47 protein-coding genes and 2 pseudogenes (1 of these 49 running past the window's edge) are annotated in these 57,671 nt (G+C 72.3%); 17 read left to right on the forward strand and 32 right to left on the reverse strand.

All coding sequences use genetic code 11. The features are described 5' to 3' along the window. Positions 1-1,511: 1,511 nt before the first annotated feature. Complete coding sequence (locus ACWEMJ_RS13695) at positions 1,512-2,009, reverse strand: hypothetical protein (RefSeq protein WP_452137205.1); 498 nt, start codon at positions 2,007-2,009, stop codon at positions 1,512-1,514. A 953-nt stretch (positions 2,010-2,962) separates the two neighbouring features. On the opposite strand from ACWEMJ_RS13695, the gene ACWEMJ_RS13700 reads away from it, so the two are divergent. Genes ACWEMJ_RS13700 through ACWEMJ_RS13720 form a run of 5 tightly spaced genes read left to right on the forward strand, consistent with a single transcriptional unit; the run spans position 2,963 to position 7,997 of the window. After that, positions 2,963-3,697: a TnsA-like heteromeric transposase endonuclease subunit gene (locus tag ACWEMJ_RS13700; protein WP_452137206.1), complete on the forward strand. Its 735-nt coding sequence runs from the start codon at positions 2,963-2,965 to the stop codon at positions 3,695-3,697. After that, positions 3,694-6,030: a Mu transposase C-terminal domain-containing protein gene (locus ACWEMJ_RS13705; RefSeq protein ID WP_452137207.1), complete on the forward strand. Its 2,337-nt coding sequence runs from the start codon at positions 3,694-3,696 to the stop codon at positions 6,028-6,030. The genes ACWEMJ_RS13700 and ACWEMJ_RS13705 overlap by 4 nt, the downstream gene beginning before the upstream one ends. Beyond that, positions 6,024-7,058, forward strand: coding sequence for an AAA family ATPase (locus ACWEMJ_RS13710; RefSeq protein WP_452137208.1), 1,035 nt, complete (start codon positions 6,024-6,026; stop codon positions 7,056-7,058). The genes ACWEMJ_RS13705 and ACWEMJ_RS13710 overlap by 7 nt, the downstream gene beginning before the upstream one ends. Before the next feature lie 44 nt (positions 7,059-7,102). Then, entirely contained in the window at positions 7,103-7,798 is a 696-nt protein-coding gene (locus tag ACWEMJ_RS13715; protein ID WP_452137209.1) for a TniQ family protein, read from the forward strand. Continuing rightward, positions 7,758-7,997, forward strand: coding sequence for a hypothetical protein (locus ACWEMJ_RS13720; RefSeq protein ID WP_452137268.1), 240 nt, complete (start codon positions 7,758-7,760; stop codon positions 7,995-7,997). The genes ACWEMJ_RS13715 and ACWEMJ_RS13720 overlap by 41 nt, the downstream gene beginning before the upstream one ends. Positions 7,998-8,289: 292 nt before the next feature. On the opposite strand, the gene ACWEMJ_RS13725 is transcribed toward ACWEMJ_RS13720, so the two are convergent. Together ACWEMJ_RS13725 and ACWEMJ_RS13730 are read right to left on the reverse strand one after the other, a co-directional pair. Then, positions 8,290-8,748: a hypothetical protein gene (locus ACWEMJ_RS13725; protein WP_452137210.1), complete on the reverse strand. Its 459-nt coding sequence runs from the start codon at positions 8,746-8,748 to the stop codon at positions 8,290-8,292. Between the two features lie 224 nt (positions 8,749-8,972). Beyond that, entirely contained in the window at positions 8,973-12,614 is a 3,642-nt protein-coding gene (locus tag ACWEMJ_RS13730; RefSeq protein WP_452137211.1) for a WD40 repeat domain-containing protein, read from the reverse strand. On the opposite strand from ACWEMJ_RS13730, the gene ACWEMJ_RS13735 reads away from it, so the two are divergent. Together ACWEMJ_RS13735 and ACWEMJ_RS13740 are read left to right on the forward strand one after the other, a co-directional pair. Further along, positions 12,496-12,798 (forward strand): hypothetical protein, encoded by a 303-nt coding sequence (locus tag ACWEMJ_RS13735; RefSeq protein ID WP_452137269.1) that lies wholly within the window; start codon positions 12,496-12,498, stop codon positions 12,796-12,798. The genes ACWEMJ_RS13730 and ACWEMJ_RS13735 overlap by 119 nt on opposite strands. Continuing rightward, positions 12,795-13,250: a hypothetical protein gene (locus tag ACWEMJ_RS13740; protein WP_452137212.1), complete on the forward strand. Its 456-nt coding sequence runs from the start codon at positions 12,795-12,797 to the stop codon at positions 13,248-13,250. The genes ACWEMJ_RS13735 and ACWEMJ_RS13740 overlap by 4 nt, the downstream gene beginning before the upstream one ends. Positions 13,251-13,904: 654 nt before the next feature. On the opposite strand, the gene ACWEMJ_RS13745 is transcribed toward ACWEMJ_RS13740, so the two are convergent. From ACWEMJ_RS13745 to ACWEMJ_RS13785, 9 genes are all read right to left on the reverse strand, one after another. Next, a complete protein-coding gene (locus tag ACWEMJ_RS13745; RefSeq protein ID WP_452137213.1) occupies positions 13,905-14,495 on the reverse strand; it encodes an ALF repeat-containing protein in 591 nt (196 codons plus the stop codon). 467 nt (positions 14,496-14,962) lie between these two features. Beyond that, complete coding sequence (locus tag ACWEMJ_RS13750; protein WP_452137214.1) at positions 14,963-15,388, reverse strand: hypothetical protein; 426 nt, start codon at positions 15,386-15,388, stop codon at positions 14,963-14,965. Positions 15,389-15,451: 63 nt separating this feature from the next. After that, positions 15,452-16,375, reverse strand: a complete 924-nt coding sequence (locus ACWEMJ_RS13755) for a hypothetical protein (RefSeq protein WP_452137215.1) — start codon at positions 16,373-16,375, stop codon at positions 15,452-15,454. A 78-nt stretch (positions 16,376-16,453) separates the two neighbouring features. After that, entirely contained in the window at positions 16,454-17,044 is a 591-nt protein-coding gene (locus ACWEMJ_RS13760) for a hypothetical protein (protein ID WP_452137216.1), read from the reverse strand. A gap of 182 nt (positions 17,045-17,226) precedes the next feature. Then, complete coding sequence (locus ACWEMJ_RS13765; protein WP_452137217.1) at positions 17,227-17,397, reverse strand: hypothetical protein; 171 nt, start codon at positions 17,395-17,397, stop codon at positions 17,227-17,229. 30 nt (positions 17,398-17,427) lie between these two features. Beyond that, entirely contained in the window at positions 17,428-18,087 is a 660-nt protein-coding gene (locus tag ACWEMJ_RS13770; RefSeq protein ID WP_452137218.1) for a type I-E CRISPR-associated protein Cas6/Cse3/CasE, read from the reverse strand. Positions 18,088-19,206: 1,119 nt separating this feature from the next. Next, positions 19,207-20,010, reverse strand: coding sequence for a hypothetical protein (locus tag ACWEMJ_RS13775; protein ID WP_452137219.1), 804 nt, complete (start codon positions 20,008-20,010; stop codon positions 19,207-19,209). Continuing rightward, positions 20,007-20,564, reverse strand: coding sequence for an RNA polymerase sigma factor (locus ACWEMJ_RS13780; RefSeq protein WP_452137220.1), 558 nt, complete (start codon positions 20,562-20,564; stop codon positions 20,007-20,009). The genes ACWEMJ_RS13775 and ACWEMJ_RS13780 overlap by 4 nt, the downstream gene beginning before the upstream one ends. Then, positions 20,561-20,854 carry a hypothetical protein gene (locus ACWEMJ_RS13785; RefSeq protein ID WP_452137221.1) on the reverse strand — a complete coding sequence of 98 codons (294 nt, stop codon included), beginning with the start codon at positions 20,852-20,854 and terminating at the stop codon, positions 20,561-20,563. The genes ACWEMJ_RS13780 and ACWEMJ_RS13785 overlap by 4 nt, the downstream gene beginning before the upstream one ends. Positions 20,855-21,302: 448 nt before the next feature. Between ACWEMJ_RS13785 and ACWEMJ_RS13790 the strand changes: the two genes are divergently transcribed. Continuing rightward, on the forward strand, positions 21,303-21,458 hold the full coding sequence (locus tag ACWEMJ_RS13790; protein WP_452137222.1) for a hypothetical protein: 156 nt from the start codon (positions 21,303-21,305) through the stop codon (positions 21,456-21,458). A gap of 1,179 nt (positions 21,459-22,637) precedes the next feature. Here ACWEMJ_RS13790 and ACWEMJ_RS13795 read toward each other — a convergent pair. Together ACWEMJ_RS13795 and ACWEMJ_RS13800 are read right to left on the reverse strand one after the other, a co-directional pair. Continuing rightward, positions 22,638-23,090: a spore-associated protein A gene (locus ACWEMJ_RS13795; RefSeq protein ID WP_452137223.1), complete on the reverse strand. Its 453-nt coding sequence runs from the start codon at positions 23,088-23,090 to the stop codon at positions 22,638-22,640. 258 nt (positions 23,091-23,348) lie between these two features. After that, positions 23,349-24,281 (reverse strand): helix-turn-helix domain-containing protein, encoded by a 933-nt coding sequence (locus ACWEMJ_RS13800; RefSeq protein WP_452137224.1) that lies wholly within the window; start codon positions 24,279-24,281, stop codon positions 23,349-23,351. Between the two features lie 593 nt (positions 24,282-24,874). On the opposite strand from ACWEMJ_RS13800, the gene ACWEMJ_RS13805 reads away from it, so the two are divergent. After that, positions 24,875-25,258: a hypothetical protein gene (locus tag ACWEMJ_RS13805; protein ID WP_452137225.1), complete on the forward strand. Its 384-nt coding sequence runs from the start codon at positions 24,875-24,877 to the stop codon at positions 25,256-25,258. 1,144 nt (positions 25,259-26,402) lie between these two features. Next, complete coding sequence (locus tag ACWEMJ_RS13810) at positions 26,403-26,837, forward strand: hypothetical protein (protein ID WP_452137226.1); 435 nt, start codon at positions 26,403-26,405, stop codon at positions 26,835-26,837. 1,073 nt (positions 26,838-27,910) lie between these two features. On the opposite strand, the gene ACWEMJ_RS13815 is transcribed toward ACWEMJ_RS13810, so the two are convergent. From ACWEMJ_RS13815 to ACWEMJ_RS13855, 9 genes are all read right to left on the reverse strand, one after another. Then, positions 27,911-28,861, reverse strand: coding sequence for a hypothetical protein (locus tag ACWEMJ_RS13815; RefSeq protein WP_452137227.1), 951 nt, complete (start codon positions 28,859-28,861; stop codon positions 27,911-27,913). A gap of 25 nt (positions 28,862-28,886) precedes the next feature. After that, positions 28,887-29,300, reverse strand: a complete 414-nt coding sequence (locus tag ACWEMJ_RS13820) for a hypothetical protein (RefSeq protein ID WP_452137228.1) — start codon at positions 29,298-29,300, stop codon at positions 28,887-28,889. 156 nt (positions 29,301-29,456) lie between these two features. Further along, positions 29,457-31,796: a Helicase associated domain protein gene (locus ACWEMJ_RS13825; RefSeq protein ID WP_452137229.1), complete on the reverse strand. Its 2,340-nt coding sequence runs from the start codon at positions 31,794-31,796 to the stop codon at positions 29,457-29,459. Positions 31,797-31,998: 202 nt separating this feature from the next. Then, positions 31,999-35,022 (reverse strand): AAA family ATPase, encoded by a 3,024-nt coding sequence (locus ACWEMJ_RS13830; protein ID WP_452137230.1) that lies wholly within the window; start codon positions 35,020-35,022, stop codon positions 31,999-32,001. Further along, positions 35,022-36,185 (reverse strand): exonuclease SbcCD subunit D, encoded by a 1,164-nt coding sequence (locus ACWEMJ_RS13835; protein WP_452137231.1) that lies wholly within the window; start codon positions 36,183-36,185, stop codon positions 35,022-35,024. The genes ACWEMJ_RS13830 and ACWEMJ_RS13835 overlap by 1 nt, the downstream gene beginning before the upstream one ends. 399 nt (positions 36,186-36,584) lie before the next feature. After that, positions 36,585-38,684: an ATP-dependent nuclease gene (locus ACWEMJ_RS13840; RefSeq protein ID WP_452137232.1), complete on the reverse strand. Its 2,100-nt coding sequence runs from the start codon at positions 38,682-38,684 to the stop codon at positions 36,585-36,587. A 467-nt stretch (positions 38,685-39,151) separates the two neighbouring features. Then, positions 39,152-39,850 (reverse strand): helix-turn-helix domain containing protein, encoded by a 699-nt coding sequence (locus ACWEMJ_RS13845; protein WP_452137233.1) that lies wholly within the window; start codon positions 39,848-39,850, stop codon positions 39,152-39,154. Next, a complete protein-coding gene (locus ACWEMJ_RS13850; protein WP_452137234.1) occupies positions 39,847-42,450 on the reverse strand; it encodes a hypothetical protein in 2,604 nt (867 codons plus the stop codon). Before ACWEMJ_RS13850 ends, ACWEMJ_RS13845 begins: the two co-directional genes overlap by 4 nt. A gap of 7 nt (positions 42,451-42,457) precedes the next feature. Beyond that, positions 42,458-43,084: a DNA-binding protein gene (locus ACWEMJ_RS13855; RefSeq protein ID WP_452137235.1), complete on the reverse strand. Its 627-nt coding sequence runs from the start codon at positions 43,082-43,084 to the stop codon at positions 42,458-42,460. Between the two features lie 291 nt (positions 43,085-43,375). On the opposite strand from ACWEMJ_RS13855, the gene ACWEMJ_RS13860 reads away from it, so the two are divergent. The 3 genes from ACWEMJ_RS13860 (at position 43,376) to ACWEMJ_RS13870 (ending at position 45,767) form a co-directional block, all read left to right on the forward strand. Next, positions 43,376-44,230 carry a hypothetical protein gene (locus ACWEMJ_RS13860; RefSeq protein ID WP_452137236.1) on the forward strand — a complete coding sequence of 285 codons (855 nt, stop codon included), beginning with the start codon at positions 43,376-43,378 and terminating at the stop codon, positions 44,228-44,230. Positions 44,231-44,397: 167 nt separating this feature from the next. Beyond that, complete coding sequence (locus tag ACWEMJ_RS13865; protein ID WP_452137237.1) at positions 44,398-44,640, forward strand: hypothetical protein; 243 nt, start codon at positions 44,398-44,400, stop codon at positions 44,638-44,640. A gap of 740 nt (positions 44,641-45,380) precedes the next feature. Further along, positions 45,381-45,767 carry a DUF6193 family natural product biosynthesis protein gene (locus ACWEMJ_RS13870; RefSeq protein ID WP_452137238.1) on the forward strand — a complete coding sequence of 129 codons (387 nt, stop codon included), beginning with the start codon at positions 45,381-45,383 and terminating at the stop codon, positions 45,765-45,767. 40 nt (positions 45,768-45,807) lie between these two features. Here ACWEMJ_RS13870 and istB read toward each other — a convergent pair. After that, positions 45,808-46,596 (reverse strand): annotated as a pseudogene (gene istB, locus ACWEMJ_RS13875) (IS21-like element helper ATPase IstB); the annotation flags it as partial. Positions 46,597-47,034: 438 nt separating this feature from the next. Here istB and ACWEMJ_RS13880 point away from each other — a divergent pair. Continuing rightward, positions 47,035-47,223 carry a hypothetical protein gene (locus ACWEMJ_RS13880; RefSeq protein ID WP_452137239.1) on the forward strand — a complete coding sequence of 63 codons (189 nt, stop codon included), beginning with the start codon at positions 47,035-47,037 and terminating at the stop codon, positions 47,221-47,223. A 162-nt stretch (positions 47,224-47,385) separates the two neighbouring features. Here the strand turns inward: ACWEMJ_RS13880 and ACWEMJ_RS13885 are convergent, their stop codons facing one another. Beyond that, positions 47,386-47,796: a MerR family transcriptional regulator gene (locus ACWEMJ_RS13885; RefSeq protein ID WP_452137240.1), complete on the reverse strand. Its 411-nt coding sequence runs from the start codon at positions 47,794-47,796 to the stop codon at positions 47,386-47,388. A 49-nt stretch (positions 47,797-47,845) separates the two neighbouring features. Between ACWEMJ_RS13885 and ACWEMJ_RS13890 the strand changes: the two genes are divergently transcribed. Further along, positions 47,846-48,730 (forward strand): NAD(P)-dependent oxidoreductase, encoded by an 885-nt coding sequence (locus tag ACWEMJ_RS13890; RefSeq protein WP_452137241.1) that lies wholly within the window; start codon positions 47,846-47,848, stop codon positions 48,728-48,730. A gap of 102 nt (positions 48,731-48,832) precedes the next feature. On the opposite strand, the gene ACWEMJ_RS13895 is transcribed toward ACWEMJ_RS13890, so the two are convergent. The 4 genes from ACWEMJ_RS13895 to ACWEMJ_RS13910 form a co-directional block, all read right to left on the reverse strand. Further along, positions 48,833-49,372, reverse strand: a complete 540-nt coding sequence (locus ACWEMJ_RS13895; protein WP_452137242.1) for a hypothetical protein — start codon at positions 49,370-49,372, stop codon at positions 48,833-48,835. Then, positions 49,369-50,301, reverse strand: coding sequence for a class I SAM-dependent methyltransferase (locus tag ACWEMJ_RS13900; protein WP_452137243.1), 933 nt, complete (start codon positions 50,299-50,301; stop codon positions 49,369-49,371). The genes ACWEMJ_RS13895 and ACWEMJ_RS13900 overlap by 4 nt, the downstream gene beginning before the upstream one ends. Before the next feature lie 96 nt (positions 50,302-50,397). Then, on the reverse strand, positions 50,398-50,718 hold the full coding sequence (locus ACWEMJ_RS13905; RefSeq protein WP_452137244.1) for a hypothetical protein: 321 nt from the start codon (positions 50,716-50,718) through the stop codon (positions 50,398-50,400). Between the two features lie 394 nt (positions 50,719-51,112). Beyond that, a complete protein-coding gene (locus ACWEMJ_RS13910) occupies positions 51,113-51,979 on the reverse strand; it encodes an L-threonylcarbamoyladenylate synthase (RefSeq protein WP_452137245.1) in 867 nt (288 codons plus the stop codon). 478 nt (positions 51,980-52,457) lie between these two features. Here ACWEMJ_RS13910 and ACWEMJ_RS13915 point away from each other — a divergent pair, with 478 nt between their 5' ends. Together ACWEMJ_RS13915 and ACWEMJ_RS13920 are read left to right on the forward strand one after the other, a co-directional pair. Next, a complete protein-coding gene (locus ACWEMJ_RS13915; protein WP_452137266.1) occupies positions 52,458-53,690 on the forward strand; it encodes a 2-isopropylmalate synthase in 1,233 nt (410 codons plus the stop codon). 14 nt (positions 53,691-53,704) lie between these two features. Beyond that, positions 53,705-54,367, forward strand: a complete 663-nt coding sequence (locus ACWEMJ_RS13920) for a hypothetical protein (RefSeq protein WP_452137246.1) — start codon at positions 53,705-53,707, stop codon at positions 54,365-54,367. A gap of 49 nt (positions 54,368-54,416) precedes the next feature. Here the strand turns inward: ACWEMJ_RS13920 and ACWEMJ_RS13925 are convergent. The 3 genes and pseudogenes from ACWEMJ_RS13925 to ACWEMJ_RS13935 all read right to left on the reverse strand — a co-directional run. Then, positions 54,417-55,696: pseudogene (locus ACWEMJ_RS13925) on the reverse strand (DUF2254 domain-containing protein). 104 nt (positions 55,697-55,800) lie between these two features. After that, positions 55,801-56,166: an SHOCT domain-containing protein gene (locus ACWEMJ_RS13930; protein WP_452137247.1), complete on the reverse strand. Its 366-nt coding sequence runs from the start codon at positions 56,164-56,166 to the stop codon at positions 55,801-55,803. Positions 56,167-56,413: 247 nt separating this feature from the next. Next, on the reverse strand, positions 56,414-57,671 hold the 3' portion of the coding sequence (locus ACWEMJ_RS13935) for a (5-formylfuran-3-yl)methyl phosphate synthase (protein ID WP_452137248.1). Its footprint extends 80 nt past the window's final position; the window shows 1,258 of its 1,338 coding nt (coding positions 81-1,338); the start codon falls outside the window, past its right edge — the gene reads right to left on this strand; it ends in the stop codon at positions 56,414-56,416.

Raw genomic sequence — 57,671 nt, forward strand, 5'->3', positions numbered from 1 at the left:
ACGCGGGCACCGCGTCCAAGTCGCTGGCGCCGGGCGTCCGGCTGGCCTGGCTGGCTGCGCCTCGGCGGGCGAGTGGATGGTTGGGGGAATTCGCCTGCGGCGAATTCGTGGGCACGGCACGCATCGTTGGGGCGGGGCTCTGGCTTCGCTGCGCTCCGCCGACCTAGGGCATTGTCCCGGGCCTACGGCCCGTCAATCGAACGGCTTTCCTGTCTTTTCGGGCCAGTGTTCTCGCGGCCCTACGGGCCGATTGGCTAGAAGGGTTTCCCGGGCTGCGCCCGGGGGTGGGCGTTGACGATGTGACGCGGAATTCGGGTAGCGGCCCTTCCCTCCGGGGAGGCGGGGTGCCGGCCGGGGCCTGCGGCCCTCGGCGTTGACGATGCGTCGCGGACTTCCGGTACCAGTACAACCCCACCCCAGGGAGCCCTCCCCCGGTCCCGGCCGATGGCCGGTCCAGCCTTGCGGTTGCAGGGCTGACAGCCCATCCTCCGCCCCTGGGGCGGGGCCTGCGGCCCTAGGAGGGGCACCGGTGGGCCTCCGGTCCGACTCGGGCCTCCCCGGCCCGGTGGCGGGCCCTCACGAGCACCCCGCACGGCGGGCCCTGACGGGCCCTCGGGAGCGGACTCCCGATCGGAATCCGCAGCGAATCCGTTGGCGTTTCCCAGGATTCCGAACAGCTCTTTTCCACCGTTCCCAGGTGGGCATTGGAGGCGGACAGGCAACCTCACGGCAACCGTCCATCCTGGCTCTATTCGGCCGCACTCCACAGGCGGGAATTCGAATTCCCTGCCGCTCCCTTTATCGTGGCAATCTGCGCGCATTTCATGGCGCAGCGGCGGGGAGTAGAATTCGGGCACCTCGGAAAGGGGCGTACGGCCCTCCACACCGACACAGCGACCACCCTTCCCGAGGGTCCAGGAAATCCTTCCCAGCGCCACCCGGGCAATTCCCGGAACAGCGACACCAAACCGAACACCGGAACAGGGCGGGGCGCAGCGGGGCGGCCGCCATGACGGGCACAGCGGGGCGCGGCACCGAGCGGCCAGGACGGGGCACGGGCACAGCGGCCGGACAGCCGAGACGGGCACGGACGGGCCGCTGACGGCCGAGACGGGCACAGCGGGACGGCCTGACGGCCGACCAGGACGACGGCCACGGCCCCAACGGGGACGGCAGAGCGCGGCGCCGGACGGCTCGGACGGGGTGCCGAAGCAGCGGGGAGCCGCCGAGGCCGGCCAACCGGCGGACACGGCACCGGGCCGGGCGGCAGCGGGCCACCGAGGCCGGCCAACCGGCACCACCCGGTGGAACACGAGGTGCAACACACCCACCCGCCCCCAAGCCACATAACACCTGGCCAGACCCGCAACACGGCCCCGCGTCGCACCCCAGCCGGAACACCTCGCTGCACCCCGCACCCACCACCAGCCACCCGGCCAGCACCCGGCCGCCGAGCACCACCACCAGGACCACGCCCCCCGACAAAGCCGGCTCCGACACCGCTGGGTAAGTCAGTGTCGAACGCCGGCCTCCGTCCACGCGGCCGTGAGCTGGCGGTAGGCGTCGACGACGGCTTCACCCCGTTCTTCGCCCAGGACCACGGCGGTGGCCACCACCTTGACCGCCGGCAGGTCGAGCATCAACACCGCCACCACCTTCTCCAGGTCCGCGGCGACCAGCTCCACCGTGCGGGCCGAGGTGAAGATGTGGGTGCCCAGGACAACTTCCAGTGCCTCGCGCACCACGTCCGTGTCCGGGTCACCAGCCACCGTACGGCGCAGCACCAGCAGCACGTCCCACAAGGCCTCCAACTTCCAGGCCGGCAACGTGCACAACACCACCTGGCCCTCGCGGCCGTCCCCGGGCACCGCCTCGGCCAGGGTCTCGACGACCAGACCCGCCGTCCGGTAGGTGTCAGCGGGCAGCAGGTACCCGTTGTCACCCCGGTACGCGTTCACCGCCGTCACCGAGGCCAGCATCCCCAGCACCTCCCCGCCGAGGTAGGCCACATCCCGAACCCAACCCGGATCCCCGGGCAGCACACAGACACGATCCGGGCCAACACCACGCACACTCATCACCACCCCACCCTCCCAACACACCAGGACCCGGCGCAGCGAAACAGCCTGACGACCGCCCAGGACAACGCCAGAACAGCCACCCGGACCACCCCCGGGGCGGCCTGACAGCCACCCAACCACCCAGCGAGGGGCGTAGCGGCGCAGCCGGAACGACGAACAGCCCCGGACAACGGCACAACGACGCGGGCACGGCCATCGGGGACGGCGGCGGACAGCGACACGACCCGCACGGCAGCCAGCACCACCGGACGGCGAGGCAGCGCAGAGGGAGCCCGGACCACCGCCCCGGCCCGCGCACAGGCCCGGCCTGGACGGCGGACCCGGGCCAACAGCCGCCGAGCAGGCCCGGGACGGCGGCGCAGCGACGCGGGCACGGCCACCGGGAACGGCGGCGCAGCCAAGCCGGGCCCAGACGGCGGTCCCGGCCTGGACGAAACCGAACGCCAACCCTCGCCACCATCCCCTGACCGCAATTCCAACCCGAATTCACACCACCATCCAGCGACCAATCCGCCAAAACAACCCGACCGAATTACTGGCGAAATTCACCGCCCGAAAAAATAACCGCACCGCCGAACCACCCCCCGACCGGCCCCACCCCACCCTCTAACCCCACCCACCGTCACACACAGTCACCAAAGCAGCCACCCAACCCACCCGCCAGACGCCCCCAACAGGCACAACCAAAGGTCCAGACAACACGGTGTGTGGGGCCATTTCGCGCCCCAAAACACCAACAGGTCACACCCTGAAGCCCCTCGCCAGGTAGAGCCGGGGCGTGCAGCACTCGCTGGAGTGAACGGTGTCCGTTCTTCTATCTGCCGGATTCTCAACGGACTTGACTGCCTGGCGGCAGGTCTGTGCGGTGAGGGGTGGGTTTGGTGGATGCGGCGAGGGTGGAGGCGTGCTTCGTCACGGTCGCTGGCGAGGTGGTCCAGCAGCGCCTGGGGCGGGCGGCCGGGCAGGTGCGCTTCGAGGAGTTGGGTCCGGTTGCGGCGTTCCCGGTGGTGCCGGGGCGCAGCTGGGGTCCGGGCTGGTGGTGGTCCTCGACGACGGGGCGGCTGGTGGCGCACGGGTCGATGGCGATGCGGATGCAGTTGATGCTGCTGGACCGCGAGCGTTCGGTGACCGCTCTGGCGGGACGGCCGGTGCGGCTGCTGTGGCGCGAGGACGATGGCACGGTGCGTTCCTGGGTGCCGCAGCTGTTCGCCCGGTACGCGGACGGCGGGGCGCTGCTGGCCGACTGCCCTGCCGTCCCGGGTGCGGGCGGGCCGGCGGCGCAGCGGGCTGCGCGGGTGCTGGCTCAGGTGTGTGAGGGCGTGGGGTGGGTGTATCGGCGGTTGGAGCCGCCGTCGCCGGTGGTGGCGGCGGCGAATGTGCGGTGGCTGGCCGGGTACCGGCATCCCCGGTTCGGGGCTGACGGGGTACTGCGTGAGGCGGTGCTGGCGGCGTTCGCGCGGCCGAGGGCGTTGGCGGAGGGGGTCGCGGCGGTGGGTGTGCCGTTGCGGGCGGGGCCGATGGTCTTCCATCTGCTGTGGTCCGGTGCTCTGTCCGCGGAGTTGGCGGATCGGCCGTTGGACGCCGGGACCGTGGTGGGCCGGGGGGTGGCGGCGTGAGCGGCGGGTCGGGCCGGCGGGTGCTGGCGGTGGGCGCGCACATCGTCTTCGACGGGCGGGCCTGGCAGGTGGTCGGAGTGGAGGGGCAGCTGGTGCGGCTGGCTGGCGAGCGGGGCGAGGTCGCCACCGTGCTGGCTGGGCACCTGGTGGCGGCGCAGGACTTCGTGGTGACCAGCGCGCGGCCGCAGGCGGGGGTGCCGCAGTGGGGGCTGTTCCAGACGGTGCCGGTACGCGAGCAGGAGAAGGCGCTGGCCTGGCAGCGGCACATCCAGGAAGTGGAGTTCGGGCTCGTCGGCGGGGAGGGCGCGGCGGGGGTGCCGCGGCCGCAGTACGACCCGCTCTCACGCACGCTCGCCGAGCGGGAGCAGGCCAAGGCCGACGAGCTCACCGCGCTGGGGTGGGAACGTGTCGCTGTCAGCACGGTGCAGCGGATGCGGTTGAACTACCGGCGCCAGGGGCTGTGGGGGCTGGTCGACCACCGCACCACCAAGCCGGTCAGCCGCACTGGGCGCGCCGACGAGAAGGTCGTCGCCGCGGTGTTGGAGGCGCTGCGGCGCCAGCGCGGCCGTTCCAAGGGCACGGTGAAGGGGTTGATGCAGCTCACCCGCCAGGTGCTGGACGAGCGGTACGGAGTGGGGGCGGTGAAGCTTCCGGCGCAGGCGACGTTCTACCGGCTGGTGAAGGCGCTGGCCGACCCCGCCGAGTTGCCCGGGCGGCCCGCGCGCACCGCCACTGCCTCACCAGGGCGGCCGTTCACGCCGGCGGCGGCGCTGCGGCCGGGCGAGCAGGTCATGCTCGACTCCACCCGCCTGGACGTCATGGCCGTCTTCGCCGACGGCACCACCGGCCGCCCGGAGCTGACCATCGCGATGGACGTCGCCACCCGCTCCATCCTGGCCGCCGTCCTGCGCCCGGCGAGCACCAAGGCTGTCGACGCGGCGCTGCTGCTCGCCGAGATGGCCGTCCCGCACCCGCTTCGCCCCGCCTGGCCCGATGCGCTGGCGTTGTCGCGCGCGCCCGTGCCGTACGAGGACCTCCTGGACGCGGACTCCCGCCTGGCCGCCGCCGCGGGCCGCCCAGTGGTGGTGCCGGAGACCGTGGTCGTCGACCGCGGCCGGATCTTCCTGTCCGCGGCATTCCTGGCCGCCTGCGAGAGCCTGGGCATCAGCGTGCAGCCCACCCCGCCCCGGCGCCCCACCGCCAAGGGCCACGTCGAGCGCGCCTTCGGGTCCGTCAACACCCTGTTCTGCCAGCACGTCGCCGGCCACACCGGCTCCAACGTCCTGCGCCGCGGATCCGACAGCCAGCGCGAAGCCGTGTGGAGCGTCGCCCAACTGCAGGACATGCTCGACCAGTGGATCACCACCGAGTGGCAGAACCGCCCCACCGAGGGACTGCGCCACCCCTCGATGCCCGCCACCGCCCTGACCCCGAACGAGATGTGGGGCGCCATGCTCGGCGCCACCGGGCACGTGCCGCTCCCCCTGAGCGGCGACGACTACATCGAACTGCTGCCCGTGGTCTGGAAACCGATCACCGAGCGCGGCATCCGCCTGAACCACCGCACCTACGACCACCCCGCGCTCAACGACTACCGCGGCCAGCCCTCCAGTGTCACGGCGCAGCAGGGCCGGTGGGAGGTCCACCACAACCCCCACGACGCCCGCCGGATCTGGGTCCGCCTCGGCGGGGGCGGCTTCACGCCCATCCCGTGGATCCACGCCGGCCACGTCCACCAGCCTTTCGGCGACCAGCTGTGGCAGCACCTCAAGGACACCGTCGCCCGGCGCGGGGACCGCGACCGGCACGAAGCCGACCTCGCCCAGGCCCTCGACGACCTCCTGCGCCGCGCACGCACCGGCACCGCCCACCCCCGCGAACACGCCCTGATCACCCGCCACGCACCCGCCGCCCTCCCCCACGGCACCGACGGGCCTACCGGGCCCGACACCGTGGATGACCCGGGCGGGCAGGCAACGAGGCGCGGTGAAACGAGGCCGCGGAAGCGGACAACCGCTGCAGGAAACGCCGGCCCCGGGCAGCAGCCGAACGATCGCGGGCACGCCGTTCCGCGGCCACGGCCGGCCGGCGCCGCACGGGCCGGGACGGCGGCCGGGGAAGACGAGGCCCCCGCGGCGCTGTTCGACGCCACCGCACCGTGGCCCACACCGGTGCCGCCCCCGGGAAGTCCGGCCCCGGGCGGTGAGGACGACGAGGACGGCCTCGACGACGCCGGTCCCGGCTGGGACGACGCGGACGACCTGGACGCCGCAGACGCGGGGGACGCCGGCTTCGGGCTGTTCGACGCCGCCGAGGAGGCGCAGCAGTGGTGACCCCGACCGCCCGTCAGCCCGCGGCCCAGGCCGGGAGCGCAACGCCCACCACCTGGGAGGAATGGCGGCGCTTCGTCGACCGCAAACGACCCGCACCGCCCTCACCCGAGGGGCCCCGGCGCAGCGCCGCCCAGCGGCTGGCCTACCACTCCCGGTTCGTCGTCGTACGCACCCCGGCCCTCGACAAGATCACCACCAGCGTGCGCACCCTCACCTTGCTCGGGCGCCACCAGGACGGCACCGCCCGCCCCGGACTGATCGTCACCGGGCCGCCCACCACCGGCAAGAGCACCGCCCTCCAGGAAGTCGGGCGCACCTACGAGCTGCACCAGCGGTCCCTGTCCCACACTCCCGTCCCCGGGCGGGCGCCGGTCGCGTACATCCTGGTGCCGCCCGGAGCGAGCGCCAAGAGCCTGGCCGCCGAATTCGCCCGCTTCGTAGGACTGCCGGTCGGCCCGCGTATGACCCAGGCCCTGCTCACCGCGACCGTCTGCAGCATGTACACCAGCCTGGGGGTGAGCCTGGTCCTGGTGGACGAGATCCACCGCCTCAACCCCCGCACCACAGGCGGCGCCGAAGCCGCGGACTTCCTCAAAGACCTCTCCGAACGGCTGCCCGCCACCTTCGTGTACGCCGGCGTCGACGTCACCGACACCCCGCTGTTCTCCGGTGTTCGCGGCGCCCAGCTCGCCGGGCGCGCCTCGCTGGTCGACTGCGACCCCCTGCCCGCCCGCCACGGCCACCAGACGCCGTTCCGTTCCACCGTGGCCGCGTTCGAGAACGCCCTCGACCTCACCGCCCACCGCCCCGGCTCCCTGCGCCGCCTGGCCCCCTACCTGCGCGAGCGCACCGCAGGCCGCATCGGCAGCCTCTCCCGCCTCATCCGCGAAGCCGCGATCACCGCCATCGTCGACGGGACCGAGAAGATCACCAAGACCTCCCTCGACGCGATCACCCTCGACCACCTCGCCGAAGAACACCACCGCCCCACCCACCGGGCCCGACGCCGACCGCCCGGCCCGAGGTGAGCACCCGCCCGGGCCGGGCAGCGCACCCCGCGCTGCCGGCCCCTGTGCCCACCACCCAGGACGTCCGGCCCCTGCCGGCGGAGAGCACCGCCTCCTGGCTCGCCCGCCTCGCCGAAGCCCACCACCTGCCCCCGCCTTACCTCCTGGACGGACTGAACATCACCACCACCGGCCGCCCCGGCCACACGCCAGGAGGATCCGAGATCCACCTCGACCACACGGCGCAGCACCACCTCGCCGCGTTCACCCGCGTCCCCCACCACCACCTCACCCGTGCCCTGCCCCGCCTGAACGCCCTCCCCCCCAGTCACCGCCCGCCCCGGCCACCCAGGCGGCCACGCCACCTGGCAAAGGCTCGAAGCCCACGAGGCACCCGCGCGGGCCTGCTCCGCCTGCACCCTGCGCCGCACCCACGGCACCACCAGCCGGGCCCTGGCCTACCTGCCCGACCACACACGGCTGTGTCCGCACCACCACCGCTGGGCCGCGGGCCCCCACCACAGCCTCGATACCGCCGCGCTCCCCGAACTCACCCGCGCCCACGCGAGCCACCAGCGCCTACAACGCCGCGCGGACACCGCGGACGCCTGGACCTGGGCCACCACGATCACCACCCGCTGGCACGACCACTCCACCCACGCCACCCTCACCGCCCGCTGGCAGCACCGCCGACACCTCCTCCACGCCACCAACCCCGGTGTGCAGCCCGTGACCGGCTCCTGGACACTCCTGGCCCGTGACGCCGTCACCTACCCCGAAACCGTCACCCTCGCCCGGACCCTGGCCACCACTGGACTGTTCCCCGCACCCCGCCACGGCCGCCCCCACCCAGCCGTCCACACCTTCCTCAACACCACGGCAACCGCGCTCGGCCTGCCCCGCCTCACCCCACCACCCCGTGACCTCCTCACCACCTGGACCCGACACCACACCCGATAAACCAAGGCCAACCCAACGTCAGCCACCCCCAGCCCACCCAGGCGCACACAGGGCTCTCATTCAGACTGCGGGAATCCCCACCACTTCTCATGGCATCCGCAAGTTCTCGATCAACCACTAAAACCCCCAGGTCAACCAGCCAAGGCAGCCAGCCGGCGGCATCCTTCAGAACCGGCCCCACCCTCGAACACGACCCCCGCCACGGCCCGGTTCTTCTCAACCAACCCATCAACCCCCAGCCCGGAAACAAGGCTCCTCAGCCGATCACCGACCCGCCACAAACACCAACAGGTCACACCCGGCGGCCCTTCGCCGGGTAGAGCTTGGCGTGCAGCACGCGGTCCTCCCACCACGGATCGTCCGGAGGGGAGACCAGCGCGGCCACCTGCTCGCGTTTGGTCGGGGCGGGCAGCAGCGGGCCCAAGTCCTTGACGGTGCGGTCCTGTTCGCACTGCGGGCACTCAAGCCGAGCCGGGCCGGCCTTCTCTCGCAGCTCCAGCTTCGTGCCCTCCTTTCCGCCGATCGAGCCCCGGCACGTCCAGCACGGGCGCAGCGCGGCGTTCGCCGCCCGGGCCGCCTCCAGCTGCTCCTGGGCCTCCCGCTCCAGGCGTTCCTCGCGTTCCTGGTGGCAGGTCCAGCAGCGGCCGCCGGGTTGGCGGTTCCACTCCACGCGGTTGCCATCGGGGCTGCAGTGCCAGGTGCTCTCCTTCTTCGGGACGTTGCCGCAGTCGGCGCAGGCGAGGGTGCGCATCCAATCTCGGTGCTCCTGGCGGGCCTTCTGGCGCTGGTTGTAGGCGGCGCGGTTGTTCGGGTTCTCCAGGGCGTCGAGCAGGGAGTGCCGGCCGTAGCGTCACCAGACGGGGCCGAGGGGCCGCGGGTGGCCAGCAGCTCCAGGGTGGTCGCGAGGACGGGCACGGCGTCGTCGTACTCGCGCCAGCCGTCGTCGTTGCGTCGCGGACCTCCCTGCAGCCGCCGTCACTTGCATGGCGGGCGGTACGGCGTGCCGGGGAAGTAGCGGTGCCACTGGTCGGCGGTGATGGTGCCGCCGACCAGGTCGCAGAGGCGGGCGGTGACTCGGTCGATGTCGGGGTCGATGATGTAGGCCCTGCCCTTCTCGCCGTCGTAGGAGTTGTCGGCGGCCTTGTCGATGAGGAGCGCCTGCCCGTCGGGGCTGAACGTGGCAGCTGCGATGACACCGGGGAGGGTCGGCGCGCCCATTTCGCTGGCGGCGGGCGGATCCTCTACCCGCCACAGGTGGAACTGGCCGACGAGGGGATCGGTGCGCCGGAGCGCCTTGGTGAAGCTGGCGAGCAGACGGCCGTCGGGGCTGAACCCGACCGCGCCCGGTTGTTCGGTGGTGAGTGCGTTGGTCTTCGTGGGGCGGTGGATGTCGGAGACGTCCCACAGGTCGATGGTCTTGTCGGTCGTCACCGCCAGGGTCCGTCCGTCAGGGCTGAGCGTCAGGCCGTTCACGATGCCGTTGGGGAGTTCGGCGTGGTCGGGATGAGCGGGGTCGGCGAGGTTCCACAGCTGGACGGACTTCGGGTTCTGGGACGTGCTGCCGGTGGCGATGGCGAGCAGGTCCGTTGTCCTGCTCTCGAACGCGACGCTGTCACCGATCGGCAGTGCGGGCGAGGTGACGGGTCGGCGGGGATCGCTGAGGTCCCAGACCTGGATCGTCGGGTGGAGCCCCTGTTGGTCGATGGACACCAGTTTCCGCTTGTCGAGGAGGAGGCGGCCGGGCGGCTGCGGGGACTGCACGGTGAACAGCGGCTTCGCGGCGTTCGGGTCGCCGACGTCCCACAGATGGATCAGCCCGTCGCTTCCGTTGAGGGCGAGGAGTCCGCCTGCCAGGGCCACGTGGGCGTCCCAATGCTCTCCCTTGCTGTGGGGGACGAAATCGGCGATCTCGTTGAGCGTGTTCCCCGGCGCCGGGTGGTCGGGGTCGGTGATGTCCCAGAGCCGCGCCGAGCCACCCTCGATGTATGAGAGCAGGGTGCGCTCGTTGACCATCAGGACGTTCGGAGCGTTCAGCGTGCCGGACGGACGGAGGTCGTAGGGCCCGGTGGTCCGCCACAGCCGGTACGTCTGCCCGTGGCCGTTGGCGGTGAGGGCATCGGTGGCCCAGGCCAGGACGCGGCCCTCCGGGGAGTAGCCGCCGTCCGTGTTGGTGTTGGGCAGGGTGGAGTCGATGGGAGGGTACCAGTGCCGGATGTCCGGTTCGGCGCCTGCGCTGAACAGGGACCCGCGGTCGCCGATCTGGACCGAGGTGAGTATCCCAGGGGTGGGGAATTCGGCCAGGACGACCGGCTGGTGCGGGTCGGTGATGTCGACGGTCGCGGCATGGCCGAGCTGGTGTCCGTCGTCGTTGGAGGCCCCGAGGGCCAGGGTCCGGCCGTCCGGGGAGAACACGACTGTCGCCACGACCTGTCCGGAGTCGATTTCCACGGGGGAGGCCGAATCGGGCGGATCCTCCTCGTAGGGGGTGACCAGGCGGGGCTTGGCCGGGTCGGTGGCGTCCCACAGCCGCACGCCGTCGTGAGAGGTACCGACAGCAAGGAGCGGTCCGCGTGGGCTGAAGGCCAGTGAGTAGGGGTGGCTGTTGTCGAGTACTGCGGAGCGCGTGGGGTTGGCGAGGTCGGCGATGTTCCACAGCTCGGCCGCGTAGTTGCTGTCGGCCGCGTTGACGGCGAAGGCGAGAAGGTTCCCGTCCGAGCTGAACGCGACGCACTGGGCCGTACCGGTGCCCGGTGGGATGGCACCCGCCCGGACCGGCTGGCGGGGATCGGTGAGGTCCCACAGCTCGGAGCGGTCTTCGGCAACCGCTGCCAGCGCGTGGCCGTTCGGGCTGAAGGCCAGGCAGCCGTGGGTGTTCGCCAGGATGGCGACGGCAGCGGGGCGGGCGGGGTCGGAGACGTCCCACAGTTGGACGGAGTCGTCGGTGTTCGCGGTGGCCAGGAGCCGGCCGTCACGGCTCAGAGCGAGCGTGGAGTCGTGGGTGTCGATCAGGCCCACGGGCCGGGGGCGGCGGGGATCCGAGAGGTCCCAGAGCCTGGCGGTGTGATCGCGGCCGCTGCTGACGAGCAGGTGCCGGTCGGCGTTGAAGGCGAGCGTCCGGACTGTATCGGTATGTCCGTTGATCGGCGTGTAGTACGGGGCGAGTGCGGCGTTGTAGATGCTGCTGCGGGCCTCAGGGGTGTCGGCGATGTGGCGTGCGGAGAGGGCGAGTTGGAGGGCGAGGGTGGGGTCGGTCGTCCGGAGGCGGTCGGCTGTCTGGGCGGCGACCTTGGAGGCCAGGAGGTCGCGCTGTTCGCCGGCGACCCGGTTCTGCCAGACGGCCGCGCCCACTCCGGTGACGGCGATCAGGAGCAGCACGGCGAGGGTGGCGGCCAGGGCGCGCAGGCGGGTGGTGCGGCGGCGGGCGGTGCGCTGTTCGGCGCTCTGCCTGGTCAGGCTGGCCGTCACGAACTCCCGGGCCACCGGGATGGTGCCGTGCCGTTCGGCGGACTCCTCGATCCACTGGCGGGCGGCGGCGAGCCGCACGCCCCGGTAGAGCGCTCCCTCGTCGCGGCCGTCGCGCTCCCATGCCTTCGCGGCGTCGTGGAGGCGTTGGCGGACCACAAGGCCGGCGCGATCCTCCCGGATCCAGTCGGCCAGCCGTTTCCAGGCGTGCAGCACGGCCTCGTGGACAAGTTCGGCGTGGCCGTCGTCCACGACGACCAGTCGGGCATGGACGAGCGCGTCGAGGGCTGCGGGGGCGGCCGGGTCGGTGTCGAGGCCGAGGTCGGTGAGCGGGGCGCGGCGGCGGGTGTCCTCGGCGCCGTCGACGAGGTGCACCAGTTGCAGCAGGATCTGCTGGGCGGCCTGCTGCTCCTCGGGGGCGAGGGCTTGGTAGGTGTCCTCGGCGGTCTGCCGGACGGCGTGCCAGATGCCGCCCGATGCCTGGTAGCCGGTCAGGGTGAGGATTCGGCCGGTGCGTTTTTGCCAGGTGGCCAGCAGGGCGTGCGACAGCAGGGGAAGCGCGGCCACGGCGTCGCGCCGTTCGTCGCTCCTGGTGCGGAGGTCCTGGAGGAGGAGGTCCACGAGGCCCTGTTCCACGCGCAGTCCGGCGAGCAGTGCGGGCTTTTCGACGGCGTCGCGCAGCTCCTCCGGGAGCATCGGGCCGACCAGGACCTGGCTGGTCTTCAGCGCGGTGTGCAGGGCCGGGTAGGCCGCGCAGTGCCCGTAGAAGTCGGCGCGCAGTCCGATCAGGACCACGGCCCGCGGGGGGCTGCCCTGCTCGGTGCGCGTGCAGAGGGCGGACAGCGCGCGGATGAACGCCTCGCGTTCCTGTTCGTCCTTGCAGGCGGTGAACAGTTCCTCGAACTGGTCCACTGCCAGGAGCAGGCGGGGCGCCTCCGTCGGCGGGTCGGCGATCGACTCCGGGCACGTGGTCAGGGCGTCGAGGAGGGCTTCGCGAGCGGACCTTCGCCGCCTCGCCCAGGACAAGCCGGTCAAGGTGCGGACAGACCGGTACGGCGAGGCGGAGGTGCCGGCCTGGGGCGTTTCCCTGCGCGTCACGCAGGAGTTGGGCCTGGACCCCGGCGGGTACGCGCAGCGCAAGGACACGGTGATCACCGGCCTTCTGGCCACCGGCCCCGAATGGGCCGAAGACGCCTGGAACGCCGAGCCGGTCGCCGACCGGTTCGGGTTCCGCGACGAGCGGGCCGACCCGGGACCGTGGCCGGTGGCCCTGACGAAGACCGGCCGCACTGGCACTGCACGCCGCTGGAGGGAGTCGGCCCGCTGTGCTTCGGGATGAGCCCGCAGCAGGTGTCGACCGCCCTGGACGGCGAGGCGCCGACCGAGAGCTGGGGCCACCGCCCCTTTCCCGCGGACGGCCCCTGGGCGGATCAGGGCGCTCCCGAAGAGTGGCACATCAGTCAGGAGTACTACGCCCGGGCCGGGGTGAGCACGCACTACCTCTACGCGTCGCAGACGCGCAGCGGTAGTGCACTGGTCCAGGTGAGCGTCCACGGCCGCACCGGCCCCCAAGCCCTCTTCGACGGGATCGAACTGATCGGCCGCAAGCCCTCCGCCGTCGATGTCGACATCAACCGCTACGTCCGGGACCGCGACCTGGACCTGCGCGGCGGCGGCAACTTCGACTCCAGACCGGGCGAGTCCGAGGTGTGGGTACGGGCGGAGCGGGCCGGAGACGCCTCGGTCGGCGCGGCCTCCTTCTGCGTCAAGGACCTGGAGTACCGCGGCTGACACCGCATCCAGAAGCTCGGCGAGAGTGCCCTTTCACACCACCCGCACGAGCCGGTCGCCCCGCTCCAGTACCACCCCGCGCAGGCCCGGCAGCTCCAAGACGCGGGCACCGTTGCTGGCGGCCGCCGCCAGGACCTACGCGAGGAGTGGCCCTCAGCCCCGTACCGCCGCCCAGGCCGCCGACGCCCTTTCCCATTCAGTCGCGGGCCAGGCCGGCGGCCGACTACAGACCCGGGCATGGCCGGCACCACCGCCTACGAGCAGGCGCAGCAGCAGAGTGTCCGGGTGCCGGGCCGGTGCGCGGTGCCGTGGGGCGTGTGCCCGGGGCGCGGCGCGGCCCTGGCGTCGAATCCCGAGCGCGGGACCTGGTGTATGGACCCCTCGTGCCTGAACACGTGGCCCTACGGCCGGATGGGCGCCGCCCGTGTGGAGCCGGCCACCCGCACCGTCCGGGGCGAGGACGGCGGCCGGGGCATCGTCTGCGACGGCCACACCCGCGCTGCCCGCATCCACATCACCGACGGCAGATCACACCCCGCACCGAGTAGGCCCGGGGGCCTGTCCGGACGCGGCGTCGCACCGGCCGTAGCAGCATGGCGGGGGCGGCCCGCACCGGGTGGTGCGGGCCGCCCCTGTCCCGTGCCGGCCGACCGGTCAGACGTTGTACCGGCCGACCTCCAGGAAGTACCGCATCTCCTCCGGGGTGCCCTCGAAGGCCTTCAGCGCCGCCGCGCGCAGCGCGTCACTGCTGGCCGGGTCGGCGACGATCCGCATGATCGCCACGCGGTCGTCCTCGGCCTGGGCGAGTCGCAGGCCCGTCTGCAGGAAGTACGTGCGGTCCGCGGCGGTGCCGTCGAGCGCCTTCTGCGCCTCGCGCTTCACGGCCTTGCCGGAGGCGGGATTGGCGAGGATCGTCGCGATCGCGACCAGGTTGTCCTCGTCCTGCGCGATCCAACGCCCGGTCTTCAGGAAGTATCGCAGGTCGTCGACGGTGCCGTTGAGCGCCTTCTGCGCCTCGCGGTTGACGGCCCTGCCGGTGCCGGGGTCGGCGATGATGCGCAGGATCGCGATCCGCAGGTCGTCCTCCGACATCGTGTCGTACGGCGAGTCGGCGTCGGTGGTCGCGACGGCGGCGGTGCCGGACGGCGAGGACGTGCCGGTGGCCGCGGTGGCCGGAGTGGACAGCAGCAGGATGGGCGCCAGGGCGCCGGTGGCCACCGCGAGTGCCGCACGGGACAGCTTCATGAATCCCCCAGAGATCGAGTGCCTGCCAGGCAGGCGCCCGGCCCCGGGAAGCGGGGCGGGCAGTGAATCCCCCTCTGCGCGAGCGCCGTTCCCCGGTGCGGACATCGTGGCAGGAGAGGGCGGCCCGGTTCATCACAAGATCACGCCAATCTTCACCCCGATCTTGCCACTGGTCGGCGTCCCCGGCAGCACCTGGGCGGCGGCGCAGCACGGCACGATGGCGGCGGGCAACGACGCACCACCACCGCGCCCCGAGGGGACTCGGTGGCGGCCCCGCCCCGCCAGTTCACTGCGGTGGGCGGGCGTCGGGGCGTCACTCCTCGTCGGTGGCAGGCGGGGTGAGCGGGCGGCGCCCCGGTCGACCGGGGCGCGGGCGGGACGGCGGGTGGAGTCGCGAGCAGGGCCGCCGGCTCGGCGACGGTCCGGCCCGGACGGCGGCGGGGCGGCGGCGGCGTCAGCATCAGCGGTCATGAGGCATCCTCCCAGGTCCGCTCGCAGTCCTGACGCCAGATCAGGGCGATGTGCCGCGAGGACCCGCTGTCGAAGACGTCGGCGGAGGCCGAGCTCACCGACAGGTCCGGCTGGCCGGGCACCTGCACACGGGTCAGGACGGCGTGGTGCAGCGGCACCCAGGCGTCCGGGGCGGAGAACCCGTCGAGCTCCACCACGCCGAGGACGTCGTCGCGGCGCAGCGTCGGGTCGTTGAGGGTGACGGTGGTGCCGTCGGGGAGAGTGAGGACGGCTGGCTCGGCGGGTGTGCCGGGGTGGTGGTGGGTGGTCTTGCCGTGGCGGTGGAGCCAGAGTTCGACGGCAGCCGTGTCGAAGCGGGGGCTGGTGTCGGCGCCGGCGACGGGGCGGGGGAAGCCGGGGTGGTGGCGGTGCCAGGTGGCCACCGCGATCCGGCCGACGCCGGCGGCCGGGGTGGGGCCCCGGCCCGGCCGGAGGGATTCTGTCGGTCAGCAGGCCGGCCGGGGGGTCTCGCCGAGGTGCGGGACGGGTTCGGCGGTGGCGGCCCGGCGCAGCAGGTGCAGGAGGCGGTCGGCGGTTCCGGGCGGGGTGGGGGCGCGGTGGCGGCCGGTGGTCGGGTCGAGGTCGCCGCGCCACAGGGTGACGAGCATCGCCAGGCGGTGCACGCGCTGGAAACCGTCCGGCAGGAGCCGGGGGTGGTCCACCCTCAGGCGGCGCAGGGCGCTGTGGAGGGGGCCGAGGTCGTCGTCCAGAGCGCCACGGTGCGGGTGGCGAGGGTGTCGGCGAGGTCGGCGAGGGCCGGGCCGGGTTCGGCGGTGGCGGCGGGCGCGCCGGGGGTGCGGGGGCCGGTCAGGCGCGGCGTGCGGTCGTAGAGGGTGGTGCCGTCGCGGTCGAGGACGGTGATGCGGGCGGCGGCCGGCCGGCCGGACCGGCCCGGTGCCGGGGGTGGGGCGGTGGGTGTAGGTGACGGCGAGGACGGCCAGGCGCTCGTCGGCGTGGAGGCGGGCGGCCTGTTCGGCGGCGGCGCGGGCCTGCTCGGCGGCCTGCTGCTGGCGGGCGCGCAGGTGGTGGACGTGGGCGCAGGCACCGCACAGCAGCCAGCCGTCGATCTGCGTGCAGGGGGTTTCGGGGCGGGCGCCGCACTGCTCGCAGGCGCGGGTGCCGGTGGTGCGGCGGGCGGCGGCCGCGGCGAGCTGAGCGCCGGTGGCCGGCGTCGGCACGGACTCGCCGAGGTCGAACAGGTCGAAGGTGCCCTTGCGGCCGTGCGGGCCGGTCGCGGTGATGCGGGCGCGCACCGGGCCTCCGGGCTGGCGGGGCAGGTCCAGCTCGGCGAGCTGGGTGCGGGTGACCAAGTGCGGCGGCAGGTCGCCCCACCAGGTGTACGACGGGACCGGCTGCACGGGCTCCGGCATGGTGATGGTGCCTCCCCTTGTGTGGTTTGTTCGGTTCAACGGCGGCCGCCGCCGGGGTGGTGGCGGCCTGGCGGGTGGTCAGCTGCGGAAGGGCCACGCTTCGGCCATGTCGTCGAGGAGGACGTCGGGCAGGACGCCGTTCCATGCCTGGGCGACGGCCAGGGGCCGGCGGGTGAGCAGCTCCGCGAGGACCAGACCCTCGGGCTGGCGGGCCAGGATGTAGCGGGGGCCGGGCCAGCTGTCCGGGTCGCGGTCGTGGGCGGTGCCGTGCCCGTGGTGGCGGTACAGCACACGCAGCTGCCGCTCCCGGGCCCGGACGAACGCGGCCAGGGTGTCGGTGTAGCCGGGGTAGGTGATGAGCGGGGCGAGAACGTCGAGGACGGCACCGGTCAGCTCGGCGTCGTGCGGCCGAGGGCCGGCCAGGTGGTGGAACAGCTCCAGCACGTCGGCCGGCGCGGTCGGGGCCGGGGTCGGGGCCGCCCGCTCGGGTTCGGGCGGTGTCGGTCCCGGCGGGACCGCGAGGCCGCCGTCGCGGGCCTCGACACGGGCCCGCTCGGCGTACTCGGCGAGGCGGGCCTGCACGGCGTCGCAGGCGGCCATCCATCCGCTGTCGAAGTCGTCGGTGCGCCCGTCGGGGCCGCACCAGGTGGTGCTTTCAACGCCGGCCACGGCCCGGTCGAGGACGTCGTACTCCAGCCGAGCGATGGCGGCCGACGCCTGCTCGGAGGTGTGGCCGGCGGCGGTGAGGAGTGGGTCAGCAGGGCACGGTCGTAGCCGTGCAGTGCGGCCTCCAGGAGATCGGACACGGGGCGGGCGGCCCGGTGTGTGCGGGCCGCCCTGGGACAGGGGTGCTACTGGTCGGTGTGGCAGTCATGGCCGGCCTCGACCCAGTCGCCATCCGCGAACCGGGCCTCCAACACCCGGCCACAGGCACCGCACTCGGCGCGGCCGTCCCAGCCGATCTCGGGTCCGTCGCCCTCGTCACAGTCGTGATCGGCCAGGGCGCCGTCCTCGAACAGCACGTCCCCGCCGTCGCCGCACCACCCAGCCGCTCAGAGAATCTGCGGCAGAAGCAGACCACACGAATACGAACGACCGTGGCCTACGCCGTGTGTGAGCGCATCCACGAACGCCGCCGGGTCGGTGACCTCCAGTGTCCCGCTGACCTCGGCACGGTCGATGTGAAGTCCCCTGCATGAGCCCTGGGTACTCGTGGCTGCTGGCATGCTGCGCACACCAAGTCCCTCCGGGCTGGCCTGGGCACCGATCCGCACAATTCCCCGGGAATCACGCCGGGGTTCACCGAGCCCCTGAAGCCGCTTCGTGAACCACTCACGGGCGGCCTCCGGCCCCTTCCGGCTGATCCGCCTACCCCGCCCGCCCTGCTGACTCACGCAGCTGACAGGCTGAACAACAGCGCGAAAAGCGAACACATCCCCCTCCACGAACCTACGGCTGACGATACGGACGACAGGGCGCTCGACCATCGCCCGGCTCGGGATGTTCGTCCAGTCCGGCGCCACCCTCGACTGAACAATCATGCGCAGCAGATTCGCGTCGAGATCTGCCGTCCAGTCCGACAGAACCCGCAACGAGGACCTCATGCTCGAACGCCCGCTGCCCCAGCCGGTGAAGCCCGACATCACAGCTCGACTCAAGTTCCGTGAATCGAGCAGAACTTGAGCAACGTAGGGGTGATCAAGATCGAGCACAAGGGTGCTCCGACACGCAGTGAAGTTCCGGCCTCGCGGGCCAGCTGGCAGCCTCCCCGAACCAGGCAGACCGCCCGGGGGGACACTGCCCCGAGCCGGCGGCGAGCCTTCCTGCTCGCCGTAGGCAACCCTCCACAACTCGAAGACCTGCTCCGACTGAGTATCGAGGAACCCCTCCCGATCACGGCCACCGGAACCGGCCCACGACCGCCCCGCAAGGAAGACCGCCACTCTCATGACGGCATCACAGCGCGGCAGTCGATCCTGCGTAAGTACGTTGTGCACCGTCGTGTGCCCGACCCCCGCGCCCTCCGCGATCTCCCGCACCGAGGGACCACCCGCATCACGGTGAAGTGCGCGCAGCATCTCGTTCAGCTCGCGCAGCGCTCCCAGCGGCAGGACAGGCCTACGCAGGACACCTGACCTCCCCACCGTCCTACCGCCCCTCTTCATCAAGCTGCCGCCCCACCGCCCGGCCGTCCCTCCCCCAAGAACCACAACCCGCCGAACGTCTGCGCCGCACACGCGCAGCACGCCACCGCACACGCGCCCAGCGGGCGCACCCCAGGATCCCGGCGAGCACAAGCCCGGCAACAACCTCATTCACAATGCCCACGCGGCCAGACTCCCGCCCCGTACCACCGAAACGGACAGTCACGGACAGCACAGACCCCACGGACACCACCATCCTGCCGCCGCCGTCAACCACCAGCCCCACAGGCGAGCCCGTCCCGGCGCGGAGGGCACCTACGACACAGCTGCGCGATACAGGGCTCTCATCGAAGCTGCGGAAAACCCCCACTACCTCTCACGTGATTCGATGATTCTCAAACAACCACGCAAACACGCAGGCCATGCAACCCGAGCCCACCACCGACCACGCCAGCAGAACCAGCCTCCATACCCAACCACAAAAACCACCCACCCAACACTTCTCGACCAACCCGCAAAACCCCAACCCACAAACAAGATCAACCAGCGATTCACCAACCCGCCACAGCCGCCGAGGAACGGCTGCGGCGGCCGCCCTTCAGGGGCGGCCGCCGCAGGTGCCGAGATATGCCTGAGCCTCGCTCAGCCGTCAGTAGTCGCTAGGAACTCCTTCATCCTCGGTCTTGATCATCGTGTCCGCCCCGGGTCGCAGTCGGCGTCGGCGGCAAGGTACTCGTTCTCTGCGAGGTAGCGTTCGGCAGCACTGATCAGCTCCTGTGCGTCCTCTCGCGTTCCGCATGCCTCGCACATCCGCATCTGCCAAGCGGCCCTCGATCGGGGGAGCCATTCAGCGGCGTTCTCTGCAGAGAGCCGACGGGGCAATCGCAGTGCATCAATCCAGTCCCGCACGCTCCTCCGAGAATAGGAAACCCCTAGGTAGGCATGCCTGAAGTTCATGGCAGCCAAGTAGAGTTTAATCGCGGAAATTTCTTCACAACGCTCTGGGATATCCGGATTCTCTTCGCGCAGAATTTCCAGATAATCGGCTGCGTCTGGATCGCCGGACCGTGCTGCGGCGCGCCACCAGGAAACAGCCAACCGTTCCAGACCAAGACGTTCGAACTCTTCTGCGATCCGCCGCTCCAGGGATCCGTCTCCTCCGGCCCCGCCCGATGCCCGATCGATCCAGTGCCCGAGCAGGTCGTAGAGGGATCGTGCCTCCGGTCGCCCCACCGGAGCGGCCCCGTAGCCCGGGCGCACCGGTGGCAGGGGCCCCGGTAGCGGCCGGAGGCCGGCGGAGGGGTCCTCCGCCGGCCGCTGGCTGTCGGATGCGCCCCCGAAGGGGGCGCGGCCCGCAGGCCGCGCCCCTCCGGTGCGCGCTCCCCACGGACCGCCGAAGCGGTGCGCGGGGTCGGAGCTGATAACGGTGAAGAGGTGGCAGAGCGCGAGCAGGCGGATGTCCTCGGACGCCTCGGAAGTCCACTCCGTCATACCGTCACCTCCTTGCCGGTGTTCCTGATCATCTTCTCGAGCCCCTTGAGCGCGGCCCGGAGGTAGCGCTTGACGGTTTCCTCGCCCAGTTCCATGGAACGCGCCACCTCCTCGATCTCCATCTCTTCCAGATAGCGCAGCGTCACAGCGGTGCGCTGCTGCGGAGGGAGCCCACCGATGAGCTCCACGACCCGCTCTCCGAGTGCGGAGGCCCTGTAGTCCGGGATCCCACCGGCGGTGGTCTCGTCCTCGCTGAAGAGCTTCAACGCGGTGACGAGCTTGTCCTGCCGGGCGGTGTTGCGGCGGTAGTGATCCACCGCCGCCCGCCGCACCGCGATGTATCCGTAGGCCGTGAGGGCATCGCCGCGGGCGGCGATGCCCTCACGCTTGCGGAACAGGTTCTCGAAGACGTTCTGCACGACGTCCTGCGCATCGTGCGGGTCCCCGGTCGCCCGGTATGCAGCGCGCAGGTAGCCGGCCGCGGTGGCCTCGACGAACCCCTCGAAATCGGCGACCGGGTCCAGGCCGTGCGCGGCGTCCTGCCCACCGCTCACGCCGCCCCCCTCAGCTCGGGCACCGCGCCGACAGGCTCGTCGACGGGCGAGAGGGGGATCCACACCCCCCACTGCGGAAGCCCGCCGTCGAAATGGACGACGGCGCCCCCGCCCGCGACAGCACCGGCGGCAGCGACCAGTGTCGCCCTGCGCTCGCGCTCACGCGCGAGCTCGTAATGCAGATGGATCCATGCATTCGCCGCCGCGGCCACACGACACACCGCATACGGCAGGACCAGCAGGGGCACACCGGCCCCGGCTGCCCCATAGAGGAGAGACGACCAGGTCATCGGAGACGAAGACCCTTTCTGACAGGCGATCAACTATCTCGGCACGAGCACACGGAGACGGCACCCTGCTCCCGCCCCACACCCAGTACACGCAACCACCCACCCGGATCCGGACGCCCGCGCGAAAAAACTTCCCGCCACCCCCAAAAAATCCCTGCCCGCTCCCCGCCACCAGCCCCAACACGGCGTACCCACCCCAGCCCCGGGGATCGGGGATCGGGGATCGGGGATCGGGTGAGAACACCACGGTCTCACCGAGAACACCACAGGACCGACCCAACCGATCGCTGCGGCCGCCGGCGGCATCCACCTCCCCCACGACCTGCCGCCACTGCACCCCCGGACCGCGGACGTGGTCGCCATCATCTGGGAAGCCCGACGCCTGACCCCCCCTTGACCGCACACCCCACAGCCCCTCTCATGGAAGGACGGCGGGGAGGTGGTCACGGTGGCCGACGGACCGAATGACGGACGCGACGTACCGGGGACGGTGATGGCCGTGGTGCTGGCGGTGATCGTGCTCGCCCTGATGCTCTGGGGGGCGGCCGCGAACGACGCCCCGCCCGGCCGGTCCGGCTGCACGGCCTCCTGCGACTGGCACTGAGCCTGCGCCTCTCGACCCTCGGCGATGGCCCTTTTTGAGCACCCCTTGGGGGGACTGTCCCCACATGGGCGAGTGCCAGGTGGACCTGAGGAGCGTGTTGCCGCACGGCTGGTCCTTGTGGCCGTGACTTCTCGTGCCTCATGTCGCCGATCACTGACATCTCACGTCGCGGACCACTGATGTTCTGACGTCGTCCGACACGCGCTCGGGGCCGCGGCCGAACGCGACACGTACGAGGTTCTCCGGCCGGGCCGCCCGCCGGAGAAGCGAGGATGACGTGGGGCGGGGCCGGATCGACCCCGCCCTCTCGTGTCCCGGGCAGGCTCTCTACAAGCTCCGTCCACCCGCACAGCCGCCGTTCCTTCCGGGCGGTGTCGACCAGGACGACCGGGCACCGGAACTGAGCCGGGCGCAGCCCGGTGAACACCTCGATGAGCTCACGGCGCTCCGCCGACAGCACCTGCGCATCCAGACCGACGCTGCCCGGCCCACGGAGTTACGAGACAGCCTTTGGACGCGCCCAGGGCCGGCCTGTCGCCCCGGCCGCACCGGGTGTCTGGAGCGGCTTCCGTCGTCCCCGGGCGAACGGTGGAAAGTGGCCCCACCCTCAACGGGCAGTCGGCAGGTCGGCTCGCCGCCGCCGGCCTCTTCTCGCTGGCTGCGCTTGTGTCCGGGCTGTCTACGGGCCTGATGGTCGAGCACCTGGCGGGTCCGCTTCCCGCCGTTGTGGTGGACTTCAGGCCGCCGCGGACCTGGGCTCGGCGGCCTGGTCGTCGTCGCCCGCCGCCCGGCCGGAGAGCGGGACGGCGCAGCTGGAAACAGAACCACCGCGGTCGCCGACAGGCGGATGCGAGGAGAGGTCGAGCGTCGGTGAGCGGCCCGCCCCGAGCCAGCCGTGCCCGCCCTGCCACCGCCCGTCGTCAGGAGCGGGCCCGCCGTACTCGACGGCCTGGCCGTCGGGCGGTCGGCGGCGGCGAACAGCCCGCCGCGGGCGCGAACGCCGGGCGGGCTGGTCGGGGCCGGGTGGCAGGCCGGGTGGCGGGTGTCGGTCTGTCGGCCGGCCCGTGCCCGGGGCGCGCGGGAGGGGTGGGGCCGGTGGGCGGGCGGCCTGCTGGCGGCGTTGCCGGGGGCTGACGCCGGTCCGGGGGCGGGGCGGTGGCGGGCTCCGGTCGGGGGGCGTCAGCAGTTGGTGCCCAGGACGATCATGGAGGCGCTGTCTATCTGGCCGTACCAGTCGATGCAGTGGCCCTTCCCGTAGACGTACACCGGGCCGGCGTATCCGCCGTAGTACCCCTCGTCGACGGCCGCCCAGCCGGGATCGCCCGCCTGCGAGATCTTGACGACCATCCACGGCTTGCTGCCGTCGTTGTAGCGCGTGGTCACCGCGCAGTTCATGCCGTTGGAGGAGTTGTAGGTCAGGTAGAGCGTGCCGTTGCCGACGGGGGCCGAGTTGACCACCGAGTAGCCGGAGCCGCAGGCCCCGTTGTAGGGCGCCGCGAGGATCTGCTGCGGAGCTGCGGCGGCCGGGACGGTTCCCAGCACGGACAGCGCCGCCGCCCCGAGAGCGGCCTTCGTCGCCAGGGCCCTGCCGGAGCGGGCCTTGGTCTTCGGGCGGGCAGTGCGTGTGGTCATGCCGTTTCTCCCTTGTCGGTGGCATCGCTGTGCCTGGTCGCATCGGCGGGAGGGCCTCGCCTCGCCGACTGCTGTGGTGGGGCCGTCCCAGCGTCGTTCACCCGAGGGGGCGGCGTCTTGGACGAATGCGAATGCCGTTGACGGGCAGGCGCGTCGGACCGCTTCGGCACGGCGCCGGCGGGGGTTGTGGGTCGTCGAACAGCGGTTGGTGTTGAGGGGGCGGAAGCGGTCCGGGCGGACGGTGCGAGGTGGGCGCTTCTATCGCTGGGGTGGACCGGTCCGCCGTGTGCTTCGGGCCGGCTCTGCGGCCAGTACCGCGCTGGTGACCCGGCCCGTGAGGCGGTCGGTCGGCTCGGCCCGCGCCGGGCGGTCGCGGTGGCGGAAGAAGTCGGTGGGCGTTCGGCCGACCATGGCGCGGAAGGCCCGGTCGAGGTGCGCCTGGTCGTAGAAGCCGCACTCCGCCGCGATCCGGGCCCCGCTGCTCCGGGGCGAGGCGTCGAACGCCGCCAGGGTCCGCTGGAGCCGCAGGATCTGCGCGATCTGCTTCGGCGGCATGCCGAGTTGTTCCCGGAAGCGCAGTTCCAGCCGCCGCCGGCTCCACCCCGTCAGCTCGGCCAGCCGCTGGACCGGCGCCGCCCCGGCGGTCCGGCGGATCTCGTGCCACGCCGCGGTCACCGGGGGCGCCCACCGGCGGCCGGCCGACAGTCGCGTGGCGAAGAACGCGTCGAGCAGGGCGTGGCGCGCGTCCCAGCCGTCGGCGTCGGCCAACTGCTCGGCCAGGTGGCGTTCTCGACGGTGAAGCAGCTGCCCGATGTCGACCCACTGGTCTCCCAGCTCCGCGACAGCGGGACCGAAGATACCGTACGCGGCCTGCGGGGTCAGCGAAACCGCCACACCGGACAGCGAACCGCTGTGCTCGGCGACCGTCGCCGTCCGGCGCAGGCCTGCCACCATCGAGGAGAGCGGGACGACGGGCCCTCCCCGCACGGCGTCCGTGAGCCGCAGGGAGCCCTCGAAGCCGAAGGTCACCGTCAGCGCGTCCGTCGGCACTTCCAGGCGGCGCCTGAGCCGGCGCAGGTTCAGCCGGTAGCCCCGGTACCCGAGCACCTGCCCCCGCAGGCGGGTTTCCGGGAGCGCGTGGACCGTCTGCCACTCCCCGTCGGTCTCCGAGGATCCCTGATCCGTTCGCATGCCGTCCTCCTGTGGGAAAAGACGAGCTATTGGAATGTCCATGATGAACAGGCGGGCAGAAGCCCGGGGGAAAGACGGCGAGGTCGTCCGGTGACGTGCGTCGAGGAGTCCCCTCTGGCCGAAACGGCTCTTCGGCCGGATCCGCGGGTGCGGTCATGCGGGCCGGCGTCGGGCAGGGGGCAGGGTGGGGCGGTTGCCGCCGGGGCGGAGCCCGACGGGCCCGACGACGGCTTCGACGCTCCGGGGCTTCGCCCACCCCGGGCGCGGAGGCCGCTTCGGGCCCCGACCAGTGGATGCCGGCGCCCCGCCGACCGTCCTGCCGCTCTCGGCCGCCGCCGACGCGACGGTGCCGCACGCCACCGCGTTCAGCCCCGCACCGGCCGCTGGCACACCCACGCCCACGGACCCCCGGGCGCCGCCCACTCGGGTGGCGGCCATCACCGCGACTCCGCGCACCGGCACCAGAGGCCGCGCGGTTCGGCCGCCGACTCGCAACGGCCGTGTCGCACCGACCGGCGGGCGGGGTGCGGGTCCCGGCCGGGGCCTGGCCCCGCTCCGCGCCGGGTGGCTCGTGTCGGCTACTGTCTGCCATCATGCGGAAGATCGCAAAGATCGCGGCATCCATAGTCATCATCGGCCTGTCCGGCCTGGTGACAGGGTGTTCATCCGCCCAGCCCGAGGTCGCCCGGCCTGCTCCATCGATGTCCGCACCGGTTTTTTCGTCACTCTCCGTGTCGGCCGCGCCGGTGGTGGCGGACCGGTTCCAGTCCGTCAACGCCGGCGCCGCCGCTTTCGTGAACATCGCCCACCGCGGCGGCCGGCCGTCGGCGGAGACCTGCGCCGCACAGTGGAACGAACTGTCGCCGTCGAAGCAGGCGAGTCCGGACCGGGCCGGCTTCGACGCGGGCTGCTACGGCGATGCCCAGCCGGAGACCATCGCCTTCGGCGCCGACAGCACCCCCGGCACCGCTCCCTGACCCTCGGGCCCGGCGCACCGGCCGCAACAGCGGGCGGGCACAAGCCGGCCGGCACTGCCTCCCCTCCCCCGCCGGTCAAGACCACATGCCAATCGGCCAGGGTCACCCGTCAGAGGACATGCAGCCGGCGGGTCCATGCCTCGCACGACAGGGCGGGCTGTCGACCATCGCATTCCACTGAACCGAATGATCACGCAATGGCCGAACCTCGGCTCAGGAGTTCGAGGCCGATGCGCCGCCGGGAACACCAGCAGGCCGTTCCGCACGGTCGTGGGGTCGGCGAGGAAGCAGCCGTCGTGGACGGCGACCCATCCGTCGCCGCCGTCCAGGCCCCGTTCGACCCGGCCGACCTGGCGGCCCTCGCCGAGAACGACCTGGACGTCCGGCCGCACCGTCCACCCCACAAGCGCCCAGTGGCAGCCGAAGGCGCTCGTCGAGCGGAACGTGGACATCCCGTCCCCCGGAGCAGGCCGCGCAGCATCAGGCCCCTCGGCACCGCCACCGTCCCCGCGCAGCCGGCACTCGGCCCCGGGTGCCGACGACGCGGGCGCGGCAGACGTGACCGGTGTTTCTCCCCAGGGTGCTGGAGGCGGAAGAGCGCGGTCCGCCGACAATGTCGCAGTTTCCCCCGGGGCGGAACGGTGTGCGGCCGGGGCTCCCCGGGACCGCCCGGACCGGTCCCGGGGCGCGCGGTTCCTCCCCAGGGATTCGGTGCGCGGCGCCGGGGCGGGCGCACCGGAGCGCAGCGCGTGGCGGGATCGGCCGGCGCGAGGGCCGTGAGCAGGCCGGCGACGAACCGCTCACGGCCCTCGCGCCGGCGCGTTCTTCGGCGAGCACTGCGGCCGGGACCCGCCGATCGACGACGGCCTCCGGCAGCCGGCGCAGCTCGGCCGGACCGACGGCCTCGGCCGCCCGCCGCGCCGGGCGGTCGGGGTCGAAACCGTGCGTCGCGGCGAAGCCGGGCCGGGGGTTGTGCGGTCGCCGACAGGCCGTTCCGGTCATTCGGTGGCCGATACCCGCGGAGGATCGCCTTCTTTCCCGGATGCCGCACCCCGGGGTGCGGAGGCTGTCATGCTGACATCAGAGGAATGTGACATTTCACATTCCTCCGATCCTCCCATCCCGCCCCCGAGGAGAGACACCCATGAAGACCACCGTCATCGCCGTCGCCGCCGCGGCGGCCCTGACCGCCCTGGCCACCGCCCAGGGGGCCGCCGCCGCGCCGAGCGGCCCGGTCGGCCCGGTCGTGACCTGCGGCGCCCCTGGCGCGCCCGGCCCGCTGCTGACCCGGGCCTGCGTCGAGGTGACCGGCGACCAGGTCCGCTTCTACGGGGTGGCCACGCCCGGCGACCCGTCCTGGCAGCCCCGGCTCCTCGGCTTCACCGTCTCCGGCACGGTCGTCGGCAGCGCCCCCCTCGCCCCCGCCCACCCGGGCCTCATCGTCCAGGCCGGCGCGAACCAGGTCGGCAGCGTCTTCTCCAGCGCCCCGTGCGGCGCCACCGTCAGCACCGCCTTCTCGGTGGCCCAGCCCGGCTGGCCCACCTCGACCGCCACCGTCTCCACCGTGGTGGCCTGCTGACGCCGGACTCCCGCAGGTGTGCCCCGGCCTCCCGGGGCACACCCCGCCACCGGCCCCTCCGGGGGTCCTCCAGCGACAGCAGGTCCACCGGTACCCGCCGAGCCGGCCGACGCCGCGCAGCCCGAGCACAGGGCCGGCCGCCGCAACAACGCCCCGACCCACCGGACCCCGACCGGGCGGCGCCGGCGGTGTCACGCGGGTCATTCCGAAGACCCGCCGGAAGCCGGATCTCGGGAGCGCCCTTGTGTGCCTGCCGACGTCCGCGCAGTCCGTCCTGGACGATCCCGGTCGGTTCGGCATTCCGGGCCGGTCGAGCAGTTGGCGGGACGAGTCCAGGGGCCCCGACTGCCGAACAGCCTTCGAGGAGCCCGCAGATCTCCCGCTCCGCTCCTTGCGAGTGCCGTCGAGCTTGTCTTCCTTCTCGGCCCCGCCGGGCCACGGTCCAGCGTTGGTCGCGAGTGCGAAGTCGATCTCGACGAAGGGGTTGCCGTCTCGGAGGAGTTCGAGCTCCTCCCCGACCGGTGCGGACCGGGCCCGAGGCCGGGTTCGCAGGTGCTGAGTGGCCGGCAACCGCAGCCCACCTGATTTCGGCGAGCGGATGGAACTCGAAGATCGGACAGCGGCCGCAACCAAGTACCAGGCCCCGGCGCAGCACGCCTTGCCTCGCCCATTCGTCGATCTGTGTGCGCGCCGCGCGGGAGCGTCCCGATCGGCCTCCTCCTGTACGACGACCGCTTCCCGGGACGGCACGACGGCGGACTTCGGCTCCCAAAAGCTGTCCTGGGGCAGGTCCTTGCGGGAATCGTCGGGCAAGAAGAGGCACCAGGTGGTCATCCTTTCCGCTCCGCCTGGTGCCGCGACCCTGCCCTGCCGTTCGGGTACTTCGCCCGGTGCCAGGAAGTACCCGGAGAAGTAGTCGGCGCCTATGGACAGTGGACCAACCGCACGCCGAGCCGGCCGAACACCCGACCGGGCGCCGGGGCTGGCCTTCCCGGGCAGGTTCGACAAAGGCAGCCGGGCCGGCGCAAGCCGATCGGGCTGCTGCCCGAACCGCCGGTGGGAAGAGGACCGGCTCAGCCCTGTTCCATGCCGACGAGCGTTTCGTCACGCCGTTGTGCGGCAGGATGGGGAACCACGGCACCCGAGGCGTTGCGCAGCTGCGGCAGCTCCATCATCAGGGTCATCAGGTCGACCGGCGGGTTGTGACCTCCGGACCGCTTCCGGAGGAATTCCCTGAGGTGGATCTTTCGGGCCGGGATCGTGCGGGCTCCGTCGAGGACGCCACTGGCGACAAGTTCCTCGGCAAGTGCCGGCAGCTGGGTCATGTACTCGCTGAAGACGGCCTCCGCAGCCTCGTCGATTGCGCTGATGGCCTCGTGCACCGCACGCATCCGAATCCGGTGCGCCTCGTAGTCGCGTTCGTCCGAGCGTGGCAGCAGCCGCTCGGCTGCCCTGCGTCGGGCCTGGGAGTCCTTGGCCTCGCGGAAGGACGGCTCGTCCTGCAGCAGGCGCGAAAGCCGCGCAACCTCTGCCTGTTCGCCCTTCGCATGGTCTGTACGAATCCGCTCGACGGCGTTGTCCTGCTCCTCCTGCGCCTTTTCGGCGTCGGCCGCCAGGTCCTTGGCCCAGGAGGCCTGGCGGGACCAGAACACGGCGATGCCGTCCAGGACGGCGCAGAGCTGTACTTCCTCCACCTGTCCATCGCGACGCCTGGCTCGGCGCCGCATGCGTTCGATCGCCTCCCCACCGCTCTCGCGCCCCAGTGGGGAATCGGGGTCGTCGTACTCCTCGAAGACATCGGCCAGGAAGTCGTCGGCGTCGAAGGTGGTCGTGCGATGGAACAGCACCCGGGCACCGGCCGCATGTGCGAGGGCGCAGAATTCGTCTGCTGTCACCGCTTCGCCGTCCACATCTGCACGACCTGGGTGGTCCTCCGGTAGAGCTGGAATCACGTGCAGGCCGTACTCACCCGCCAAGACGGGCAAACGATCGCGCAGCTCAACGAGAACAGCGTCGTCCTTCATATCGACACCTCCATTACTCAATGCTTTACTTCCCTGACGATAAGCGACGGCCCTGACGTCGCGTCACCCGCCCTGCGGGCGACCACATGGATGAATCGGAGCTGCCGGCCGGCACCGCCCCGATCGAGGACCTCATCCAGCGGTGGACGGAGCTATAGGGCAATCGAAGAAATTTCGTCTCGGGCGCGGCGGGCTTGGTGGTGTCGGCCATCGCGCGGTGCCTTCCGGTGTCCGGGGTGGTCGACCGACGCAGCGGTTCCGACGGAGCGGCGGGACCGCCGTCGCGGGCCTCGGTACGGGCCCGCTCGGCAAGGCTGGCCTGCGCGACGTCGCAGCCGGCCATCCGCCCGCTGTCGAGGTCGTCGCTGTGCTCGTCGGGACAGCGCCAGGTGGTGCTTTCGGCGACGGCCAAGGCCCGGTCGAGGACGTCGTACTCCAACCGGGAGATGGCGGCCGACGCCTGCTCGGGGTGTGGTCGGTGGCCGTGGCGAGCTGGTCAGCAGGGTGCGGCCATTGCCGTGCAGCGCGGACTCCAGGAGAGCGAGCGCGGGGCGGCCCGGGGCAGTGGTGCTACTGAAGTCCTGCGGGGCGCGGGTCAGCCGGTGACGATCTCGGCGTGCCGGGTGAGCGCGTCCAGGAGCGCGGTCTGCTGGTCGGTCAGCTTGCCGTCGGTGCGGGCCTTGCCCTGCTTGCGCAGCCAGGTGCCGGGGCGGAACGCCGGGTCGTCGCCGAGGCCGGTGCGGTTGGCGGGGCCGGCCAAGCTGCCGCCGGCGGCGAGGTAGGCGAGCAGGCGGCGGTAGGAGCGGTTCCAGTCCGGCTCCAGCCGCCACAGCTCGTCCAGGCCGTCGAGCTTCGCCAGCTGGTCGGTGGTGAGGTTCTCGGCCTTGCGCTGGCGGCGCATCCATGCGCCGACCGCGTAGTCGTCCAGTCTGGTGGTGGCGGGGATCGCCAGGTGGCCGTGCCGGCGGTGGAACGCGGCGGCGTACGCGGCCCCGCGTTCCCACGCGCCCGCGTTCTTCGACCAGATCATGCCGAGCGCGTCCAACTCGCTGACGCGGGCCGGGTCCAGGAGCTGCTGGCCGCCCAGGTGGCGCTGGCGGGCGAGCCAGGAGACCAGCTCGGCGTGCTTCTCGCGGTCGGTGGGGTCGAGGTGGCCGTGCTGGAGGCGGAACGCGGTGGCGACGGCGTGCATCCGCTGCCACTCGACCGAGCGCGGGTGGAACGCCCGCAGCTTCACCGTCTGCAGGATCTTCGCCGCGTGCTGCTTCGCGTTGATCCGCAGCCACTCGATCGGCGACTCCACCGGCCCCGCCGGCTGCTGCTCGGCCGCCCCGGCCTCGGCGGCCGTGGTCGTGGTGGTGTGCACGGCGCCCTGGAAGCGGTGGGCGCGCAGTTCGGTGATCCGGCCAACGACCCGGGCGTCGTGCGCGGCAAGGGCGCGCAGGACCCGCCAGATGGTGCGGAACGAGCTGGCCTCGATCTCGGCGTCGGCCTCCGCCTTCACCGCCTCGCCGGCGTCGTGGACCTCGGCCGGGTCCGCGGTGGCGGTGTCGTCGCCGACCTCCGGCGTCGGGAGGTGGACCGGGATGACGACCCAGCTGACCTTGCCCTGCCGGTAGGACTGGCGCAGCGCGCGGCCGACGGCCTGGACGATGTCGATGACCGAGCTCTTGGGGTCGGCGAAGCAGACGGCGTCCACGGCGGCGACGTCGATTCCTTCTGTCAGGAGCCGGCTGTTGCAGAGGATGCCGCACTCCTCGCCGTCCTCGCCGGTGTGGGCCTTGAACTCCGCGAACGCCGCCCGGCGGTCCTTGAGCCGGTCGGTGCCGGCCACGGCCTTCGCCCAGACCCGCTCCGGGCGCTCCGCGTCAGGCAGCAGCTCCGAGGCCACCGGCAGGGAACTCGCGAACTCCCGCGCTGCCGACACCCGCGAGTGGAACGTGATGACCCGTCGCAGCCCGAGGTCGGCGACCGCGCGCAGCACCGCGATCTGCAGGGCCAGGCGCAGGAGTTCCTCGTTCGAGCGCTGGGAGCGCAGGTCCGCGACGGCCGGGAGGTTCAGCAGTTCGCGCAGGTCCTCGTCGGTGACGACGGGGACCAGGACGCGGTAGTCGGCGAGGTAGCCGTGCTCGATCCCCTGCCCGAGCGTCCAGGTGTAGACGGTCTTGCCGTAGATCGTCTCGTCGTCCATCGAGCACAACGCCGGCAGCGCCCCGACACCCTCGCCGCCCGGGGCGACCCGGTCCACCAGAGCCGTGTCGGCGGTGAGGTCGGCCAGGCCGTCCTTCGCGCGCTGGTCGTCCGCGATCCGCGGCGTGGCGGTGAAGTACAGCCGGCGCTTCGCCGGGACCTGGGCGTCATTGTGGATCGCGGCCCACGCTTTCCCTTCCGAACCGGCCGTGCGGTGGGCCTCGTCGATGACCACCAGGTCCCACGGGGCCAGGCCGAGGTCGCGGTGGGCCTGGACGATGCGCTTCAGCGAGGCGTAGGTCGCGTACACGGTGACCGGCTGGTTGTCGGGGGCGCCGTTGACCAGGTCGGCGATCCGGGCCGCCTGGGTGGTCACCTCGGCGTGGATCCGGCCGCCGGCCTCCGCGCTCTCCAGCGCCTCCTCCCGCGAGCACGCCGCCACCGCCAGGCCCCGGCGACCTCCGCGCAGCGACCAGGCCTCGGCGGTCTGCTCCAGCAGCTCGATCGTCGGCACCAGCACCAGCACCCGGCCCCGGGCGGCCAGGCGGCGGGCGCAGCCGGCGGCGATCAGGGTTTTGCCGGAGCCGGTCGCCGCGACGACGGTGGCGCGGCCGCCGTCCTTCACCTCGTGCACCGCGGCCGCGACCGCGTCCTTCTGGAACCAGTGCAACGGCAGCGGGTTCACCATCGCAGGCCGGGAGGGCTGGCACGGAGCCGGCGGCTGGATGGTGGCGGTGGTCTCCACGGTCTTCTCCTTCGGATGCCGCGAAGCGGTCTGGTAAGTCGGGCCCCGCTTGACTGCGGGGCAGGGCGGGAACCTCCTCCCCTCGGTGAGGGGGTTCCCACATCGTCCTGTCGCGGGGCGCCACCCGGCCGAGGGGCTCGTGGGGGAGGTCTCGGCGGTCCTGCTGGCGGACGGTCGTACCAAGCGGGCCGATTCGCGGATATCAGTGGGCCGGGGCGGTGGCCATGGCATTCACGGTCGAGCCGTCTTGGCTCTTACGGACGTGCATTTGGGTGGGGATGCGCCGTCGCAGGTCCGCGACGTGGCTGACGACTCCGACGGTGCGGCTGTAGGAGCGCAGTTCGTCGAGTACTTCGAGGATTTCCTCCAGGGTCTCGTCGTCGAGGCTGCCGAAGCCCTCGTCGATGAAAAGGGTGTCGAGCTGGCTGCCGCCGGCTTCCTGGGCGACCACGTCGGCGAGGCCGAGGGCCAGTGCGAGGGAGGCGAAGAAGGACTCGCCGCCGGAGAGGGTGGTGGTGTCGCGGGTCTGGCCGGTCCACTGGTCGAGGATCTCGAGGCCGAGGCCGGAGCGGCCGCGTCCGCTCGTGCGTGCGTCGGTGTGGGACAGCACGTAGCGGCCGGAGGACATGCGTTCCAAGCGGGTGTTGGCCGCCTTCGCCACCTCTTCCAGCCGGGCCGCCAGGACGTAGGCCTCCAGGTGCATGCGGTACTGGTTGTCGCCCGAGGTTCCTGCGGCGAGGTCTGCCAGGTGCTTGGCCACGTGGTGTTCTTCCAGGAGGGGTGCCAGTCGCCCGATGCCTTGTGCGAGGTCGTCGATCTGGCCGAGCAGCGCCTCGCGGCGGGCGCGGCTGGTGCTCTCGTCGATGGCCGCTGCCTCCAGGCGGTCCGCGGCGGCGGCGAGGATCGCCTCGGCGGTCTGTTCGTCGGCCGGTTCCGTGGCGGCGGCCTCGGCGAGATCCGGGTCCTGGAGTGTCGCCGCATGTGTGGCCCGGGCTGTTCGCCAGGTTTCCAGTTCGCTTTCCCGCGCTGCCAGTTCGGCACCGGGGATCATGGCGTGGCGGGCTTCCTCGGGTGTGGTGAATCCCGTGGCCGCGAGCGCGGTCGCGACGGTGCGGGCGGCGCGGTCCAGGTTCCCTGCGGCCGCTGCCGTCCGCTGGATCGCCGCCCGTGTCCGGGCGATCGCTTCCGCTTCGGCGGCGAGGTGGGCGCTGCGGGCAGCGATCGTCGGGGATCCGGCCAGGGCATGGGCAAGGCGCTGGGTGAGGGTCTCCTGCTCGGTGATCCAGGTCTCCTGGCGGCCGAGGTAGTCGCCGATCCGTCGGCCCAGGCCGGCGAGTTCGGATGTCCGGGTCGCGCGTGTCTCGTCGAAGGTACGCAGTTCCTCGTTCGCGGGCGCGGCGTCCGCCGCGGCGGTCAGGAGGTCCTTGTGGGTCTGTCGGTCGGCGCGGTGACGCTGCTGGAGGTCGGCGGTCGTCTGCCCGTCGGCCAGTTCCTGGGCCGAGGCCGCTTCGGCCATGAGCCGGACGAGGTCCTGTTCGGCTTCCTTGCAGGTCTGGTCGGCCTGCTGGTAAGCGTTCTCCGCGCGGGCCTCGTCCTCCCTGCTCGGGTGGTCGGCGGCGGCGGTCGCCGGCCGGGGGTGGACCGGTGAGCCGCAGACCAGGCAGGGCTCCTGGGGGCGCAGCCGGCCGGCGAGTTCACCGGCCATGCCGTCGATGCGGCGGTCCCGGATCCCGCGGGCGTGTGCCGCGCTGTGGATGACGGCTTCTTTGAGTTTGTCGGTGTCGGTCCGGGCCTTGGTGATCTCGGCGGCCAGGTCGTCGCGTCGGCGGGCTGCGGCGAGTTGCTGTTCGAGGTGCGGCAGGGTGGCGGCGAGTTTGTCTGCGTGGGCCTGCGCCAGCTGGGCTCGGTCGATCCGCGCGGTGTGCTCTGCGCGTCGGGTGTCTGCCTGGTCCAGCCAGTGGGCGATGTCGTCGTGGTCAGCCTGCGCCTGGTCCAGTTCGGCCTCGAGATCGGTGAGGGAGGCTGCCAGTTCTTCGGAGCGCTGTTCGTCGTGGCGAAGGGCGTCGAGGCGGCCGAGGTCGTTCTTCAGGTGGTTCTCGGCGGCGGTGAGGCTTTCTTCGGTGTCGTCGCGTCGGGGGTCTGGCAGTTGTGTCCTGGCCTGTGTCTCGGCGTGGTGCGCTTCCTGGTAGTCATGGTCCGCGTCGTCGAGGGCCTGGATGAGGGGCCGGATCTGCTCGGCGCGGCGACCGCGTTCCAGGGTCGTCTGCAGGTTTTCGAAGGCCGGGGCTTGCGCCTGCAGGTCCGACAGGGCTTGGGCTGCGGTGCGGTGGCGCCGCTGGCGCTCCGCCAGGACGCGGACCTGTGCTGTTCGGCTTTCTTGGGTGCTGTGCTCCCTGCGGGCGGCTTGCAGTGTGGCGGCGGTGCCCTGGTGGGCCTCGGCGGTGCGGTCGTGTACGGCCTGTGCCCAGGCGAGTGCCGTGGGGTGGGTGGTGTCGATGCTGTCCTCGGTGGGGGCCGGTTCCTCGACCGGGTCGGTGATCGGGGTGCCTGCGGTGTCCTGGATGCGGTCGATGTCGCGTAGGACGGCCCGGCGGGCGTCGTCGCAGCGCTGGCTGCTCTCCTTGGCGTGGTCGGTGAGCCAGCGGGCGATGTTGCGGAAGCGGTGGGTGCCGAAGAGGCGCCCCAGGACGGTGGCGCGGTCCTCGGCCTTGGCTCGCAGGAATCTCGCGAAGTCGCCTTGCGGCAGCAGGACCACTTGGCAGAACTGTTCGCGGTTCATGCCCAGCAGGGCTTCGATCTCGCGGGCGACTTCCTGGTGGGCGGTGGTGACCGGCTTCCACAGGGCTCGGCCGAGAGCGTCGTCGCCGTGCCGTTCCTCCAGAGCGGCCTTGGCCTGCGACCGCGTGGTGCCGGTTCCGTCACGCCGGGCCCGATCCTGCTGGGGAGTGCGCACGATTCTCAGGCGGCGCCCGGCCATGCTGAACTCCAGCTCGACCTGGGTGGGTGTGGCGGGGTCGGCGTGGTGGCTGCGCAGGGCGCTCTGGTGCCGTTCCCCCGGCACGTTGCCGTAGAGGGCGTAGCAGACGGCGTCGAAGATGGTGGATTTCCCCGCGCCGGTGGCGCCGTGCAGGAGGAACAGTCCGCCTTGGGAGAGTGTGTCGAAGTCGATGCTCTGCCGGGTGCGGAAGGGGCCGAAGGCCTGCAGGGCGAGGGTGTGCAGGCGCATCAGCGGGTTTCCTTCGCGGTGTCGTTCAGACGGGTGGCTTCGGCTGCTCGGCGCAGGAGGTCGTGTTCGGCGGGGGTGGGGGCGTGGCCGTTTCGGACGTGTTCGACGAATCCGGCGGTGATCTCGAGTTCGGTGCGGTGGCGGGTGCGTTCGGTGTAGGTGGTGCTGCTTTCCGGACCGCCGTCTTCGGGGGCGAAGGTGAGCTGGACGGTGTGGGGGAAGCGGGTGCGCAGGCGGTCCATGGCGTTGATGGGGCGTTGCGGGTCGGTGAGGGTGACGTGCAGCCATGCGTCGCGCAGGTGTTCGTGCCGGTGGTCGTTGAGCAGGGTGTCGAGGTGTCCGGTGAGGGTGTCCAGGGTTCGGGGGCGGGGGCAGGCGAGGGCTTCGGTGGTGAGGTTGGCGTCGGCGTCCAGGTCGACGAGCCAGGTGGTCTTGGCGTAGCCGGCTTCGGAGAAGGAGTAGGCGAGGGGGGATCCGCTGTAGCGGATGCGGTCGGTGACTTTCTGCGGGCGGTGGAGGTGGCCGAGGGCGACGTAGTCGATGCCTTCGAAGACGGCGGCGGGGACGGTGGGGATGCCGCCGGCGGTGATGTCGCGTTCGCTGTCACTGGTGTGGCCGCCGGTGACGAAGGCGTGGGCGAGGACGACGGAGCGGGTGCCCGCCGGGCGGGTGGCGAGGTCGGCGCGGACCCGGTCCATCGCGGCGCCGAGGACGGCCTGGTGAGTGGGTGTGTCGGCGGCCATCTCCTCGCGGGTCAGGAACGGTTCGAGGTAGGGCAGGCCGTAGAAGGCGACGGGTCCGTGCGCGTCGCGCAGCATCGCGGGTGTGTGGCAGGTCGCGGGGTCGGTGCGCAGGTGGATGCCGGCTCGTTCAATCAGGCGGGAGGTGACGCCGAGACGGCGGGGCGAGTCGTGGTTGCCGCTGATCATGATGACGGGGACGTGGAGGTCGGCCAGGCCGTTGAGGACGTGCTCGAAGAGGGCGACGGCGTCCAGTGATGGGATGGCCCGGTCGTGGATGTCGCCTGCGACGAGGACCGCGTTCACCTCTCGCTCCTGGACGATGGTCAGCAGGTGGTCGAGGAAGACGCGCTGGGCGTCGATGAGGGGCTCTCGGTGGAACGTCCGTCCGAGGTGCCAGTCCGAGGTGTGGAGCAATCGCATGGTCGCTGACCGTAGCCGTCCGGGTGTGGAGTGCGGGCCGACTTCGGTGTTTTGGTCCGCGCGGTGGTGATCTGTGGGAATTGCCCGGGCTGGAGGCCGCAGCACCGCCGCCACAGAGGCGTGAGCGGCGGGCGCGGGGGCAGGAGATTGTCAGTGCGGCGGGAAAGAATATGGCCAGAGAGGGGGAGAGATGACTTCCGAGCAAGGCTCTTTGCGTAGCGGTTTCCCTGCTCCGAACGGGTGCCGGTGGTGTGGCATCGACGAGCGGGTCCACGCACGGCAGTGGGTGGAGGAGGTGGGCTGGCATGCCTGGGCCTCCCCGACCGTTGAGCAGCGCAAGGCCCGGATGAAGGCACGGCGCGCCGCCCGGCTGCAGCAGGACGCGTTGTCCGGGAATGATCAGCCCGCACTTGCGCGCAATGCCACGAATACCGCCCTCAACTGCGACGGCACCTCGAAAGCGGAGTCAAGGGACGTGGCCAACTCGTAGACCATTTCGGGTTTACCGTCCGGGCTCTTGCTTCCCTTCTCCTTAATCATGTCCAGAATGTCCTTGCTGAATTTCCGGCCACCGCGGTGGGCCTTGAAGTCCGCGGCCTCCCAGGGCTGCTCGCCCTCATGGCGCGGCCACTTGCGGTTGGCCACTCGGGCCCACAGCCCGTCGTCGAAGAGTTCCTCGAGTTCGTTGAAGTTCTCGGCCTCGCCGACGAAGGACACCTGCGTCGCGGGATCGAGGCCGTAGTGGCGCAGCCGGTCGTCCTTGAAGAACTTGGCGACGTTGCGGCTGTCGGCGTCGACCAGCAGCATCACGGTGCGGCGCTGGGCGGCGAGGTAGCGGGCGAGGTGGAGGGCGCCTTCGTTGTTGTTGCAGGCCCACAGGGCGATGCCGGCCGCTTGCAGGGACAGCCCCTGCGAGAGGCGGAAGAGCACCGGGATGGCCTGCTGTTCGGTGGCTCCCTCGACGGCGAGGAAGCAGCGCTCGTGGAGCAGGACGGAGTTGCGCAGGCCGAGTGCGGAGGCGATCTTCCCGAGGTGCAGGTCGATGCCCTCGTGCGTGTCGTCTGCGAGGCGCTCGACGACGGTGCGGCCCGTTTCCAGGCGCAGGTGGACGACGTCGGCGATGTCCACGCCGTCGATGAGGTTCATCGAGTGGGTGGCCACGACGACCTTGACGGCTTCCGTCGCGCACTGGCGGCGGATGAGGTCCATCACGGTCCGCTGGTGGGTGTAGTCCAGGTGGGTGTCGGGCTCGTCGTAGACGACGATCGTCTGGACGGGCGGCATGTCGTCCTCGTCCGGTCGGGGCTCTTCCAGGAGTTTGCTGGTCCACTCCCAGACGGCGAGGGCGATCCGACGGTTGCTGCCGCGACCGGACCTGGAGAGGTCGACCCGCTCGCCGTGGGCGCGGGAGATGTGCAGGTGCGCGTGCTTGAAGCCGTGGGAGAAGGAAACCTCCGGTTCGACGGAGACCTCCACGAGGTCCGGGCAGTGGGCCTTGATGTGCGCGCACAGGTCGGCGGCGTCGCCCTTGACCAGGTCGGTGACCTCGGTCTCGATCGTCCGCAGGCGGCCCTGCAGGCCGTCGTCTGCCAGATGGGCCTGGTAGCTGCCGGCCAGTGCTGTGTGGATGGCCCGGTCCGGGCTCTCGTCCTTCCCGCTGAACGACAGCAGCCTCGGCAGCCGCCGCGCCAACTGCTTGGGCAGGGTGGTCCATTCGGCCACCTGCGGAGACCGCGCCGCGTGTGCGGCGAGCGCCGCCTGCAGGTCGGCCTTGAGCCCTTTCCCCCCGACCTGCAGTCCGAAGGTCTCCGCCAGCTCCCTGAGAGCGGGTACGAGCAGCGAGTCGAGATCACGCAGCCTTGGGTCGCTCGGGAGCTGGGCCCAGTACTCGAGCACGGGCGCGCTGTCGCCCTCCACCCGGCGCCGGATCCTCAACTCGGCCGGGAAGCCCATCGCCTGCTCGGCGGCGTCCAGGGCGAAGCGGCCTTCGGCCCAGGTCGAGGCGCAGCGGGCCGGAGCGGCGGCGTCTGTCGGCGGGTTGGTGTAGGTCCGGTCCTGTTCGACCGGCCGGTATCCGCCGAGGAGGAAGTCGAGGGCAGCGAGCACTGCGCTCTTCCCGCCGTCGTTGTGGCCGGCCAGGATGGTCGGCGCGCTGACGGGGATGTTCTCGACCAGCGTCAGCGAGCGGAACCCGCTGACGGAGAAGTCCTTCAGGTGCACAGTTGCAGCCGCTCCGCTCTCCCCTGCCGCCGTGCCGTGTCGCAGGCAGCAACCAGCCTGCGACACAGGGCTCCTGACGCCGCCTCCGTCGCAGGTGACCATCGTAGGCTCATCGGCACGGCGCCCGTGCCGCGGCAGCGAAGGACCGGAAGCCACCGGACGGTGGGGCAACCTTTCGGCGGGCTCCGACCGCCGTGTCTGTTCCCAGCCGTGATGCGGCGTGATCTTCGGGTTCTCGGACGCCGGCCGGAGGTGGCGATCGCCGCCGATGTCTGCCATCGGGCGCTCCGGCGCCGGCCACGGAACGGCTCGGAGGGGCGGGCAGGCCGCGCGTCCACATCGCCGGGCTGTTGCCGTCCACGGGGGCTCTGTGATCGTTGCACTCGCACCCGGTGCTGGGCTGATCACGGGGCGGGCAGCGGGCTGTGGGGCTGCTGCGGCCGGCGTGGGTGCGGCGGCGCTTGTGGAGTTCTCCGAGGCTGCCCGCCTGTGGCCGGGTGTTCGCGTGACTGTGCGGTTCCCGGCGGCGGCTGCAGACATGTCGGCCGGTGCACTGGTCGGTGCGGAGTCGCTCGTGGAGGCGGTGGCGGCCGCGTTCTTCGGCTTCGCCGCTCTCGCTCTGCTGCCGGCCCGGGCCGCGCTGTTGCTGCCTGGGTCACCGGCCGAACCGGCTGCCGGCCCGGGCAGCAAGGGGCACATGGTGCCGGTCTCGGTCTGTGCGGCCCGGCTGCCGGCCGTTGGCGGCGTTACTCGGGAACCCAGCCGCGGACTTCGAGGTAGGCGATGTCGGCGTCCTCGACGGCGCGGCCGGTCTCCACCAGCCATTCCTTCATGGCCTCGGTGACGTCGCCGTGGTGGTCGGCGACGCGCTGGGACCACTCGGCGGCGTCGAACCCGCCGGTGGAGGCGGAGCCGTAGGTGCGCTCCTCGGTGCCGTCGGAGCGGGGGACGAAGCCGCGGCGGATGCCACCGGAGTCCTTCTCCGACCCGGCCGAGTGGACGTACTGGTCGGCCTTCATGCGGACGGTGAAGGCGAGGCGGCCGCCGGCCTGGCCGGTGGCGTGCACCACCGGCGCGAGGTGGGAAGCGCCGGAGCGGATGGCCTGCTTGCCCGCGCGGCCGGCCATCGACCCGCCCGCCTCGCCGACGGTGTCCTTGCCGCGGACCCGGGCCCTCTGCCCGGTCCTGGTCCGGCGGCGGGTGGTGTTCGCCTCGGCGATCCCGACCAGTGCTTCCTCGTCGCGCTCGCCGCCGCGCACCGCGCGGACCAGCTGGCGCAGCGCACCGACCATGCTCGCGCCCTTGCCCTTGGTGAAGAACTGCGAGACCAGGCTGGCGTCGCGGCCGAGGATCCTGGCGACCTGGCGCTTGGTGTAGCCCTGGTCGAGCAGCTCCTGGGTGAGGCGGGCGGCCTCGTTCGGCTGGTCCGGGTCGGCCGGGCTCACTGGTCAACTCCCTTCTCGGCGAGTTCGGCGCGGCCCAGGGCGCGCAGCTTCAGGTACTCCTCCTGGCTGGTCGGGTGAGGCACCGGGCCGGTCAAGTGGCCCTTGAGGAGGTAGTCGCCCGGCTCGCCGCGGTACGGCCAGGGCTGGCGCTCGGTCAGGGCGATGCCGTCCGTGCCGAAGTACACGACCGTCCCCGGCTTCGCGTGCAGGGCGCCGGCATGGCCGACGACCTCCTTGCCCTGCCGGTACTTCATGTCCAGCAGCGCCGCCCGCGCCCCCGACCACACGTACGCCGCCCACTCCGGGTGCGCGTTGGGGTCGCGGGAGAAGCCGGCCTGCCGCTGCCAGGTCACCACCGCCTCGTCCTGCCCGAGGATCTCCACCCCGGCCGGCAGCGCCTCCCCGATCGGGGTGGTGCCGGAGACCAGGCGCGGGCGCTGCGCGAACCCGCCCAGGCCGAACAGCAGCACCGAGCGCACCGCGCGGGAGGCGAGATAGGCCGCCTGCCGCTGCCGCTCGTCGGCGTGGATGCGGGACAGGTTCGTCAGGTCCGCCCACGCGGCCTTCAACCGCTTGCCCCACTCGTCCAGCGGCTTGCCGTCCTCGAACAGCAGGCCGCCCAGGATCTCGACCTTCCACGGCATCAGGTGGTTCGAAAGGGCCAGGTGGACCTCCGCTCCGCCCGCCCACGTCACGAAGGTCTCCCCCGGCGCCGAGGGGTAGACCCAGGCCCGGTCACCCGTCACCGGCGCGGGCAGCAGCCCGACGTGGTTCCAGCCGGCCGGGACGGTGACGCGCACGTTCCAGTGCGAGCAGGACATCAGCGCCTTGACCTGCTCCGCCCCGGTCATCGCGGCGAACGCGGCCGCGGTGATCCGGCGCGGCACGCCGACCGGGGACTTCCACAGGTGCTTGGCGTAGGCGAACGTGCGGTCGTACTCCACCAGGGCGGGCAGCCGCTCCGGGACGCGCGGGGGCAGGACCAGCTCGGTGCGGCCCTGGCCGCCGGTCGCGTGCAGCAGCCCCCGCAGCTCCTCCGACAGCACCGGGTAGCCGCCGGCCCATTTGCCGGTGGTCGGAATGGTCCGCGACCACAGGTCACGGCCGGTCTGCGACGGGGAGCCCATCAGGACGGCGTCGTCCCAGTGCCGGCGCAGCGCCTGCCACAGCAGCGTGAACGCCTGACGGCACGTCACGACGTCCGCGCCGTCCGCATCGAACCACTCCCCCATCGACCGGATCTCCGTGACCGGCCCGTCCGGGGAAGCGGCCGGGGCGTAGCGGCCGACCGGCTGGCGCTGGTGCACGAAATGACCGGCCAGCTTGTCCCGGCCGGAGCCGACAGCGGTGGTCCACCGCTCGGAGGGGGTGTTCAGCCAGGCCGCGACCGCGTCCTTGAGCGTGGAGTACCGCTCGGCGCCGTCGTGCCACGGGGCCCCGGCGGTGATGTAGACGCGCTCCGTGCCCGGCGCGACGGCCAGCACCGCGTCCAGGATCTCCCCCGGGGTACGGGCGCCGAGGTCCAGGCGCACCACGCGGTCACGCACCGCCAGGTCCCCGCACGCCGCGTCCAGGAACACCGTCGAACGGGCCTGCTGGACGAAGTTCGGACGCCTCGACACCAGCCCCGTCGTCACCGCCTCGAACCGGGCACCCACCAGGCCCAAGGGGAGCGCGGGAAGCTCACGCGGCCCGGACTCGACCACCGGACGCGGCCCCGCAGCGACCGGGACAGCCGGCTCGCCCTGCGCAGCAGCCGGCACGGCCGGGACGGGACGCCCGACGACCTGGCCCCCGGTCACGGACGACACCTCGGCCACCGGAACGGCCGGGGGCTGCTCGCCGACTGCCGGAGCGGCGGGGGTGAGCTGCCCGGCGACCGTCCGGTCCTCGGCCTCGGCCGGTGCCTCGGTCACCGGGGCGGCCGGGGCCGGCTGCTCGAGCACGGAGGCCGGGCGGGTCAGCGCCGGAGCGACCGCAACCGCCGGCGCGGCCACGGGCACCGGGGCGGGCCGAGAGGCCAGGGCGGGCGGGGCGGCTGTGGGCTGCCCGGTGGCGGGCGGGATCGACGCAGTGGGGCGGTCCGAGGCGGCCTGTTCGCCGGGTTCCGTGTCCCCGGCGGCCCGTCCGGCCGTGTGCGGTGCGGCGGGCTGCTCGACAGCCCGGTCCTCCTCGGCGCACGACACCCCGGCCGTCAGAACGGCCGGGTCCTGACCGGGCGCGGCGGCGGGGCGGGTCAGCGCCGGGGCGACCGCGCCCGCGGGCCCGTCGACCGGCACTGCCGCCAGGACGGGGGCGGACGCCGGGGCGGGCGCGGCGGCGGCCCGATCGTCGGCAGGGGCCGTGCGGACGGCGGCCGGGGTCGGGTCAAGCAGCGGGGCGATCCGCACCACGTCGCCGACCGACAACCCGGAGGCCTTCGCGACCGCCGCCGCCCGGGCGCCCTCGTACCCCGCCAGCCCGGCCACCCGGCGCGCACGCCGCTGGTTGAGCTTGTCGAGCTCCTTCTGCGCGGCGGCGACCTGCTTCTCCGCGGCCGTGATCTCGCCGCGCAGCTCGCGCAGACCGGCGAGCTCGGCGGTGTACGACTTCCGGTCCATCAGCAGGTCACTCCCCCTCGGCGGCGGGCTGGCCGGCGGCGGCCGGGCGGGTGGGGACGTAGGCGATCGGGCCGCCGGACACCGACGCCAGGCGGGTGCCGAGCAGCAGGCCCGCCAGGCGGGCGTCCTCGGGCTCGGCCGGGTCGGCGGCGTTGGCGGGGGCGGTGAGGTCGGTCAGATAGCCGGCCAGGCGAGCCTTCGGGAAGCGGTACCGGCCCGCGGTGCCGGCAGTGCCGTCGGACTCCCACTCGCTCAGCCCGGTCAGGACCGCGATGACGAACCCGGCGACCGTCACTGGGAGAACGGTGCCGGCCGCGACCCGGGCCGGGTCGCACCGCCACCAGCCGGACAGCGCGGCCAGCATCTGCGCCCGGTCCAGGCCGGTGCCGAAGCCGATCCACTCACGGTCCGGCTCGTCGACCCGGGTCGGGGCGTCCGAACGCAGCACCGCCACCTCGGCCGCGCCGAGCACGGTCAGGTCGGCGGCGGGCCGGGCCTGCAACTGCTGGAGCGCGGCCAGCGGGAACACCTGCCGGCCGCTCTCGCGCACGCCGGGGACCACGCCGGTGGCCATCAGCTTCTTCACCGTCGGGATCGAGCACCCCAGCGCCGTGCCGGCTTGACCGGTCGTCACGAACACACCCACAACCTCCACGCCTATTCATTTAACTTGAAACGCCAGGGGGACTCTACGCCGCCCCACCGACACCATCCACGCCTTTCCAGTACGTCGCACAAGCATGACGCGCTGGCCTGTCGCCGACCCCCCGCTGCCGCGGTCGGCAGCCCGGCAGGGCAGCGCAGGTCTCACCGGCCGCACATCACCGCCGTTCGATCACGTCCACCGGGCAGCAGACCGTTCGAGGCATACAGGGCGCCCCCAGCCCCTAATGTCGTCGGCACTGACGGGAGAGGGAGTCGAGCAGTGACTGCAGAACAGGTCGACACCGCAGAGACGGTCGGGCAGCCGAGCGGCGACGCGCCCGCTGGCGCGGTCGGCAGACAGAGGACCGAATCCGCACAGAGCGGGAGTCCAACGGCGACGGAGGAACAGAGCGGCACCGGACAGGCAGGCGGGGGGCCGAGCGGCGACGCACCCGACGGCCCGGCCGACGGGCAGACCACGGCGTCCGTGTCCGACAGGGCGGCGCTGGTCGCCGCGCGGGCGGCCATCGCGGCGGCCGTGCTCGCGGGTGTCGGCCTCGTAGCGAGTGGGATCAGCACCTTCTACGCCGCCCGGGTCGCGCAGGCCCAGGTCGACCAGATCAACCAGCAGATGAGGAACGAGGAGAGCAAGAACGCCTCGAAGGTCGCCCTCTGGTCGCAAAAGGACAAGGACAGGGGCCCCTCGGAGATCCACATCGCGAACCGGTCGCAGGAGACGTTCTACGACGCCCAGCTCATCATCCAGATCGACATCGACGAGCCCAATGGCGACCGATATGTGGTGGTACACCAGTTCACGTTCATGCCGTGCACCGAAATCGCGATCAGTCTCGACCGGTTGAAGGCCGCTCCCAAGGGCACAATGAACGACTTCCCCGGTACCAAGATGTTGGACACCGGACTCGCCATCCCGGAGTTCAGCATCGACTTCCAGGACGCCGACGGGATCCACTGGTTCAAGTCTCCCACCTCGCTGAGCCGCCAGATCCCCAAGTCGTTCCCCTACCCCAATGACGCAGCCGACAAGGGACACGTGACAACAGTCGCATGGCAAGATCTCGGCCCCACCACACCCGTTCCCGGATGCGGCCAGCAGGCGGACAAGGACGACTAAAGCGCCCACCCCACCCGACGACCTCGGCCACGCCCTCAGTCCCTTCGGCCCTTCCAGTGGCCGATCGAGCCTGCCAGTGCCGACACGCGGCGGAGGGCACGGCCCAGCGCGCATCCGGCAAGTCGTCGGCACCGGCCCGGGCAAGGCGGGGCCGCCGCCTGCGGGCGTTGGCGGAGGGACCGGGGGTAAGCGCGGAGCAGGGGCTGGCGGTGCTGGCCGAGCGCGTCCAGGTCGACGGCGACGGCCTGGTCCACGTCCCCGCCGTCGCGACCACCCCGGTGCCGCCCGAGACGGAGCCGGGCCCGCACCGCGACCGCCCGCTCCCTCGGGCCCGCTGGGACGGGGCCGAGCGCATTGGCCGCCTCAACGCCCATGACGAGGACTACCTCGGCCCGGCACTCGACCGGTAGCCGGGGATCGGCGCGGCGGTGCCGGCGTCCTGGAACGCGTGGATCGAGAACCACTCCCCGCCAGATAGTGGGACAGGAGTGCCGTGCGCTCCCAGCGGTTGGGGCCGAGCGTCCAGGTGCCGGCGGCGAGATCGTCCAGGCCCTGCTTGCGGACGGCGTCGTCGCTGGCGCCCAGGCGGTGGTCCAGGTCGTCGGGGCGAGGCCCTCGATCCCGGACCAGCAGGCCAAGATCAGCACGTGGCCGGTGTCGGCGACCACGCGGTGCGGCCGGGCGCACCGCACCCGCCCATCGTGGATGTCGCGGTGCAGCACGGTGGCGCCGGGCCGGAACAGGGGCGGTCGGTCGTGGTACTCGTCCGAGCATCCGTCACGACCCGGGCGTCCCCCGGCGCAAGGGCGGAGAAGTCCTCGAACGGCTCCCAGCGAATCAATGTGGGCCGGGACACGGAACACGGGGCGCAGCTGACCTCGAGTCCCCGGCCGCCGCGATGGTGGCCGGTGACTCGGTGACGAGCACTTCGTCGGCGTCACAGCACTGGTCGTGACGGGCGGTTTCAGCGTGGGCGGCCGCGCTGGCTGCGTAGGTGAGGACCAAGAACGACTGTTGGTGGGTTCTGGCAGCGGTTGGCCGTTGATGGCGGGTCGATTATCGGTGGGAACCGAGAGCACTCGCGTATGCCGCTGATCTCCTGCAGTGCCCGGCGTTGACAGCCGGCAAGGCTCGGCTCGATGGTCGGGGCATGGTGACCTCAGGCAGGGACAGCGAGTGCGACAGGACGTGGCAGGGGGCGTTGGAGGCCTGGCGACCGCCGCATCAACCTGGGGACTGGGCCAGTCCTGGAGTGTGGGCCGTGCTGCAGCTGGCGGCGGAGGAGCCGGTGCTGCGGAGGATGTTCGTGTGGACCAGCATGAACGAGCTGCATGTGTCGGCGACGGGCGACTTCCGTGACTACTCCGTGGAGCCGTTCCCGGCGATCGCTGCGTCGACCAGTGGTTTTGTCGTGATGACGCATCCATGGGGACCGGACCATGCGGCGCTGGAGACCACTGACCCGGCAGCTGCGTTGGCATGCATGGTTCGTCTGATGGAGGACCAGGTCTCCTCCGCGGGGGCCGATAGAGGCTAGGCCCCGAAGGTGCTTCCTGGAGCTCCGGGGGCGGTGGTCGGCTTGCGGTCTGTTCCTGCCGGGCGCGGGTGCCGGCGAGTCGGTAGGAGTCGGTGCCGGTCTCGATGATGGTGCCGTTGAAGGTGAGGCGGTCGACGATAGCCGCGCAGAGCCGGGGGTCGGTGAAGGTCTTGGTCCAGCCGGCGAACGACTCGTTCGAGGCGATGGCGACGCTGTTCTTCTCCTCGCGCCCGGTCAGCACCCGGAAGAGCAACTCGGCTCCCCGCCGGTCGAGTTCCATGTAGCCCAGCTCATCGACGCAGAGCAGGTCGACGCGGCCGTAGCGGGCGATGGTCTTGGCCGGCTGCTTCTCGTCCGCGGCCTCGACCAGCTCGTTGACGAGCTCGGTGGCCGGCACGTACTTGACCCTGAACCCGGCCATCGCGGCCTCGGTGCCGAGCGCGATCAGCAGGTGCGACTTGCCGGTGCCGGAGTCGCCGATCAGGCAGAGCGGCAGACTCTTCTTGATCCACTCGCAGGTCGCGAGGGTGTGGATCGTCGCCGGGTCGATGTTCGGGTTCGCATCGACGTCGAACTTCCGCGAGGACTTGTCCCGGGGGAAGCCGGCGGCCTTGATCCGCCGTTCCGACCGGCGCCGGGCCCGGTCGTCGCACTCGGCCATCAGCAGCTCGGCGAGGAAGCCGAGGTAGGACATCCGCTCGCGGGCGGCGCTTTCGGCGAGTTCGGGGAACTGGGATCGGACGGTGGGAAGCCTCAGCACCCGGCAGGCCTGGACGATGGCGGCGGTGGCGGCCTGCTCGGTGATTCCCCGCCGGCGGTGAAAGGTCACGGCATTCTCCTTCAAGGGGCGGGACGGCCCGGTCGGCGGTGTCGCAGCAACTGGTCGTAATGGGCCACCGAGGGCAGCGGCCACGTGTCGGGCGGAAACCGGGCCAGACGCCGCCCCGCTCAGCGGCCGGCCTGCTCGGCGACCCGGGGCCCGCCCCGACCGAAGCACCGCACCCCAGAAACCGGCACAACCGGCCCACCACGACCGCACACCACCCACCGGCAACGGACACGACCAGGGCACCACACCGATCAGGCACGGCGCACAGCCAACCCGGCAAGGAACCGCGCCCAGGGCACAGCACCCCGACAAGAGACGGCCCCACCCCACACCACGACGAGCAACACCATCAACACCACACACCCACATGCACAACCCGGTCCTGCTCAACCCAAAGGCCGACAGAACAGCCGCCACCATCGATACCGCCGCAACTGAGTGACAACCACGGTCAAGACCAACCGCACCGCACACACCCCACCCGGCGAAGCGACCACCCGCCCGACCCGGGCAAGCAACAGCGACATAGGCAGCAAGGAACCGGCTCCTCCCCGCGCGGAGGTGACCGACAACGCCGACGGCAACACCCTCGACCGGACCACCACCGACGCCTCCCGCGCCCAGTGACCCCGCCGGCCACCCGAGGCCCCTCCCGAAAGCCGAGGGCGCGCCGAACCGGCCCCGCGCGGGGCGGATCGCAGCCGACCCACGGGCGACCGGACCGCTTCCCGGCCCGGCCACCCATCGCAGCCCCCGCCCACGACCCACCCGACGACCCACCCACCACAGCTACACGGCGGGGGCGGCTTCCCGGCCGGGGCCGTCGCAGGGCGGGTAGGTCGCGCTGCCCGTTCGCTCGGCGGCGTCGATGTACGCGGCAAGAGCGTCGCGGGACCGGGCGAGGTCGGCCATCCGGTCGTCCAGTTGCCGCAGGCGTGACCGCATGGCGGCCAGCAGCTCGGGGCATCCGGCCAGCTCCGGGGCCTCTCCGAGCGCGCACGGCAGCAGGTGGGCGATGTCCTCGGAGGACAGGCCGGCGCCGAGCAGGTGCCGGATCTGCTTCACCCGCAGGACGGCCTCCTCGTCGTACTCGCGGTAGCCGTTGGCACCGCGGACCGCCTCCAGCAGCCCCTGGGCCCCGTAGTAGCGCAACTGGTGAGTGCGCACTCCCGTCCGACGACTCAGCTCCCCGATCCGCACCGCGACCTCGCTTGACCTTCACACCGGTATCAACGTTGACGATGCTGCCATGAACCACAGCACCGAAACACCCGTGACGATCATCGGACTCGGCCTGATGGGCCGGGCACTCGCCGGCGCGTTCCTGAAGGCCGGCCATCCCACCACCGTGTGGAACCGCACGCCCTCCAAGGCCGACCGGCTGGTGGCCGACGGTGCCCGGCTGGCCCCGAGCGTGGGCGACGCGCTCAGGGCGGGCTCGCCGGCGATCATCTGCGTCACCGACTACCCCGCCGTGTACGAGCTGCTCGGGGCGGACGACGTCGACCTGGAGGGCACGACGCTGATCAACCTGACCTCGGGGAGCTCGGCCCAGGCCAGGGAGGCCGCCCGGTGGGCCGAGCAGCGCGGCGCCCGCTACCTGGACGGCGCCGTCATGGCCGTTCCGCCGGCCGTCGGCACCGCCGACGCGGTGATCCTGCACAGCGGGCCGCAGGCGGACTTCCAGGCGCACGAGTCGACGCTCGGCGCCCTCGGCACCCTCTCCTACCTGGGCGCGGACCACGGGCTGGCGTCGCTGTACGACGTGGCCGGCCTGGCCATGATGTGGAGCGTCCTGAACGCGTGGCTCCACGGCACCGCCATGCTCAGGACCGCCGGCGTCGACGCCGCGACCTACGCACCGTTCGCACGGCGGATCGCCGCCGAGGTCGCCGAGTGGCTGCCCGGGTACGCCGAGCAGATCGACAGCGGATCCTTCCCCGCCGAGGTGTCGGCCCTGGAGACCGACGCACGGGCGATGGAGCACCTGCTCGACGAGAGCGAGGCAGCAGGGGTCAACACCGACCTGCCGAAGCTCCTCAAGTCCATGGCCGACCGGGCGATCGCCGCCGGACACGGCGCCGAGCAGTACCCCGTGCTGATCGAGGAGTTCGGCACGCCCCGCCACGACTGACCGGACCCGGCCGCGCCGTTCGGCCCGCGACGCCACCGTGCGGCCGAACGACGCGGGCCGCCGGGACGGCCGAACGCAGGCGGCACGGTGACGCGAGCGCCCTCAGCGCCCGGTGGTGGCGGCCGGCGCGGCGAGGGCGGGGCGGTACCACAGGCGGTGGACGAGGGGGCCGACGGACAGCACCGCCGCGCCCGCCACCGCGCCGATCAGGACGGAGGACCGGCCGCCCCCGTTGAGGAACGCGCCGAGGCACGCGGCGGCGACGACGAGCGGCCGCAGCAGGGTCAGCGGACCGAGCCCGACGACCATGGCGAGGGTGCTCGCCCGGAACGGCAGCAGCAGGTAGGCCGCGAGCGACAGGAGGACCACGGCCGCGTACAGGGCCAGCGGCAGCAGATAGCCCCGGCCGCCGGCGCTCAGCTCGGCAAGGGCACGCCGCGGATCGGCGGCGGTGAGCAGACACACGACCGCGACCACCGCGGGCGCCGCCAGCAGGACCGCCCCGACGGCCAGCCCGCGCAGCGCGGCACGCGCGTTGACCCGGCGCTTGCGGATACGGGCGTCGCGGCCCGCACAGGCCCGGAAACCGCTGAACGCCGCATCGACGAGCCCGAGCACCAGCAGCGGCAGCGCGGGCGTCACGACGCGACCCGCACGAACTGCTCGGCCCCCAGCAGCCGGCGGGAGGAACGGCCCAGCGCCCGGCGCAGCGGCGCCTCCAGGTGCGGGCGCACGCCCAGCACCGGCCGCAGCGTCGTGCAGAACGGGTTGGCGACCCGCCGGGGCTCGTAGAGCAGCGGTCGCATTCCCGACGCCGCGGCCGCCCGCAGCAGGACCTCGTCGCCGTGGGCCCGCCGCGCGGAGGCGACGCCGTCGTGCCGGCCCAGCGGGTGGCGCATCCGGGCGCGGTGGAACATCCACGCCCCGACGGGGGCGAGGCCCGTCGCGGCGATGTCGTAGTGGCAGAACGCCAGCGCCGAGGAGGCCCCCTGCGTGGCGAAGAAGCCCGCCAGTGCCGGCTCCGGGAAGTGGTGCAGTACGCCGGTCGACACGTACACGGTGGCGGCCTCCGGCAACGCGAACGCGTCGCCGTGGACGAAGCGGCAGTTCAGCTCCTCCGCCCGGGCCAGTCGCCCGGCCTCGCCGACCAGCGCCGCGTCCAGATCGACGCCCAGCAGCTCGACGTCCGCGCCCAAGGCGCCGGTGGCCGCGAGCCGGCGGACCAGGTAGCCCAGCCCGCAGCCGACGTCGACCAGGCGGTACGGACCCGGCGCGCCCGAGGCCCGGATCGCGGTGAACAGCGGACCGAGCAGGTGGACGAGGCGTTCACCGATGCGCAGTTCCTCGTTCAGCCGCTGCATCTCGGTGTGCACGCCGATCAGCAGCCGGTCCACCGCGGCCGCGTCGAGGATCCCGTCCCCGTCCACGGGCAGCCCCGCCACGATCCTGGCGGCCCACCCGTCGCCGTGCGCGCGCAGCCGCGCCACGACCTCGGCACGCCGTACCGGCAGCCGCCCACCCGTGACCGGGTCGACCGCGGTGATCAGATCGGAAATCTCGAGCACAGACACACCGCGCACCCTAGCGACCGCACCACCGCGGCCCCACCGCCGGGCCGGCCGGCGGGCGGGCGGTGACCGTGCGACAGCGCACGTCCACGACGCCCTTCAGATGTGGGCGGTGAGGCCGGTGGCGGGGTCGTGGGAGATCAGCGTCAGCATCCTCGGGTCGTACCGGACGGTCTCGCCGGTCAGCAGGGCCGGTCGTCGGCCGGCCGTCGCCACCTCCACCAGGAACCGCAGCACGGAGGCCACCCCCGCCCCGTCGAGGACGTGCTCGGGGCGGACGGAGAACTCGATCTCCTCTACCGGCGGAGAGTAGTTATTCCTGATGCGTTGTATTCCTCTCTTGGGAGTCAGCGGGTCGGCGACGGCGATGAGGACGGCGACCAGCTCGTTCGGACCCGAGGGCCCGCGCGGGCAGGCCAAGCGCCCACTGGCGGTTGGTGAAGACGCGGCTGACCACGATGCAGTCGGTCATCCCCAGCTCCCACGCCGGCTGGTGCTCACTGCGCAGCGGTTCGGTGGCGCGCTGGTAGACGACTCTGCGCGCGTACAGGTCGGCCAGCATCTCCGCGTGGACAGCCCGGGCCCAGCGGGCAGGCCGAATGCGAAGGCCGGCCCGCTGACGCATGCGATCGGGCGAGCCGGTCGGCAATCCGCTGCCGCTTGGGAACTCGGGCAGCAAAGACTGCTGCCAACCGAGCGCCTCTTCCTACCTGGCGCCGGCCAGTTGCCGAGGACACAACCGGACGACCCCGGCGGACGGCCGCCCCGTGCTCACCGAAACCACCGGCACGGGGCGAAGTGCCTCGGTGTCAGCTCAGCCGAGGTGTCCGTCGCCGACCCGGACACCGTCATCGTAGGAGCGCTGTGACAGCCTGCGGGCCGCGCCCGGCGACAGGCTGAGGCCGTAACCGAGGGCGGCCACGGCCGGCGCGAGGAGTTCGACGGGCAGGGAGCCGTGCCGTTCGACGACCAGCCGCACGCGGCCGTCGTCGTCTCTTCCGTCGGTCTTGTGGAACGCCAGGACGGTGGTGGACATCGGGGCATGGCACGGGTAGCCGCGCCGCGCGGCTTCCTCGTCCGCGTGTTCCAGGAAGGTGATGCCCGGTTCGCCGTCGAACTCGGCCTTGAGCGCGGCGGCGCGCCAGTGCGCCGGCTCCTCCCAGGCGCCGGTCAGCTTCCGGGAGCGGTTGGCAGAGGTGACGTAGAGGAAGTCCTCCCCGGTGGCGGCGAGCGCCTTGGCGAGGAAGGCGTTGGAGGGGCAGGCGTATCCGGGAGCAATCACCTGGGTCGTACGGACCCCTGCATCGGCCTGAGTGAGGTGGTCGGGGACATGGGCCGCCGCCGGACCGCGGAAGCCGAACGGCCCGAGCACGTAGAGGGCGTCGATGAGGCCAAGTAACTTACGGTGCGTCAGCCCAGAGGGGAGCCTGGACCAGTCGAAGACCGACGGGATCCGGGAAGGGGTCGTCGTGATGCTGCCCACCTGGTCGGCCGGCCGGCCCTTCATGAGGTTCACCCGGCCGACCGTGGCGCGGTCCGGGCGCGCGGTGAGGGCGTACATGTTCGCGAACCCGTGAGCCACCACGCCGCCCTCGGCAAGGACTTCGGCTGCGGCCTTGATGCCTTCCGGATCGGTGAGGGGGGCCGATCGGCCGATCGTGCTCCGGTGCGAACTGGCCACCAGGTACTCCTCTTCCGCAGCGGGGCCCGGGGCCCCGACGCCATTGCAGGCCGTGCGATGCCCGGCCCTGGCCGGGCACCGCGGAAGGTGATGAAGGACGAGGCGACCGCCCCGGTCATGCTCGTAGCGCTGACCCCGGATGCGGCCGACTCGCAGTGGATCGTTCCATGACGACGTGTCAGTCCACCACCGCCCTTGACAAATCGGGAGATGACCGTAGGACACCCGCAGCGGCCGGGCCCCGCGTTGTGTCGGCCATCGCGCTGCTCGGCGAGGCGCCCGCGTACCTGGTCGACACGTGACCGGAAGCCGACCGGGCGAGTGCCGCTGCGTCGGGGCACTGCCGTCATGCACTGGGCAGGGGCTGCCGTGTCAACGTCGGCGGCCCGGATGGGGTCTACGATCCGCCCGTGTCGGTCTCGAATTATCGCGGTGCGCAGGGTGCCGTGCCAGGACAGGGGTTGAGGCGTTGTCGTCAGTGGACGTGGTGCGGGAGTCGGCCGGGGCCGGGCGGGTCGTGTTCTTCGAGGAGTCGGCGCGCGACGGTGCGCAGGCCAAGACCTTGATGAGTGCCGGCTTCCGGGTCCGGCTGGCCCGCGAGCAGGGGGCGGTGTTCGGAGCGGACGGGCCCCGGCACGTGGTGTTCGCGGCCGGCTTCCCCTCCGTGTGCGGGCAGGAGTTCGAGGCGACGCGGCAGGTCGCGCTGGAGGCGCAGGGCTCGGTGAGCCCGTCCGCGATCTGCCGGGGCACGGTGGCGGACGTGCGGCTGGCGCTGAGCGCGGTGCGGGGTGCGGCGCACGCCCGGGTCATGGTGATCGTGGCCGCCTCCGACGCGACCGCCCAGGCCCTGGTGCACAGCGGCGCCCGAGAGGCCCTGCGCCAGGGTCTGGACGTGGTGAAGGAAGCGGTGGGCCTGGCGGACGGGATCGCGGTGGACGTGTGCCTGGCCGACGTGCCCCGCGCGGACCACGGCCTGGTGGCCGAGTACGCCGGGGCGATGACGGCCCAGGGGGCGGGGACGATCGTGCTGGCCGACACGGTCGGCGACCTGCTGCCCGGCCAGACCCGGGACCTGTTCCAGCGGGTCGCGGCCGGCGCGGGGCCCGAGGCGGTCCTGGTCTCGCACCTGCACAACGACCTGGGCCTGGGGCTGGCCAACACCCTGGCCGCCTTGGAGAGCGGGGTACGGGTGGCGGCGTGCTCGTGGCTGGGCATGGCCGAGCGCAGCGGCATGACCGCCACCGAGCAGTTGCTCTTCCTGCTCGCACACGACCGTGCCAAGGCCGAGCAGGTCCTCGGCGCCGGCTGCGAACCGTGGTGGACGCAGCCGGACCTGACCCGGCTTCCGACGATCGCGCGGATGGTGTCCGCAGAGACCGGAGTCCCGCTCACCGTCACCACCCCTGTCGTGGGAACCGGCGTCGCCACCATCTCCACCGGAACCCCCTTCACCCACCCGCAGACCTTCCAGCCCTACGACCCCCAACACCACCTCGGGCTGGCCCCGACCGTGGTCCTCACCCACCTCGCCAGCCGGCGCGTGCTGAACGCGGTCGCCGAGCGACTCGGCCACCGACTCGACCCGGCCCAGACCAGCACCGCCCTGGCCTGGGTCAAGGACCGCGCCTACCGCCTGAACCAAGCCGTCATCGCCGACGCCGACTTCGCCGCCTACCTCGACGGCCTCACCGCCACCACACCCCGATCCTGAACGGACCCGCCCCCATGCCGGCCACCGCCCCGCTTCACACCACCGCCGCCGCCCACGCCCTGACCGCCGGACGAGCCGCCGTCCTGCCCAACCCCAGCCCCCTCACCTACGTCGTCACCGCCACCACCCCCCAAGCCGTCAACAACGCCAAAGGCCGCCCCGCCGGCCAGGAAGTCGCCCTGTGGGTCCACGACGACACCACCTGGACCGACCTCACCACCCACCTGGACCTGACACCGACCGCCCGGCGCACCGCGACCACCCTGCTGCGCGACCACCTGGTCACCCTCCTCGTCCCCGTACGCACCCACACACCGCCACCGGCCTGGACCACCCCCGCCCTGCGCGACGGGCACCTCCTCCTCTACGGCGCCCGCTGGCAACCCCTCACCCCGTTGCTCGACCGCTTCCCGCTCCTGTACGTCAGCAGCGCCAACCGCACCGGACACCCCCCGGCCGCCACCGCCCGCCAGGCAACCGCCATGTTCGGACCCGAAACCCCCGTCACCGACGCCGACACCCTGCGCCACACCGACACGCCCCACGCCGCCACCACCATGCTGCGCATCACCCCCGACGGGGACCTGGCCCACATCCGCCACGGAGCCCAGGACCGGGCCCACGGCAGCGACCCGAACCGCTACCTGGAACACCTCCGCGAGACGACAGCCCGCTGAAACCCAAGGCCTCCGTCATCGGCCCCGGAACCCTGCGGATGACAGGGGGTCAGCCGGGGTCCGGCCGGCGTGGGCCGCCCGACTGCGAGGGCGGGTCGGAGGTGGCGGGCCAGGGGCCTGCTGTCCAACTGCTCGGGGAGCCGAGTCCTTGACGGTCGGCGCGCTCGGCGCGGCCGCGGTGCAGCGGGTCGGGGAACTCGGACGCGGTCAGGCGGTCGAGCTGGTCGAGGTAGTCGCGTACCAGCTCCTGCCTGGTCGGCGGACACAGGGGCAGCAGATCCAGCAGCAGCGCCCGAACACGCCGCACCACCTGGAGCGATCCCGCGCCGCAGCCGATGATCTCGTCCAGAGCCAGACTCAGCAGCGCCTCCCACTGCAGCGCGGGGTACGTGATCCGGGCCCGCCCCGCCGCGTCGGCGACCACGCCGGGGCCGAGCGGTCGCGGCGCCAGGCGCTGGAGGACGTCGTCCAACTGGTCCAGGCTCTGCACCGCCGTGGTCGGATCGTTGACCGCCGGCGACAGCGCCCGGATCGCGATGTCCACGATCAGCCGCACACCGTAGGCAGGGTCCTGCTCGATGGTCCGGTCCGGGCCGAGCAGCACCAGGCGGTCCACTGCCGCCTTGATCCCGGCAGGCGCCCGGCCGTGGACGGTCGCCAACGGGGCCCCGTCGCCAGGAAGTCGCCGACTGCCGGGAGGAAGCGGATCAGCACGTCCTGGGACTGCGCGAGCCGGCGCAGCCGGTACAGGTCGAGTTCCTGCAGTACTCCCGGCGCGCCCGAGTGCCGCACCAGTGTGACCGGGCCGGCGTCCGCGACGGTGGCGCGCTCGGGGCCGGGGTGCGCGGCGTCGGGGCCCACCGGGTAGGTCCGCTCGATCACGTCTCTGAGTTGGCTGCTGACCGCGCGTGCGAGGCCGCCGGGGGTGGTCGCCGAACGGAGCGTCACCAGCAGGCGCAGGAACAGTACCGAGCTCAGCACGGTCAGCGCGACCGCGACGGTCACGGACAGCCGGGGTACGTCGTCGGAGGTGACCTGGCTCAGCACCACCAGCGCGTACATGAACGTCGCCACGAAGATCCCGAACAGGCTGGGGAACCGGCCGAAGTAGGCCAGTGCCGCGAACAGGCGCGGTGACATGCCCTGGATGGTCTGGATCACCAAGGTGATCGCGGTGAACACGAACCCGGTGAGGGTGATCATTCCGGCGGCGATGGCCCCGAGCGTGGCCTGGGCGGTGCCGGAGTCGTAGTTCAGCGCGCCGGACGGGTGGCGGCCGAACTCCAGCCGGGGCAGCACCAGCCCCAGGACCACGCCGAGCACGACCACGGCGATGGCGGCGGACCACCCCGGGCGCTGTGGCCTCGGGCGCCGCCGCCGTTTCGTGCCGGGCCCGCCCGCGGTCGTGGGAGCCAGCTGCGCTGCGAGATGGCTCAAGCGAGCAGCTTTGCCTTCGCTCGCTGGAACTCCTCATCGGTCAGCGCGCCGCTGTTCTTCAGTTCCGACAGTTTGGCGAGCTCGTCCACGTGGCTCGCTGCCCCGCTGTCCGGGGTTCCGGCCGCCTCGCGGACGTACTGCTTGAACGCCGCATCGGCTTGCCGGGCCTGCGCGATGTCGCGTTCGCCCATGGACCTGCCGCGGACGATCACGTAGACCAGCACGACGAGGAAGGGGAGCAGGATCACGAAGACGATCCAGCCGGCCTTGCCCCATCCACCCATGTCGTGGCTGCGGAAGACGTCCGAGAGGACCTTGAAGAGCAGGAAGAACCACAGGATCCAGAGGAAGAACTCCAGCATCGTCCAGAACAGGTTGAGCAGCGGGTAGTCGGACCCAGCTGGCTCCCAGGCTTCCGGCGTCCCACATGCGGACGCAGTCAGCACCGGTCTAACCCGCCACCAGGGAGGTCACACGCCCGGCGGGCCGACCGGGTGGAGTCTGCGCAGTGGTCCACCTGCGTCGCGTCACGGGGAGCCGGCAGGTGCCCCACTGGTACCGGTGTGTGCGGCCGGGCTGAACAACCCCGGCCGCCGGACCTGCGGCCCGTCAGTGGTTCTGCGGGTCGGCGCTGTCCAGGGCCGCCAGGACGCCGTACTGGTCTGCGACGCGGACCTCCAGGTCGGGGTGGCGGGTGAGCAGCTCGTCCAGGTCGGCCCGGAACTTCGGCGAGTGCGTCATGTGCTCGGGCACGACCAGGTGGCCGCCCTGCTCGGGTGGGGTGATCCCGGAGACCAGGGCGCGGCGCACCACGCGGTCGTGGCGGGTGGCGGCGCCAGTGCCTCGGAGGGGGTCGTGGGCGAGGGCGACGACGCCGCCGCGCGCGGAGAGCTGGTCGAGGTCGGGGACCAAGCGCCAGATCTGCTGGGCCTGGTGGCTCTGGACGGAGCCGGCGAGGTTGGCCTCCAAACCGCGGGCATGGCACAGGTCGACGAAGAAGCGGATCTCCTCCAGGGACAGGATGCCGGTGCGGGGCAGGCCGTGCGCGTCGGTGTCGTGGGCGTCCAGGTCGACGAGTTCTTCGCTGCCCGCGGTCGAGATCAGGCCGATCCGGGCGACCTTCAGCAGGATGCTGGTGTCGATCATGATGGCGTCCGCCCCGGCGGTGGCACTGGCCTCGACCATGGTGCGGATCGCCTCGGTGTCCGTGCGGCGGCGCCGGGTCAGGCCGTGATCGGCGTGCGCGAAAGGCTCGCTGACGGTGACGTGGGTGCCGCGCGCCGCGGCCGGCAGCGCGCCGCAGGCCTTCAGCTCGGCCTCGTCGGGACGGTGCTCGGGGAAGAGCGGGCGTCCGTCGTCGCCGAGCAGGGCGTCCGCGTGTTCCACCAGGTCGAACGCGCCCGGTGCATCGGGCGTCGCCGGGTCGTACTCGCGCAGACCCACCAGGGCCCGGCGGACCTGCGGCAGGGTTTTGCGGGCGTCCCACAGGTCCAGGTCCTGGGCGAACAGCACGGACATGACCCGGGTCTGCCCGAGGCCGTCGGCACGCCGCAGGGTCGCGGTGATCTCCGCGAGGACGTCGGTGAGCTGGTCGACGCCCATACCGTCGAGCCCGACTTTCACGATCGGACAGGGATGGACCCGGGTGCCCATCGAGACGGCCACGCCGAGTGCCGCCTGGGCGGCCTTGCCGACCCTCTCGTACTGGGACTTGGCGACCGCGAGCCCGTTCACGGCACGCCGGTGCAGGAGTTGGTCCTCACCGATGTTGGTGCTCAGTTGGACGGGCAGGTCCCGACGGGCGGCGAGGACGGCATCGGCGATGTCCATGATCCGGCGGGGCTTGATCGTGCCGAGCGCGCTGCGC

The organism is Kitasatospora sp. NPDC004531 (assembly GCF_053602195.1).

Coding starts and splice junctions, on each gene's coding strand:
- ACWEMJ_RS13725 (WP_452137210.1), bottom strand. CDS start 8,748: ATGCGCACCCTCGCCTGCGCCGACTGCGGCAACGTCCCGAAGAAGGAG.
- ACWEMJ_RS13740 (WP_452137212.1), top strand. CDS start 12,795: ATGAGCCCGCAGCAGGTGTCGACCGCCCTGGACGGCGAGGCGCCGACC.
- ACWEMJ_RS13745 (WP_452137213.1), bottom strand. CDS start 14,495: ATGAAGCTGTCCCGTGCGGCACTCGCGGTGGCCACCGGCGCCCTGGCG.
- ACWEMJ_RS13755 (WP_452137215.1), bottom strand. CDS start 16,375: ATGCCGGAGCCCGTGCAGCCGGTCCCGTCGTACACCTGGTGGGGCGAC.
- ACWEMJ_RS13775 (WP_452137219.1), bottom strand. CDS start 20,010: ATGACGGAGTGGACTTCCGAGGCGTCCGAGGACATCCGCCTGCTCGCG.
- ACWEMJ_RS13785 (WP_452137221.1), bottom strand. CDS start 20,854: ATGACCTGGTCGTCTCTCCTCTATGGGGCAGCCGGGGCCGGTGTGCCC.
- ACWEMJ_RS13795 (WP_452137223.1), bottom strand. CDS start 23,090: ATGACCACACGCACTGCCCGCCCGAAGACCAAGGCCCGCTCCGGCAGG.
- ACWEMJ_RS13800 (WP_452137224.1), bottom strand. CDS start 24,281: ATGCGAACGGATCAGGGATCCTCGGAGACCGACGGGGAGTGGCAGACG.
- ACWEMJ_RS13805 (WP_452137225.1), top strand. CDS start 24,875: ATGCGGAAGATCGCAAAGATCGCGGCATCCATAGTCATCATCGGCCTG.
- ACWEMJ_RS13810 (WP_452137226.1), top strand. CDS start 26,403: ATGAAGACCACCGTCATCGCCGTCGCCGCCGCGGCGGCCCTGACCGCC.
- ACWEMJ_RS13815 (WP_452137227.1), bottom strand. CDS start 28,861: ATGAAGGACGACGCTGTTCTCGTTGAGCTGCGCGATCGTTTGCCCGTC.
- ACWEMJ_RS13830 (WP_452137230.1), bottom strand. CDS start 35,022: ATGCGCCTGCACACCCTCGCCCTGCAGGCCTTCGGCCCCTTCCGCACC.
- ACWEMJ_RS13835 (WP_452137231.1), bottom strand. CDS start 36,185: ATGCGATTGCTCCACACCTCGGACTGGCACCTCGGACGGACGTTCCAC.
- ACWEMJ_RS13840 (WP_452137232.1), bottom strand. CDS start 38,684: ATGGCAGACATCGGCGGCGATCGCCACCTCCGGCCGGCGTCCGAGAAC.
- ACWEMJ_RS13850 (WP_452137234.1), bottom strand. CDS start 42,450: ATGGACCGGAAGTCGTACACCGCCGAGCTCGCCGGTCTGCGCGAGCTG.
- ACWEMJ_RS13870 (WP_452137238.1), top strand. CDS start 45,381: ATGGTGACCTCAGGCAGGGACAGCGAGTGCGACAGGACGTGGCAGGGG.
- ACWEMJ_RS13890 (WP_452137241.1), top strand. CDS start 47,846: ATGAACCACAGCACCGAAACACCCGTGACGATCATCGGACTCGGCCTG.
- ACWEMJ_RS13920 (WP_452137246.1), top strand. CDS start 53,705: ATGCCGGCCACCGCCCCGCTTCACACCACCGCCGCCGCCCACGCCCTG.
- ACWEMJ_RS13930 (WP_452137247.1), bottom strand. CDS start 56,166: ATGCTGGAGTTCTTCCTCTGGATCCTGTGGTTCTTCCTGCTCTTCAAG.